At 67.5% G+C, this 55,378-nt stretch carries 56 protein-coding genes (1 of these 56 cut by a window edge); 33 read left to right on the top strand and 23 right to left on the bottom strand.

Annotated features, from left to right (window positions below; all coding sequences use genetic code 11):
- The 4 genes in view from AAEX57_RS04025 to thrC are tightly spaced (at most 17 nt apart) and all read right to left on the bottom strand, a layout consistent with a single transcriptional unit that may run on beyond the window.
- Positions 1-829, bottom strand: partial view of a COX15/CtaA family protein gene (locus AAEX57_RS04025; RefSeq protein ID WP_342091036.1) — the 5' portion only. Its footprint begins 77 nt before the window's first position; the window shows 829 of its 906 coding nt (coding positions 1-829); its start codon is at positions 827-829; the stop codon falls past the left edge of the window.
- Complete coding sequence (locus tag AAEX57_RS04020; protein WP_342091037.1) at positions 817-1,614, bottom strand: ABC transporter permease; 798 nt, start codon at positions 1,612-1,614, stop codon at positions 817-819. The genes AAEX57_RS04025 and AAEX57_RS04020 overlap by 13 nt, the downstream gene beginning before the upstream one ends.
- Positions 1,611-2,345, bottom strand: coding sequence for an ABC transporter ATP-binding protein (locus AAEX57_RS04015; protein ID WP_342091038.1), 735 nt, complete (start codon positions 2,343-2,345; stop codon positions 1,611-1,613). Before AAEX57_RS04015 ends, AAEX57_RS04020 begins: the two co-directional genes overlap by 4 nt.
- Before the next feature lie 17 nt (positions 2,346-2,362).
- Positions 2,363-3,832, bottom strand: a complete 1,470-nt coding sequence (thrC, locus tag AAEX57_RS04010; RefSeq protein WP_342091039.1) for a threonine synthase — start codon at positions 3,830-3,832, stop codon at positions 2,363-2,365.
- Between the two features lie 128 nt (positions 3,833-3,960).
- On the opposite strand from thrC, the gene AAEX57_RS04005 reads away from it, so the two are divergent.
- Positions 3,961-4,323: a hypothetical protein gene (locus tag AAEX57_RS04005; RefSeq protein ID WP_342091040.1), complete on the top strand. Its 363-nt coding sequence runs from the start codon at positions 3,961-3,963 to the stop codon at positions 4,321-4,323.
- Between the two features lie 4 nt (positions 4,324-4,327).
- Positions 4,328-4,927, top strand: a complete 600-nt coding sequence (locus AAEX57_RS04000; RefSeq protein WP_342091041.1) for a hypothetical protein — start codon at positions 4,328-4,330, stop codon at positions 4,925-4,927.
- 98 nt (positions 4,928-5,025) lie between these two features.
- Here AAEX57_RS04000 and AAEX57_RS03995 read toward each other — a convergent pair whose 3' ends face one another.
- The 4 genes from AAEX57_RS03995 to AAEX57_RS03980 all read right to left on the bottom strand — a co-directional run bounded on the left by AAEX57_RS03995 (position 5,026) and on the right by AAEX57_RS03980 (position 11,728).
- Entirely contained in the window at positions 5,026-7,500 is a 2,475-nt protein-coding gene (locus tag AAEX57_RS03995; protein ID WP_342091086.1) for a sodium-translocating pyrophosphatase, read from the bottom strand.
- 295 nt (positions 7,501-7,795) lie between these two features.
- Positions 7,796-8,653, bottom strand: a complete 858-nt coding sequence (locus AAEX57_RS03990; RefSeq protein WP_342091087.1) for a sugar ABC transporter permease — start codon at positions 8,651-8,653, stop codon at positions 7,796-7,798.
- Between the two features lie 80 nt (positions 8,654-8,733).
- Positions 8,734-10,344, bottom strand: a complete 1,611-nt coding sequence (locus tag AAEX57_RS03985) for an ABC transporter permease subunit (RefSeq protein ID WP_342091042.1) — start codon at positions 10,342-10,344, stop codon at positions 8,734-8,736.
- A 100-nt stretch (positions 10,345-10,444) separates the two neighbouring features.
- Complete coding sequence (locus tag AAEX57_RS03980; protein WP_342091043.1) at positions 10,445-11,728, bottom strand: sugar ABC transporter substrate-binding protein; 1,284 nt, start codon at positions 11,726-11,728, stop codon at positions 10,445-10,447.
- Between the two features lie 254 nt (positions 11,729-11,982).
- Between AAEX57_RS03980 and AAEX57_RS03975 the strand changes: the two genes are divergently transcribed.
- The 8 genes from AAEX57_RS03975 (at position 11,983) to AAEX57_RS03940 (ending at position 18,865) form a co-directional block, all read left to right on the top strand.
- A complete protein-coding gene (locus tag AAEX57_RS03975) occupies positions 11,983-12,732 on the top strand; it encodes a helix-turn-helix transcriptional regulator (protein ID WP_342091044.1) in 750 nt (249 codons plus the stop codon).
- Positions 12,729-14,177, top strand: a complete 1,449-nt coding sequence (gene sufB / locus AAEX57_RS03970) for a Fe-S cluster assembly protein SufB (RefSeq protein ID WP_342091045.1) — start codon at positions 12,729-12,731, stop codon at positions 14,175-14,177. Before AAEX57_RS03975 ends, sufB begins: the two co-directional genes overlap by 4 nt.
- A gap of 69 nt (positions 14,178-14,246) precedes the next feature.
- Positions 14,247-15,446: a Fe-S cluster assembly protein SufD gene (gene sufD / locus AAEX57_RS03965; RefSeq protein WP_342091046.1), complete on the top strand. Its 1,200-nt coding sequence runs from the start codon at positions 14,247-14,249 to the stop codon at positions 15,444-15,446.
- Complete coding sequence (locus AAEX57_RS03960; RefSeq protein WP_342091047.1) at positions 15,443-15,781, top strand: non-heme iron oxygenase ferredoxin subunit; 339 nt, start codon at positions 15,443-15,445, stop codon at positions 15,779-15,781. Before sufD ends, AAEX57_RS03960 begins: the two co-directional genes overlap by 4 nt.
- 1 nt (position 15,782) lies before the next feature.
- The gene (gene sufC / locus AAEX57_RS03955) at positions 15,783-16,553 is read left to right on the top strand and encodes a Fe-S cluster assembly ATPase SufC (protein WP_342091048.1); all 771 of its coding nucleotides are present in this window, start codon (positions 15,783-15,785) and stop codon (positions 16,551-16,553) included.
- 89 nt (positions 16,554-16,642) lie between these two features.
- Entirely contained in the window at positions 16,643-17,953 is a 1,311-nt protein-coding gene (locus AAEX57_RS03950) for an aminotransferase class V-fold PLP-dependent enzyme (RefSeq protein WP_342091049.1), read from the top strand.
- A complete protein-coding gene (gene sufU / locus AAEX57_RS03945) occupies positions 17,950-18,423 on the top strand; it encodes a Fe-S cluster assembly sulfur transfer protein SufU (protein ID WP_342091050.1) in 474 nt (157 codons plus the stop codon). Before AAEX57_RS03950 ends, sufU begins: the two co-directional genes overlap by 4 nt.
- A gap of 94 nt (positions 18,424-18,517) precedes the next feature.
- Positions 18,518-18,865, top strand: a complete 348-nt coding sequence (locus tag AAEX57_RS03940) for a metal-sulfur cluster assembly factor (protein ID WP_342091088.1) — start codon at positions 18,518-18,520, stop codon at positions 18,863-18,865.
- A gap of 583 nt (positions 18,866-19,448) precedes the next feature.
- Here AAEX57_RS03940 and AAEX57_RS03935 read toward each other — a convergent pair.
- Together AAEX57_RS03935 and AAEX57_RS03930 are read right to left on the bottom strand one after the other, a co-directional pair.
- Positions 19,449-20,201, bottom strand: coding sequence for an ATP-binding cassette domain-containing protein (locus AAEX57_RS03935; RefSeq protein WP_342091051.1), 753 nt, complete (start codon positions 20,199-20,201; stop codon positions 19,449-19,451).
- The gene (locus AAEX57_RS03930; protein WP_342091052.1) at positions 20,201-21,358 is read right to left on the bottom strand and encodes an ROK family transcriptional regulator; all 1,158 of its coding nucleotides are present in this window, start codon (positions 21,356-21,358) and stop codon (positions 20,201-20,203) included. Before AAEX57_RS03930 ends, AAEX57_RS03935 begins: the two co-directional genes overlap by 1 nt.
- A 221-nt stretch (positions 21,359-21,579) precedes the next feature.
- Between AAEX57_RS03930 and AAEX57_RS03925 the strand changes: the two genes are divergently transcribed.
- From AAEX57_RS03925 to AAEX57_RS03915, 3 genes are all read left to right on the top strand, one after another.
- On the top strand, positions 21,580-23,142 hold the full coding sequence (locus AAEX57_RS03925; protein ID WP_342091053.1) for a sugar ABC transporter ATP-binding protein: 1,563 nt from the start codon (positions 21,580-21,582) through the stop codon (positions 23,140-23,142).
- Between the two features lie 21 nt (positions 23,143-23,163).
- Complete coding sequence (locus AAEX57_RS03920) at positions 23,164-24,450, top strand: sugar ABC transporter permease (protein WP_342091054.1); 1,287 nt, start codon at positions 23,164-23,166, stop codon at positions 24,448-24,450.
- An 82-nt stretch (positions 24,451-24,532) separates the two neighbouring features.
- Positions 24,533-25,654, top strand: coding sequence for a substrate-binding domain-containing protein (locus AAEX57_RS03915; RefSeq protein ID WP_342091055.1), 1,122 nt, complete (start codon positions 24,533-24,535; stop codon positions 25,652-25,654).
- A 107-nt stretch (positions 25,655-25,761) separates the two neighbouring features.
- Here AAEX57_RS03915 and thpR read toward each other — a convergent pair whose 3' ends face one another.
- Complete coding sequence (gene thpR, locus AAEX57_RS03910; RefSeq protein ID WP_342091056.1) at positions 25,762-26,361, bottom strand: RNA 2',3'-cyclic phosphodiesterase; 600 nt, start codon at positions 26,359-26,361, stop codon at positions 25,762-25,764.
- Between the two features lie 204 nt (positions 26,362-26,565).
- Here thpR and AAEX57_RS03905 point away from each other — a divergent pair, with 204 nt between their 5' ends.
- The 3 genes from AAEX57_RS03905 to AAEX57_RS03895 all read left to right on the top strand — a co-directional run bounded on the left by AAEX57_RS03905 (position 26,566) and on the right by AAEX57_RS03895 (position 30,914).
- Positions 26,566-28,164 (top strand): ABC-F family ATP-binding cassette domain-containing protein, encoded by a 1,599-nt coding sequence (locus AAEX57_RS03905; protein WP_342091057.1) that lies wholly within the window; start codon positions 26,566-26,568, stop codon positions 28,162-28,164.
- 119 nt (positions 28,165-28,283) lie between these two features.
- Entirely contained in the window at positions 28,284-29,021 is a 738-nt protein-coding gene (locus tag AAEX57_RS03900) for a helix-turn-helix domain-containing protein (protein WP_342091058.1), read from the top strand.
- Between the two features lie 33 nt (positions 29,022-29,054).
- Positions 29,055-30,914, top strand: coding sequence for an ABC transporter ATP-binding protein (locus AAEX57_RS03895; protein ID WP_342091059.1), 1,860 nt, complete (start codon positions 29,055-29,057; stop codon positions 30,912-30,914).
- A 4-nt stretch (positions 30,915-30,918) separates the two neighbouring features.
- Here the strand turns inward: AAEX57_RS03895 and AAEX57_RS03890 are convergent, their stop codons facing one another.
- From AAEX57_RS03890 to AAEX57_RS03875, 4 genes are read right to left on the bottom strand one after another with little or no spacing between them, the layout of a single operon-like run.
- Positions 30,919-31,725 (bottom strand): putative RNA methyltransferase, encoded by an 807-nt coding sequence (locus tag AAEX57_RS03890; protein WP_342091060.1) that lies wholly within the window; start codon positions 31,723-31,725, stop codon positions 30,919-30,921.
- A gap of 1 nt (position 31,726) precedes the next feature.
- Positions 31,727-32,473, bottom strand: a complete 747-nt coding sequence (locus AAEX57_RS03885) for an SDR family oxidoreductase (protein ID WP_342091061.1) — start codon at positions 32,471-32,473, stop codon at positions 31,727-31,729.
- A complete protein-coding gene (locus AAEX57_RS03880) occupies positions 32,457-33,293 on the bottom strand; it encodes an SURF1 family cytochrome oxidase biogenesis protein (RefSeq protein WP_342091062.1) in 837 nt (278 codons plus the stop codon). The genes AAEX57_RS03885 and AAEX57_RS03880 overlap by 17 nt, the downstream gene beginning before the upstream one ends.
- Positions 33,294-33,303: 10 nt before the next feature.
- On the bottom strand, positions 33,304-33,669 hold the full coding sequence (locus AAEX57_RS03875; RefSeq protein ID WP_342091063.1) for a DUF3099 domain-containing protein: 366 nt from the start codon (positions 33,667-33,669) through the stop codon (positions 33,304-33,306).
- Between the two features lie 108 nt (positions 33,670-33,777).
- On the opposite strand from AAEX57_RS03875, the gene fabG reads away from it, so the two are divergent.
- From fabG to AAEX57_RS03860, 3 genes are all read left to right on the top strand, one after another.
- Positions 33,778-34,521 carry a 3-oxoacyl-ACP reductase FabG gene (gene fabG, locus AAEX57_RS03870; protein ID WP_446721077.1) on the top strand — a complete coding sequence of 248 codons (744 nt, stop codon included), beginning with the start codon at positions 33,778-33,780 and terminating at the stop codon, positions 34,519-34,521.
- A gap of 64 nt (positions 34,522-34,585) precedes the next feature.
- Complete coding sequence (fabI, locus tag AAEX57_RS03865; protein WP_342091064.1) at positions 34,586-35,359, top strand: enoyl-ACP reductase FabI; 774 nt, start codon at positions 34,586-34,588, stop codon at positions 35,357-35,359.
- Positions 35,360-35,435: 76 nt separating this feature from the next.
- Complete coding sequence (locus AAEX57_RS03860) at positions 35,436-36,521, top strand: endonuclease/exonuclease/phosphatase family protein (RefSeq protein ID WP_342091065.1); 1,086 nt, start codon at positions 35,436-35,438, stop codon at positions 36,519-36,521.
- Between the two features lie 4 nt (positions 36,522-36,525).
- On the opposite strand, the gene AAEX57_RS03855 is transcribed toward AAEX57_RS03860, so the two are convergent.
- Positions 36,526-37,278 (bottom strand): hypothetical protein, encoded by a 753-nt coding sequence (locus AAEX57_RS03855; protein WP_342091066.1) that lies wholly within the window; start codon positions 37,276-37,278, stop codon positions 36,526-36,528.
- Positions 37,279-37,340: 62 nt separating this feature from the next.
- Between AAEX57_RS03855 and AAEX57_RS03850 the strand changes: the two genes are divergently transcribed.
- The 3 genes from AAEX57_RS03850 (at position 37,341) to AAEX57_RS03840 (ending at position 40,019) form a co-directional block, all read left to right on the top strand.
- Positions 37,341-38,147, top strand: a complete 807-nt coding sequence (locus tag AAEX57_RS03850) for an ABC transporter ATP-binding protein (RefSeq protein ID WP_342091067.1) — start codon at positions 37,341-37,343, stop codon at positions 38,145-38,147.
- A gap of 10 nt (positions 38,148-38,157) precedes the next feature.
- Entirely contained in the window at positions 38,158-38,667 is a 510-nt protein-coding gene (locus tag AAEX57_RS03845; protein ID WP_342091068.1) for an NfeD family protein, read from the top strand.
- A 62-nt stretch (positions 38,668-38,729) separates the two neighbouring features.
- Complete coding sequence (locus AAEX57_RS03840) at positions 38,730-40,019, top strand: SPFH domain-containing protein (RefSeq protein WP_342091090.1); 1,290 nt, start codon at positions 38,730-38,732, stop codon at positions 40,017-40,019.
- 61 nt (positions 40,020-40,080) lie between these two features.
- On the opposite strand, the gene AAEX57_RS03835 is transcribed toward AAEX57_RS03840, so the two are convergent.
- Together AAEX57_RS03835 and AAEX57_RS03830 are read right to left on the bottom strand one after the other, a co-directional pair.
- The gene (locus AAEX57_RS03835) at positions 40,081-40,326 is read right to left on the bottom strand and encodes a hypothetical protein (RefSeq protein WP_342091069.1); all 246 of its coding nucleotides are present in this window, start codon (positions 40,324-40,326) and stop codon (positions 40,081-40,083) included.
- Positions 40,327-40,335: 9 nt separating this feature from the next.
- On the bottom strand, positions 40,336-41,322 hold the full coding sequence (locus AAEX57_RS03830; RefSeq protein ID WP_342091070.1) for a bile acid:sodium symporter family protein: 987 nt from the start codon (positions 41,320-41,322) through the stop codon (positions 40,336-40,338).
- A 177-nt stretch (positions 41,323-41,499) separates the two neighbouring features.
- On the opposite strand from AAEX57_RS03830, the gene AAEX57_RS03825 reads away from it, so the two are divergent.
- The 3 genes from AAEX57_RS03825 (at position 41,500) to AAEX57_RS03815 (ending at position 43,209) form a co-directional block, all read left to right on the top strand.
- On the top strand, positions 41,500-42,306 hold the full coding sequence (locus AAEX57_RS03825) for a TrmH family RNA methyltransferase (protein ID WP_342091071.1): 807 nt from the start codon (positions 41,500-41,502) through the stop codon (positions 42,304-42,306).
- A gap of 76 nt (positions 42,307-42,382) precedes the next feature.
- Positions 42,383-42,709 (top strand): PadR family transcriptional regulator, encoded by a 327-nt coding sequence (locus AAEX57_RS03820; RefSeq protein ID WP_342091072.1) that lies wholly within the window; start codon positions 42,383-42,385, stop codon positions 42,707-42,709.
- Positions 42,706-43,209, top strand: coding sequence for a hypothetical protein (locus AAEX57_RS03815; protein ID WP_342091073.1), 504 nt, complete (start codon positions 42,706-42,708; stop codon positions 43,207-43,209). The genes AAEX57_RS03820 and AAEX57_RS03815 overlap by 4 nt, the downstream gene beginning before the upstream one ends.
- A 14-nt stretch (positions 43,210-43,223) precedes the next feature.
- Here the strand turns inward: AAEX57_RS03815 and AAEX57_RS03810 are convergent, their stop codons facing one another.
- From AAEX57_RS03810 to AAEX57_RS03800, 3 genes are read right to left on the bottom strand one after another with little or no spacing between them, the layout of a single operon-like run.
- Entirely contained in the window at positions 43,224-43,688 is a 465-nt protein-coding gene (locus AAEX57_RS03810; RefSeq protein ID WP_342091074.1) for a DoxX family protein, read from the bottom strand.
- Positions 43,688-44,287 carry a peptide deformylase gene (def, locus tag AAEX57_RS03805; RefSeq protein ID WP_342091075.1) on the bottom strand — a complete coding sequence of 200 codons (600 nt, stop codon included), beginning with the start codon at positions 44,285-44,287 and terminating at the stop codon, positions 43,688-43,690. Before def ends, AAEX57_RS03810 begins: the two co-directional genes overlap by 1 nt.
- 40 nt (positions 44,288-44,327) lie before the next feature.
- Positions 44,328-45,395 carry a lactonase family protein gene (locus AAEX57_RS03800; RefSeq protein ID WP_342091076.1) on the bottom strand — a complete coding sequence of 356 codons (1,068 nt, stop codon included), beginning with the start codon at positions 45,393-45,395 and terminating at the stop codon, positions 44,328-44,330.
- A 22-nt stretch (positions 45,396-45,417) separates the two neighbouring features.
- On the opposite strand from AAEX57_RS03800, the gene AAEX57_RS03795 reads away from it, so the two are divergent.
- A complete protein-coding gene (locus tag AAEX57_RS03795; protein WP_342091077.1) occupies positions 45,418-46,377 on the top strand; it encodes a tyrosine recombinase XerC in 960 nt (319 codons plus the stop codon).
- A gap of 193 nt (positions 46,378-46,570) precedes the next feature.
- Here the strand turns inward: AAEX57_RS03795 and AAEX57_RS03790 are convergent, their stop codons facing one another.
- Both AAEX57_RS03790 and AAEX57_RS03785 read right to left on the bottom strand, forming a co-directional pair.
- On the bottom strand, positions 46,571-46,822 hold the full coding sequence (locus AAEX57_RS03790) for a CdiA C-terminal domain-containing protein (RefSeq protein ID WP_342091078.1): 252 nt from the start codon (positions 46,820-46,822) through the stop codon (positions 46,571-46,573).
- A 162-nt stretch (positions 46,823-46,984) separates the two neighbouring features.
- Positions 46,985-47,983, bottom strand: coding sequence for a peptidoglycan DD-metalloendopeptidase family protein (locus tag AAEX57_RS03785; protein WP_342091079.1), 999 nt, complete (start codon positions 47,981-47,983; stop codon positions 46,985-46,987).
- Between the two features lie 345 nt (positions 47,984-48,328).
- Between AAEX57_RS03785 and rpsB the strand changes: the two genes are divergently transcribed.
- The 7 genes from rpsB to gdhA all read left to right on the top strand — a co-directional run bounded on the left by rpsB (position 48,329) and on the right by gdhA (position 55,283).
- Entirely contained in the window at positions 48,329-49,270 is a 942-nt protein-coding gene (gene rpsB, locus AAEX57_RS03780; protein ID WP_342091080.1) for a 30S ribosomal protein S2, read from the top strand.
- Positions 49,271-49,307: 37 nt separating this feature from the next.
- Positions 49,308-50,117, top strand: coding sequence for a translation elongation factor Ts (gene tsf / locus AAEX57_RS03775; RefSeq protein ID WP_342091081.1), 810 nt, complete (start codon positions 49,308-49,310; stop codon positions 50,115-50,117).
- A 193-nt stretch (positions 50,118-50,310) separates the two neighbouring features.
- On the top strand, positions 50,311-51,024 hold the full coding sequence (gene pyrH, locus AAEX57_RS03770; protein WP_342091082.1) for a UMP kinase: 714 nt from the start codon (positions 50,311-50,313) through the stop codon (positions 51,022-51,024).
- A 53-nt stretch (positions 51,025-51,077) separates the two neighbouring features.
- The gene (gene frr, locus AAEX57_RS03765) at positions 51,078-51,632 is read left to right on the top strand and encodes a ribosome recycling factor (protein WP_342091091.1); all 555 of its coding nucleotides are present in this window, start codon (positions 51,078-51,080) and stop codon (positions 51,630-51,632) included.
- A gap of 14 nt (positions 51,633-51,646) precedes the next feature.
- Positions 51,647-52,534: a phosphatidate cytidylyltransferase gene (locus AAEX57_RS03760; protein ID WP_342091083.1), complete on the top strand. Its 888-nt coding sequence runs from the start codon at positions 51,647-51,649 to the stop codon at positions 52,532-52,534.
- A gap of 44 nt (positions 52,535-52,578) precedes the next feature.
- Positions 52,579-53,754 (top strand): 23S rRNA (adenine(2503)-C(2))-methyltransferase RlmN, encoded by a 1,176-nt coding sequence (gene rlmN, locus AAEX57_RS03755; protein WP_342091092.1) that lies wholly within the window; start codon positions 52,579-52,581, stop codon positions 53,752-53,754.
- A 194-nt stretch (positions 53,755-53,948) separates the two neighbouring features.
- A complete protein-coding gene (gene gdhA, locus AAEX57_RS03750; RefSeq protein ID WP_342091084.1) occupies positions 53,949-55,283 on the top strand; it encodes an NADP-specific glutamate dehydrogenase in 1,335 nt (444 codons plus the stop codon).
- The last annotated feature ends 95 nt before the right edge of the window (positions 55,284-55,378 follow it).

Raw genomic sequence — 55,378 nt, 5'->3', positions numbered from 1 at the left:
GGCAGATCACCAGCGCCAGGGGCAGGCCGTTGAAGTACTGGGCGTAGCCGATCGCGCCCTGCAGCAGCTCGGCGGCCAGCAGCCACTTCAGCAGGCTGCGCAGCCGGGCATGTCCCTGCTGGATGGCCATCGCCAGCAGCACGACGGTCAGCCCCACCACCACCCAGATGGTCCAGGCGTGGGCCTTGGCGACGGTCTCGATGTCGAGGTTGTTGCGGGCCGCGCCGTGATCGCCGGAATTGGGGCCGGCGCCGGTGACGACGGTGCCCAGCCACAGGCCGAACATCATCAGCCAGAAGAGCACCACCACCAGCCGTCGCTGCAGGGCGGTGACGGTCACCGGAACACCGTCACCGGTCCACTGCACCAGCTTGACGCACCAGGCGATCAGCATCACCGAGAGCAGCAGGTGCAGGGCCACCACCCACGGGTTCAGGTGGGTGAGCACGGTGATCCCGCCGATCACGCCCTGGAAGGGGATGCCGGCAAAGATCAACCAGGCAAGGAAACGCTCACGCTGTGGGGCCCCGGAGCGAATGGCGGCGACAATGGTGGCAATCGCGACGGCCATCAGCACGAAGGTCAGGGTGCGGTTGCCGAACTCGACGTAGGAGTGCCAGCCGAGTGCCGGGTGCGCGGTATAGGAATCGTCGCTGCACTTGGGCCAGGTGTCGCAACCCAAGCCGGAGCCGGTCAGCCGCACCACGGCGCCGCTGACGATGATCCCGCAGTTGGCCACCAGGTTGCCGATGCTCCAGTTGCGCAGGGCGCGACGGGTGCCGAACAGGCGGGTCTGCCAGTCGGCGGGGGCGGGAGCTACGACGTCCATCGGAAGGCCTTTCGGGCGAGAAGGTGGGCCAGGACGGCCCAGACGACCAGTACCAGCAGGGAGATCCAGGTGACGCCGCCGCTGGTCCAGTGTCGCAGCACCTCACCCAGGGCACCCGTCGGCGTGCCAGCGATCACCGGCTGCAGCACCTTGGGGAAGGAGCTCACCGGCCACATGATGCCGCCGGCCAGCAGACCCACCAGGTAGATGATGTTGGCGAAGGCCAGGGTGGCCTCGGCGCGCAGCAACCCGGCAACCGCCAGGGCCAGGTTGGCGAAGATGAACATCGCCAGCGGCACGGCCACCAGCAGGATCGGCCACTGCATTGGCGACGGGGTGATCCGCCAGCCCAACGCCTGCCCGATCGCCCCCAGCAGCAGGAACTGCCCGGTGGCGATCATCGTGATCCCCAAGGCCTTGCCCGCCAGCAGCCCCCCGTGCCCCAGCGGTGTCGCGGACAGCCGCTCCAACACGCCATAGCGCCGCTCGAAGGCGGTCGCGATCGCCAGCGACGTGAAGCAGGAGGACCAGATGGCCAGCGCCAGCACATTGGGCGCGATGTGGTTCTCGGTGATTCCGTAACGGCCCTCGGCGAAGTGGCTGAACAGCAGCAGACCCAGCGGGATCAGCAGCGTGACCATCAACTGTTCGCCATTGCGCAGGATCAGCTTGGCCTCGGTCAGGCCATGGTTCAACACCAACTTGCGCCACGGTGTTGCCGCCGCGGCGGGGGAGAAGTCCAGCGCCGTGCGGGCCGCCGGGATGGTGCGGGCATTGTTGCTCATCGTTCCCCTCCCACCCGGGCGGTGGTGTTGCTCAGGAAGACGTCCTCCAGGCTGGCCTCGCGGGTCAACTCGGCGACGGTGCCGCTGACCACCACCCGCCCGCGGTCCACCATCCACACCTGGTCGGCCAGCCCGGCGGCCTCGTCCATCGCATGGGTGGTGAGCAGCACTGCGACACCGTCGTCGCGCAGCTTCTTGATCACACTCCAGGTGTGGCGCCGCACGTGCGGATCCATCCCGGCGGTGGGCTCGTCCAGGAAGACCAGCTCCGGCCGCCCGATCAGCGCACCGGCCAGGTTGACGCTCTGCTGCTGTCCGCCGGAGAGCCGGCGATAGGGGGTGCGGCCGAAGTCGGTGATCCCCAGCAGGTCCATCAATTCGTCGACCGGCTGCGGATTGGCATAGAGCCCGGCCAGGTAGCGCAGCAACTCCTCGGCGCGGATCCCGCTCCAGGCGCCGGTAAATTGCGGCATCAACCCGATCCGGCTGCTGGCCTCGGTGCTGCCGGGGGCGCCGCCGAGCACCGTGATCCGGCCGGAATCGGGCCGCACCAGCCCGGTGCAGCAGCGGATCATGGTGGTCTTGCCGGCACCATTGGGGCCCAGCACCGCGGTGATCTGCCCGGGCAGTGCGGTGAGCGTCAGTCCGGCGAGCGCGGTCTTGCGTCCAAAGGTCACCACCACGTCGCTGAGGTCCAGAGCGGGCTCGCTCGGGTGGAGGGTTGAAGTCACCGCGACAGTCTAGACGGTCAGGCCGTGGCCACTCGTTGAGCGATCAATTCCTTGAGCGCGTCGACGTCCTTGGGGAGGTCGACGACGTGGCGGGGCAGCTCGTCCAGGTGGGCGAAGGTGGCCGGAACCTCCGGCTCGCGGCCCAGCGCCTCGCGAATGGTGGCGGCGAACTTCACCGGCAGCGCCGTCTCCAGCACGATCATCGGGGTCCCCGCGCCCACACCGTCCGCGCTCCCCGAGCCTGTCGAGGGGTCGAAGGTCTGCGCCACGTGCACCCCGTCGGCGGTGTGCGGATCGATCATCACACCGTAGTCATCCCAGACCCGCTTGATGGTGGCCACCCGGTCCGCGTGCGTCGAGGATCCGGAGGCGAAGCCGTAGGTCTCCCGCAGGCTGCGGAACTCGTCGGTGCCGGACAGGTCGAAGAAACCCTCGGCGCCCAGCTGCTGCCCGAAGAGCTCGGCGACGCGCTGTCCGTCGCGGCCCAGCAGGTCGAAGACGAAACGCTCGAAGTTGCTCGCCTTGGAGATGTCCATGCTGGGGCTGGAGGTCTCCTGGGTCTCGGCCGAGGTGCGGACCCGGTAGACGCCGGTGCGGAAGAACTCGTCCAGCACATTGTTCTCATTGGTGGCCAGCAGCAGGGTCTTGATCGGCAGCCCCATCTGGCGGGCGACGTGACCGGCGCAGATGTTGCCGAAATTGCCGCTGGGCACGCAGAAGCTGACCTGTTGGTCGTCGGCGTCGGTGGCCTGCACCCAGGCGGCGACGTAGTAGACCACCTGCGCCACCAGCCGGGCCCAGTTGATCGAGTTCACCGCGCCAATGGAGTGCTGCGCCTTGAAGGCCAGGTCATTGCTGACCGCCTTCACCAGATCCTGACAGTCGTCGAAGACGCCCGCGACGGTGATGTTCACGATCCGCGGGTCGTCAATGCTGAACATCTGCGCCTGCTGGAAGGGGGTCATCCGGCCGGCGGGGGTGAGCATGAAGACCCGGACGTGGGAGCGGCCACGCATCGCGTACTCGGCGGCCGATCCCGTGTCACCGCTGGTGGCGCCCAGAATGTTCATCTGCCGGCCGCGGCGCGCCAGCTCGTACTCGAAGAGCTGACCCAAGAGCTGCATCGCCATGTCCTTGAAGGCGGCGGTGGGGCCATTGGAGAGGTGGCAGAGCCACAGCCCGTCGCCCAGCTCCTCCACCGGCGCCACCTCGGGGGTGCCGAAGACGTCCTCATTCCAGGCGCGACGGCAGATGCCACGCAGGTCCTCGGCCGGGATGTCGTCGATGAACTCGCTGAGGATGGTGAAGCCCAGCCCGGCATAGCCTTCGTCGGTCCAGACTCGACGCAGTTCCGCCAGCCGCCCGTCGAAGTGCGGGTACTCGACGGGCAGATAGAGCCCACCATCGGGCGCGAGACCTTCCAGCACGATGTCGCAGAAGGGGGCTCCGGGGTCGCCGGGCAGGGATCGGGTGGAGATGTAGCGCACCCCTCAACCCTAGCCGGGGCCTGCCGGTCGGGCCGTCGATCCCATGCATTGGAGCCCTGGACCCGTTCACGAAGTGTTCATGTCATCCTAGTGTTGACAATAACCCATTCTGGGGCAGGCTGATGGGCATGAAACCAACACTGACCTCTGCCCTCGTCCTCGTCGTGCTGTCGGTGCTGTTCACGGTCCTTCCCGAACGGGGCGCGACCCTGACCGCCATCGGCATCTCCGTGGCTGCCGCGCTCATCCTCGTACTCGGCATCTGGCTGGCTCCGGCCGCCGGCGGCAAGCCCTTCGCCACCAGCGGTGGCCCCGACTGGCAGACCGCCAAGTCCGTGCAGCTGACCATCGGCGGTTTGGTGGCGACCTGCGCCATTGCCTTCCTCACCGACAATGCCGGCTGGGCCGCGGTGGTGGGCATCTTCGCCGCCCTGATTCTGGGCTTCGCCATGCCCAGCCACCGCGAGGTCGGTGACAGCCCGGCAGAATAACCAGGTGGAGACTTCCCCGGATGAACCGTCGCTGGCCGCGATCGGCCTGGCCCAGCAGGCGCTGGACCAGGCCGAACGCGGGCTGCACGACGCGGTCCGCGCGGCCCGTGACGCCGGGCGCACGTGGCAGGAGGTCGCCGACGTGCTCGGGGTCACCCGGCAGGCCGCCTTCAAGCGATTCGGGCATCCAACCGACCACCAGACCGGTGAGCCGCTGCACCCTCGCCCCGCGGTGGAGGTGGCCGGGCTGACGGCGCAGACCTTCCGGTTGTTCGTCGACGGGGAACTGGAAGAGGTGCGCTCCCGGATGACGCAGGTGTGTGCCCGGGAGTTGTCCAGACGGCGGATCTCCGCCGTGCATGCCGAGCTGCTGACCGCCTACGGCGAGGCGACCGAGGTGGCCGAGCCCAGTGCCCACACCATGGCGGGGGAGCGGTTGCCCGACGGTGTAGTGGAGCTGGGTGCGGGGCAACGGTCGGCCGTCGGCCGGGTGCTGTTGCGCTTCGAGGCCGACGAGTTGGTGGGGCACGCGGTGATCAACCGAGACGGCCGGATCGCCGGACTGACCATCCGACCGGTGGAGTTGGAGGGCTGGCCGCTCTGACCACCGGCAGGAAAGCTGGACAAATGTACTGACCGCATCTGGCACCGTTGTCGGTGCCGGATGCGGTCAGTTGTAGGCTCTTCCACTCCGAGCCGGGATCAGGCCTGGATCGCCACCCGCTTCTCCCCATCCAGCGCTGCCTGGACGTCGGCCATGCTGCGGTTGATCCGCATGCCGTAGAAGGAGCGGTGCACGAACCACACGCTGAGCAGGAAGAAGACCGCTGCGAGCACGTGGGTGATGGTCTTGTTGCTGATCGAGACCGCCAGATCCACCGCCAGCAGCCCGAACAGGGTGGTGAACTTGATGATCGGGTTCAGCGCCACCGAGGAGGTGTCCTTGAAGGGGTCACCCACCGTGTCTCCGACCACCGACGCGTCGTGCAGCTCGGTGCCCTTGGCATCCAGATCAACCTCCACGATCTTCTTGGCGTTGTCCCAGGCGCCGCCGGCATTGGCCATGAAGATGGCCTGGTAGAGCCCGAAGAGTGCGATCGAGATCAGGTAGCCGATGAAGAAGTAGGGATCGGCGAAGGCAAAGCTCAAGGTGGCGAAGAAGACACCCAGGAAGATGTTCAGCATGCCCTTCTGCGCGTACTGGGTGCAGATCTGCACCACCTTCTTGGAGTCCTCGGTGGAGGCCTTGGTGACGCCGTCCAACTGCATGGTGTTCTTGATGAACTCCACCGCCCGGTAGGCGCCGGTGGTGACGGCCTGCATGGAGGCGCCGCTGAACCAGAAGATGATCGCGCCGCCCATGATCAGTCCCAGCAGGAAGGGGGCGTGCAGCAGGCTCAGCGAGGCCACGGCCTGCTGGTTCTCCATGCCGTCGGTCAGGCCCATGATGATGGAGAAGATCATCGTGGTGGCGCCCACCACGGCGGTGCCGATCAGCACCGGCTTGGCGGTGGCCTTGAAGGTGTTGCCGGCGCCGTCGTTCAGTTCCAGCCAGTGCTTGGCCTTGTCCCACTGCACGTCGAAGCCGAAGTCTCGCTTCAGCTCCTCATCGGCGCCCGGGATCTGCTCGATGGTGGACAGCTCGAAGACGCTCTGGGCGTTGTCGGTCACGGGGCCATAGGAGTCGACGGCGATGGTCACCGGGCCCATCCCCAGGAAGCCGAAGGCCACCAGGCCGAAGGCGAAGACTGCGGGCGCCACCATCAGGCTCCCCAGCCCCAGGGTGGAGATGCCGTAGGCGGCCCCCATCAGGCCGATGATCGCGGTGCCGATCCAGTACGACGAGAAGTTGCCCGCCACCAGGCCGGAGAGGATGTCCAGTGAGGCGCCGCCCTCCTTGGCGGAGACCACCACCTCCTGCACGTGCCGGGAATTGGTGGAGGTGAAGGCCTTCACCAGCTCGGGGATCAGGGCACCGGCCAGGGTGCCGCAGGAGATGATCGTCGCCAGCTTCCACCACAGTGAGCCATCGCCCAGGGTGCTGATCATCGCGTAGCTGGTGAGGTAGGTGAGCACGATGGAGACGGCGCTGGTCAGCCAGACCAAGTTGGACAGCGGCTTCTCGAAGTCCATGTCGTCGGCGTCGGCGTACTTGGCCCTGGTGATGGCCTGGTTGACCAGGTAGGAGACGAAGGAGGCCGCCACCATGACCACGCGGATGAAGAAGATCCACACCAGCAGGGTGACCTGGGTGGTCTGGTAGTTGGCGCCGGCGGTGTGCTGGTTGACGGCCAGCAGGATGAAGGTGATCAGCGCGACGCCGGTCACGCCGTAGGTCTCGAAGCCATCGGCCGAGGGGCCAACCGAGTCACCGGCATTGTCGCCCACGCAGTCGGCGATCACGCCGGGATTGCGGGCGTCGTCCTCCTTGATCTTGAAGACGATCTTCATCAGGTCGGCGCCGATGTCGGCGATCTTGGTGAAGATGCCGCCGGCGATCCGTAGGCAGGCCGCGCCCAGCGACTCACCGATCGCGAAGCCGATGAAGCAGGATCCGGCCAGGCTGCCCGGCAGGAAGAGCATGATGAACAGCATCATGAACAGCTCGACGCTGATCAGCACCATGCCGACGCTCATTCCCGACTGCATGGGGATGTTGAAGGTGGGGTAGGGCTTGCCGGCCAGCGACGCGTGCGCGCTGCGGGAGTTGGCAAAGGTGTTCACCCGGATGCCGAACCAGGCGATCCCGAAGGAGCCGGCCATGCCGATCAGACTGAACAGCAGCACCACCAGCACCCGCCACAGGGGCATATGCATCAGGAAGAGGAAGTAGATGAAGATCACCGCGGCGATGAAGACCCACAGCACCATCAGGAATTTGGCCTGCTGCGCCAGATAGGCCTTGCAGGTGGTGTAGATCAGCTCGGAGATGTCCCGCATGGAGCTGTGCACCGGCATGTTGCGCAGCCTGATGAAGGTGGCGATGCCGAACGCGATGCCGATGGCGCAGACCACCAGGCCGATCATCAGCAGGGTGCGGCCCGACAGGCCGAAGAAGTGGGCCAGGGACAGGTCCGGTAGTTGCAGGTTTGCCTCACCTCCGGAGTGTTCCCCGGCCGGTCCGCCGTCGCCCGAACAGCCCGCCAGGGCCAAAAGAAGTGCGGTGCTGGTACCCAGCGCCCACCGGCTGCCGCGACGGCTTCCAAGAGCGGCCGGGGCGTGAGGGTCTGCTTGGTTCCATCCAGAGCTGGACACGGTGATACCTCTTCGTCGAGTTCGTGCAGTCACTCCTGTGGCTGCGGCGCCCTCCGTGGCGCCACAAGGCCAAACATATTCGTGGGCACCGACAAAGAGTAGGGCTGCCACGGGCTTTCGGCTGTGGGAAAGGCGACAGTATTCGGGTACTGGCCCGGAACGAGCAGGTGCCCCGGTTCGAGGGGCTCGAACCGGGGCACCGTGACGCTGGCAGGGGCTACTTCACCGAACCGGCGGTCAAGCCGGACACGATGTACTTCTGCAACCACAGGAACAGCACCATCACCGGGATGGCGGCCAGCACCGCACCGGCGGAGAAGATCGGCCAGTAGGTGTTGTTCTCCGTGGAGACGTACTGGTAGAGGCCGATCGCCAGGGTGGACTTGGAGGAGTCATTGCCCAGGATCACCGACGCGATCACGAATTCGGTGAAGGTGCCGTTGAAGCTGAGCAGCCCCACCACGGCCAGGATCGGTGCCACCAGTCGCAGGATGATGGTGAAGAAGATCCGGGCATGGCCGGCGCCGTCCACCCGAGCCGCCTCGTCCAACGAGGAGGGCACCGTGTTGAAGAAGCCGTACATCAGGTAGGTGTTGGTGCCCAGGGCGCCGCCCAGGTAGACCAGCACCAGAGCCAGCCGGGAACCGACACCGAGCGACGGGAAGACGTCGCCCAGGTTGGTCAGCAGCAGGAAGATGGCCACCACGGTCAGCAGGGCGGGGAACATCTGCACCAGCAGCAACGCCATCAGGCCGGGGCGACGCCCCTTGAAGCGCATCCGGCTGAAGGCATAGGCCGCGCAGGCACCGATCAGCACCGTGCCGATCGCCGCGGCCGCGGCGATCATGATGGTGTTCAGGTACCACTTCAGGTAGGGGCGAGACTCGTCGGCCAGCAACTTGGAGTAGTTCTCCCCGCTGATCGCGGTGAACAACTTGTTGGAGCCGGTCAGGGTGCCGGCCGGGTTCAGCGACGCGGACAGCACGTAGACCAGTGGGAAGGCGGAGAAGACGACGGCGACCAGGCCGATCAGATGGCGCCAGCCGATCTGTCGCATCCACTTGCCGAAGCCCATCCTGGGCTGAGGGGGCAGCTCGATGGCCGAGCCGTCATGGGCGGTCAGAACGCGATCTGGTTGTTCAACGGAAGTGGACATCAGTTCAGGTTCTCCAGGGTCTTGGTCTGGCGGAAGCCCAGGTAGGAGATACCGCCGATGATGAAGAAGATGATGATGGCGAAGGCGCTGGCCAGGCCGTAGTCATGGTTGCCACCGCCGAAACCGGCCACCTTGAAGACCAGGGAGATCAGCAGGTCGGTGTGGCCGGCGCTGAGCGAGGTGCCCGCAAACTGTGGTCCACCGTTGGTCAGCAGGTAGATCAGCACGAAGTTATTGAAGTTGAAGGCAAAGGAACTGATCAGCAGGGGAGCCAGCGGCACCATCAGCAGCGGCAGCTTGATCTGGCGGAAGGTCTGCCAGTTGCTGGCCCCATCCATCCGGGCGGCCTCCAGCACGTCGTCGGGGATGGACTGCAGGGCGCCGGTGGCCACCAGGAACATGTACGGGAAGCCGAGCCACAGGTTGACCAGCAGCACCGCCACCTTGGCCCAGACCGGGTCGGTCAGCCAGGGGATCCGCGCCCCGCCCAGCAGCACTTCATTGATGAAGCCGAATTCCTGGTTGAACAGGCCGGCCCAGACCAGGGCCGAGAGGAAGCCGGGGAAGGCGTAGGGCAGGATCATCAGCACCCGGTAGATCTTCTGGCCGCGCATCTTGGGCTCGTTGAACATGATCGCCAGGAAGAGCCCCAGGGCAAAGGTGGTGGCCACGCTGAGGAAGGCGAAGGCGAAGGTCCAGGCGGTCACCTTCAGGAAGGGGCCGCGGATGTCCTTGTTGGTGAAGGCCCGCTTGAAGTTCTCGAAGCCGACGCCCACCTTCCAGCCGGGCTCGATCCGGTCGCCGGTGTCGGTGACGAAGGAGCCCCGGCCTGAATCGTGGAAGACCCGGCCCTTGGCGTCGGTGAACGTGTCGGCGGCCTTGTCATAGGTCAGCGTCGACTTGTACTCGTAGGCCGCGGAACCCGTGGTGGTGCGGATGAAACCGGAATTGGGATCCTCGTCCAGCTTCACCTTGAGGGCGGTGATCTCCTTGGTGCGCTGGGAGATCTCGGCGAAGCTCAGCATGGTGTAGTCCGGCAGCGTCTTGATACCGCCAATGCTGGTCAGCTCCGCGCCGGGAACCTCCTTGAGCACCTCCTGGTCAGCGGCGGCCTCCACCTTCTTGGTGGCGGGATCGACGACCACCAGGTGCAGCTTGCCGTCCTTCACCGCGACGGCGGACTTGTAGGCCTTGGAGCCGGGCACTCGGGTGGTGTTGTTGGCCTGGATGGCGGTGATCGCATCAGGCTTCGACGAGTTGTGGCCGTCGCCGTAGTTGGTGAAGGCGATGTAGACCGTGTACAGGATCACGCCCAGGCTGAAGATGGTCAGGAAGACCAAGCCGGGGAAGAGGTACTTGGCCGGCAGGAAGCGGTTGGGCGGCAGGTAGATGCCGTTCACCAGCAGCAGCAGCAGTACGATGGCGGCCAGGATCCACCAGGCGCCGGAGGTGAAGGCGGTGATCGCGCCCAGTACCAGGAAGGCATCCAGGGCGCCCAGGGCGGCAATCTTGATCAGCCACGGCAGCGGGCCGGCGGAGTAGGTGGACTGGGCGCGGTTGACTGCCTCTTCGCGCGCGGCCCCGGACAGGGGGTTCTTGGATGTGCTCATGGCCCTTCGGTCTTCGTTCTCGGCGGGACGTGCAAGGGCCCCGGGGTGACACCACCCCGGGGCCATCACATCGCTACCGCGTTGTGGTCACGGAGTCAGATCACTTCTTGATCTTGCCGTTCAGGGTGGTGACCATGGTCTCCCAGGTCTTGGCCGGATCGGCAGCCTTCTGGCCAACGATCTGGGCCTGGGCCGTGCCCCAGTCGGTCCACACGCCGCTCATCGCAGGGATGTTGGGCATCGGGACGCCCTTGGCGCTGACCGCGCCGAAGTCGGCCACGTCCTTGTCCGCCTTGGCCGCCTCGTAGGCGGCCTTGTTGGCCGGGGCACGCAGGCCGGCCTTGTAGAGCTCGGTCTGCACCTCTTCCGAGCCGACATACTCGACGAGGAACTTGTTGACGGCCACCGAGTTCTGGGTCTTGGCGGACATCACGAAGCCCTGCACGGTCACGAAGGCCTGGGCATCCTGGTCGCCGGCCTTCGGGATCGGGTCGATGGCGTACTTGATGCCGGCCTTCTTGGCGTCGGCCAGGTTCCACGGGCCGGTCAGCAGGTAGGGGGTCTTGCCGGCAAAGAACTGGGCCTTGGAGATGTCCTGGGTGACGTTCAGATTCAGGATTCCGGCCTTGCCCTGGGCGGCCAGCCAGGCGGCGAACTTGGCGCCCTTCTCCCCACCCATGGCGAGCTTGGAGGCGTCGAAGCCCTTGTCGCCCAGCTCGAAGACCGGGGCGCCGAAGGAGGTCTGGAAGGGGTACAGGTGGAAGGCGTCGGCCGTCTTCGGATCCAGGCCCACCAGGAAGGGGTACTTGGCCTTGCCGCTGGCGACGACCTTCTTGCCCGCCTCGATCATGGCGTCGAAGGTGTCCGGCGTCTTCTCCGGGGCCAGCTCGGTATTGCGCAGGATCGCGACCGACTCGGTGGAATACGGCACGCCGTAGACCTGGCCGTCGTAGGTGAAGGCCTGCACCGCAACGTCCTCGAAGGCGCTGGCGTCGCCGAGTTCCACGGGGGCAACCACGCCGTTCTGCACCAGGCGCCCGGTGGCATCATGCGGCATGATCGAGGCGTCGGGGCCCTTGCCGGTGGGCACCTGGGTGACGAAGTCGTCGGCCAGCTTGGCGAAGTCCTTCACCACGAACTTCACGGTGACACCCGTGTCGGCCTTGAACTTGGCGGCGACGGGCTTCAGCACCGGCTCGCGGTTGGAGTCGGTCCAAACCGTGATGGTGCCGGCGCCCGCGGCGGGAGCGCTGGAGCCGCCGCTGGCGCTGTTGCTGGCGGCGGGGGTGGTGGTGGACTTGTCGCCACAAGCGGTCAGCGCCGAGGCGCCCACTGCCAGACCGGCCAGGCCCAGGAAGCCGCGACGGCCGAGGGAGTAGCTCATGAGTGTTGCCTTTCTATCGCGCACGCGGGGTCGGGCACCCATTGCCCGACCACTACACACACAGTCAGTTTTCCAGCGGGAGACAGCTTCGCCGCCCGATGGGAAACCATCATCCCACCCCTAGTTGAAAGGGCAAGGCTCAGTGTTTGGAGTCGTGCTGTGAATCGGCTGAACCGGGGAGTGCGGCGGGTGCGTGCCGCAACTTAGGACAGGCTTTCTTGAAAGCCGTCACTCAATTAGGTAAGCATGACGTTGTGAAATCTGACGAAGCAACCGTGCGCCCCGCGCAGCCGGGGCTCGTCGACGCCGATGAGGACGCCTCCACCCGCGAGCGGGTGGCGCGATCCATCCTGGAACACGGCGCCAGCACCGCGGCGGAACTGGGGGAGCGGCTCAACCTGACGCCGGCCGCCATCCGTCGCCACCTGACCGTGCTCACCGAGCAGGGACACATCGAACCCCGCGAGCAGCGGGTCTACGGCGCCCGCGGCCGCGGCCGCCCCGCCAAGGTCTTCGCCCTCACCGATTCCGGCCGGTCCACCTTCTACCAGGCCTACGACGAGCTGGCGATCGCCGCGCTGCGCCAGCTGGTGCGCGCGGTGGGCCCGTCCGCGATCAGCGCCCTCGCCGAGCAGCGGGTGGCCGATGTCGAGGCCGCCTTCCACCGGATCCGCATCGAGCAGCCGGAAGCCACCGCCGCCGAGGTGCTGGCCCAGGCGCTCAACACCGACGGCTACGTGGCCAGCGTCAAGCCCGCCACCCTGGGCGAGCAGCTCTGCCAGCACCACTGCCCGGTGGCGCACGTCGCCGAGGAATTCCCGCAGCTGTGCGAGGCCGAGACCGCGCTGTTCAGCCGCCTACTCGGCAGCCACGTCCAACGACTGGCCACCATCGCCCACGGCGACGGGATCTGTACGACGAATATTCCGCTGGTCCCCGTCGAGTCACTCACCACCCACGAACCACACGACGCAAGCAACCGATCGAAAGGCCCACTGACATGACTCAGGTAGACAACAAGCCGATGGTGCCCGGTACCGGCGCCAGTCAGGACGAGCACCTGGATGCGCTGGGCAACTACCGCTTCGGCTGGCACGACTCCGACGCAGCCGGCCAGATCGCCAAGCGTGGCCTGAGTGAGGCCGTGGTGGCCAACATCTCGGAGCTGAAGAGCGAGCCCCAGTGGATGCTGGATCTGCGCCTGAAGGGCCTCAAGCTCTTCGAGCGCAAGCCGATGCCCACCTGGGGTGCCGATCTGGACGGCATCGACTTCGAGAACATCAAGTACTTCGTCCGCTCCACCGAGAAGCAGGCCCAGACCTGGGATGACCTGCCCGAGGACATCAAGAACACCTACGACAAGCTGGGCATCCCGGAGGCCGAGAAGGCCCGCCTGGTGGCCGGCGTCGCCGCCCAGTACGAGTCCGAGGTGGTCTACCACAAGATCAACGAGGAGCTGGAGCGCCAGGGCGTCGTCTTCCTGGACACCGACACCGCCCTGAAGGAGTACCCGGAGCTCTTCCAGGAGTACTTCGCCACCGTCATCCCCGTCGGTGACAACAAGTTCTCCGCGCTGAACTCGGCCGTCTGGTCGGGCGGCTCGTTCATCTACGTCCCCAAGGGTGTGCACGTCGAGATCCCGCTGCAGGCCTACTTCCGGATCAACACCGAGAACATGGGCCAGTTCGAGCGCACCCTGATCATCGCCGACGAGGGCTCCTATGTGCACTACGTCGAGGGTTGCACCGCCCCGATCTACTCGTCGGACTCGCTGCACTCCGCCGTGGTGGAGATCATCGTGAAGAAGAACGCGCGGGTGCGCTACACCACCATCCAGAACTGGTCCAACAATGTGTACAACCTGGTGACCAAGCGCGCCGCCTGCGAGGAGGGCGCCACCATGGAGTGGATCGATGGCAACATCGGCTCCAAGGTCACCATGAAGTACCCGGCGGTCTACCTGATGGGCGAGCACGCCAAGGGTGAGACCTTGAGCATCGCCTTCGCCGGCGAGGGCCAGCACCAGGACGCCGGCTCCAAGATGGTGCACTGCGCGCCCAACACCTCCAGCTCGATCATCTCCAAGTCGGTTGCCCGTGGCGGCGGCCGCTCCTCCTACCGCGGTCTGGTGGAGGTTCAGGAGGGGGCGCACCACTCCGCGTCGAGCGTGAAGTGCGACGCGCTGCTGGTGGACCAGATCAGCCGCTCCGACACCTACCCCTACGTCGACGTGCGGACCGACGACGTCTCGATGGCACACGAGGCCACGGTCTCCAAGGTCTCCGACGACCAGCTCTTCTACCTGATGCAGCGCGGGCTGGAGGAGGACGAGGCGATGGCGATGATCGTGCGCGGCTTCGTCGAGCCGATCGCCCGCGAGCTGCCGATGGAGTACGCCCTGGAGCTGAACCGGTTGATCGAGCTGCAGATGGAGGGCGCGGTCGGCTGATCATCCGCCGACCGAGCCCGTCGAGGTCTCACCTTCACTTCTCACCTTCCACCGAAAGAAGAAACGACGTTGTCAACGGACACCGCACCCGCCGCAGCCGGCGCGACCGAGCCTGCTGGCCAGGGCTCGACCATCCAGCTCGAGACGGTCGCCTCGCACCTGCACCCCACCCCGTCCTGGGATCTGGCCGATCATCCCGAGCCGTCCGGCCGGGAGGAGATCTGGCGCTTCACCCCCATGAAGCGTCTGGCCCCGCTGCTGACCGGTGGCCAGACCAGCGACAACCTGGACTGGACCAAGCCCGAGCTGCCCGCCGGGGTCACCCTGGAGCCGATCAGCCCGGCCGAGGCCCGCGAGCTGGCAGTCGAGGCCCCGCTGGACCGGGTCTCGGCGCTGGCCGCCCAGAACGCCTCCTACGCGGCTCGGCTGGACATCCCGGCCGAGACCGAGGTGGCCGAGCCGATCATGCTGACCGGCACCGGCGTGGGCGGTGACGTCAGTGAGCACACGGTGATCACCGTCGGCGCCTTCGCCAGGGCCACCGTGATCGTGCACTACCTGGGCAAGGGCACCTTCGCGGAGAAGATGGACATCCGCGTCGGTGACGGCGCGCAACTGGTGCTGGTCACCCTGCAGGACTGGGACGACGACGCCGTGCACGGTGGCCAGCGTTCCGTGCTGGTGGGCCGCGACGCACAGGTCAAGCTGGCCACCGCCAGCCTGGGCGGCGACGTGATCCGGCTGCAGGAGGACGTGCGCTATGCCGGCCCCGGCGGTGAGCTGGAGCAGTACGGGCTGTACTTCGTCGACGGCGGGCAGCACATCCAGCACCGGATCTTCGTCGACCACAATGCCCCCAAGACCAAGTCCAATGTGGACTACCGCGGTTGCCTGCAGGGCCAGGGTGCACACTCGGTGTGGATCGGCGACGTGCTGATCCGCAAGGTGGCCGAGGACATCGAGACCTACGAGGCCAACAAGAACCTGGTGCTCACCGACGGCTGCAAGGCCGACAGCGTGCCCAACCTGGAGATCGAGACCGGCGAGATCGCCGGTGCCGGTCACTCGTCGACCACCGGCCGTTTCGACGACAACCAGCTCTTCTACCTGATGAGCCGCGGCATTCCGGAGCCGGAGGCCCGTCGCCTGGTGGTGCATGGTTTCTTTGTCGACATTGTGCGCCGGATCGGCGTGCCCGCCGTCGAGGACCGGCTGATGGAGGCCGTGGAGAAGGAGCTGGCCTTCGTCGCCGAAGAGGTGGCCCCGTGAGCTACGTCGACGCCTGCGCGCTGGAGGACCTGGGCTCCGAGCCGTTGGCCGTCAGCCTGGGTGACGTCGACGTGGCGCTGGTGCGCTCCGGCGAGGAGATCTTCGCGATCTTCGACGAATGCTCGCACGCCAAGATCAAACTGAGCGAGGGCGAGGTGGAGGGCGACAGCATCGAGTGCTGGCGGCACAATGCCGGCTTCAGCCTGCGCACCGGCCAGCCCCTGCACCTGCCGGCCACCGAGCCGGTGCCGGTCTACCCGACCAAGATCACCGACGGACGCGTGCTCGTCGACCTGGACAACCCGATCAAGATCACAGAAACTTTGGAGAACTGAGATGTCGAAGCTGGAAATCATCGACCTGCACGTGGACGTGGAGACCGAGACCGGTCCCAAGCCGATCCTCAAGGGCGTCAACCTGACCATCAAGGATGGCGAGGTGCACGCCATCATGGGCCCCAACGGTTCCGGCAAGTCCACCCTGGCCTACTCGATCGCCGGCCACCCGAAGTACACCATCACCTCCGGCAAGGTGCTGCTGGACGGTCAGGACCTGACCGAGATGACCGTCGACGAGCGCGCCCGCGCCGGCCTCTTCCTGGCCATGCAGTACCCCGTCGAGGTGCCGGGTGTCAGCGTCGCCAACTTCCTGCGCACCGCCAAGACCGCGCTGGACGGTCAGGCCCCCAAGGTGCGCACCTGGGTCAAGGACGTGAACTCCGCGCTGGAGAAGATGCAGCTGGACAAGGAGTTCAGCGCCCGCTCGGTGAACGAGGGCTTCTCCGGTGGCGAGAAGAAGCGTCACGAGATTGCCCAGCTGGAGCTGCTCAACCCGAAGATGGCCATCCTGGACGAGACCGACTCCGGCCTGGACATCGACGCGCTGCGCGTGGTCAGCGAAGGCGTCAACCGGTTCAGCGAGCAGGGCGACCGCGGCGTGCTGCTGATCACCCACTACTCCCGCATCCTGCGCTACGTGAACCCCACCCACGTGCACGTCTTCGTCGACGGCCGGGTGGCCGCCGAGGGTGGCAAGGAGCTGGCCGAGGAGCTGGAGGCCAATGGCTACGAGAAGTACATCCAGGCGTCCGCCGAGGCCAACGCCTGAGCCGGGCAACAATCCCCAGGGCGCCGCTGACGCACCCCGCGTCGGCGGCGCCCGCAATTGGCAGCCATCACTGTCAGGCAAGGAGCACCATGACTGGACAGACCCATCCCGGTCTCGACGTGGACGCCATCCGGGCCGACTTCCCGATCCTCTCTCGCACGGCGGGGGAGTACCCGCTGGTCTACCTGGACAGCGCCAACACCTCGCAGAAGCCGCGCCAGGTGGTCGACGCCATCGCCGAGCACTACCTGCAGCACAATGCCAATGTGGCCCGCGCCATGCACCTGCTGGGTGCGGAGGCCACCGAGGCCTTCGAGGGCGCGCGCGGCACGATCGCGGGCTTCATCGGTGCCGCCGGGCCCGACGAGGTGATCTTCACCAAGAACGCGTCGGAGGCGCTCAACCTGGCCGCCAACACCCTGGGTGACCGGCTCAAGCCCGGGGATGAGGTGGTGGTCTCCGTGATGGAGCACCACTCCAACATCGTGCCCTGGCAGCTGGTCTGCGAGCGCACCGGTGCGGTCCTGCGCTGGTTCGACGTCACCGACGAGGGACGACTTGATCTTGAGACCGCCGAGCGCGACGGGTTGATCAACGAGCGCACCAAGATCGTCTCGTTGACCTGGATCAGCAATGTGCTGGGCACCGTCAACCCGATCCGCAAGATCAGCGAACTGGCGCACGCCGTCGGCGCTGTGATGGTGGTGGACGGCTCCCAGGGAGTGCCGCAGCGACCCACCGACGTCGTCGAGCTGGGCTGCGACCTGCTGGCCTTCACCGGCCACAAGATCTGTGGACCCACCGGCATCGGCGTGCTCTGGGGACGCTCCGAACTGCTCGTCGAACTGCCGCCCTTCCTGGGCGGCGGTGAGATGATCGAGGTGGTCAAGATGACCGGCTCCACCTTCGCCGCGCCGCCCCACCGTTTCGAGGCCGGCACCCCGCCGATCGTCCAGGCCGTCGGGCTGGGTGCGGCGCTGGACTATGTCTCCGGCATCGGGATGGACACGATCCAGGCCCACGAGGAGCTGATCACCGGCCAGCTGCTGCAGCGGTTGCAGGGCATCGACGGGCTGCGGATCCTGGGCCCCACCCAGAATGTCGAGCGTGGCGGAGCGGTCGCCTTCACCCTCGATGGGGTGCACCCGCACGACATCATGCAGATGCTGGATTCACGGGGGGTCGCCATTCGCGGCGGCCACCACTGCGCTCGGCCGCTGCACGACCGGCTCGGCATCCAGTCGTCGGTGCGGGCCTCGGGTTACCTGTACACCACCACCGCCGAGGTGGAGACCCTGGCCGAGGCCCTGGAGTGGACCCGGGACTTCTTTGCCGGAAAGTTCGCAGGCAGCACCGGCAGCCGGATCCGTCGTCGCCGTACCCGCAAGGAGAACCAGTGAGCGTTGAGAGCATGTACCAGGAGATCATCCTGGACCACTACCGGGAGAAGCTGAACTCCGGTCTGCGGGAGCCCTTCCAGTCCGAGGTGCACCACGTCAACCCGTCCTGCGGCGACGAACTCACCCTGCGTGTGCAGCTGGACGGCGACAGCATCGCCGACGTCAGCTACCACGGCGAGGGCTGCTCCATCTCCCAGGCGTCCACCAGCGTGATGAGCGAACTGCTGATCGACCGGGACGTCACCGACGCCCTGAAGCTGCACGACGAATTCCTGGAGATGATGCAGAGCCAGGGCAAGGCCGAACCCGACGAGGACCGGTTGGAGGACGGCATCGCCTTCGTCGGTGTCAGCCAGTTCCCCGCCCGCGTCAAGTGCGCCATGCTCGGCTGGTCTGCCGTGCGCGACGCCATCCTGCGCGCCCAGTCGGGCGCCCAGAACCCCACTCCCACAACGAATCAGGAGCACTGAGGTGTCCTACCCCAATGAACCGCTGAATGCCGACGCGGCGGCAGAACGGGCCGCGGCCGACGAGGCCGCCCAGCCCGTGAGCCGCCCGAGCGACCTGGTCAAGGACGAGCTGCCCACCGGCGACGCCAAGCCCGTCGCCAGCGTCGAGGACGTCGAGGAGGCCATGCGCGACGTGGTCGACCCCGAGCTGATGGTCAACGTGGTTGATCTTGGTCTGGTCTACGGCGTGCACGTCGACGAGGGCAACAACGCCACCATCGACATGACGCTCACCAGCCCCACCTGCCCGCTCACCGACCGGATCGAGTACGACACCCAGGCCGCGCTCGAGGGCCTGGTGGAGACCGCGACGATCAACTGGGTCTGGCTGCCGCCGTGGTCGCTGGAGATGATCACCGACGACGGTCGCGAGCAGCTGCGCAGCATCGGGTTCAACGTCTGACACACCGACTCGCTGCGGCTTCGCCTTCGCTCGTTACCGGTGGGTTGAGCTCGCTCCGCTCGCGCGGCGCACGAATTCGCTTCGGCTTCGCCTGCGCTCATTGCTCGTGGGTTGAGCTCGCTCCGCTCGCGCGATTCTCTTGAGGTGCCTCGCTACGCTCGGCCCACCGAAGCAAGCTTCGGTGGCATCGCGGCGATGGTCTGAGGGCCTCCGGCGATGAATTTGCCGCGCCATTGCTGGGCAGACAATCGCCGCGATGTGCTCTCGCTCCAAGGTGGACCTTTTGTCAGAGGCCCCTCGACGGGCTCGGGGATCGTGGTCGCGTAGCAGCTGAGGCTTTCAGTGCCTGGGGCAGGGGCCTGGCCACGGTGGCCGAGCCTGTCGAGGCCTGCCTCGCGCAGACCAGCGGCGGTCAGGTTCCTCCCCGGAGGAGCTGACCGCCGCTGGCCTTTGCGTCGGCGAGTGGGGGCTCGCGACGCGGATGGCGAGCCGCGAGCGTGACTCCGGGAGCGCCCGCGTTGTCAACCACCACAAGAATTCTCGTCGATCCGGCGGGCAGGCACCACACCATTTCAGGTGGTGGTCAACGGCGGTGCAGGTGGGTTGCCCCGGTGATCGCGGCCAGCACCTGCTCATAGCTGGACTCGTCGGCCAGGAAGCTGCCGTTGTTGCGGCCGTGCCGCAGCACCTCGATCCGGTCGGCCACCGCCCGGACGTCGGTCAGGTTGTGGCTGATCAGGATCACGCCCAGGCCCTGGTTGCGCAGCTCGTCCAGGTAGCTGAGCACCTCCGCGGTCTGTCCCACCGACAGCGAGGCGGTGGGTTCGTCCAGCACCACCAGCGACGGGTCACTGACCAGGGTGCGGGCAATGGCGACGCACTGCCGCTGCCCGGCCGAGAGCTCGCGCAGCGGCACCGCGGTGTCCGGGATCCGGGCGTTCACCGTACCCAGATGGCGTCGGGCCTCATCCCTCATGCGTGCGTGGTCCAGCAGCCCGAAGCGACCACGCAGTTCCTGGCCAAGGAAGACGTTGTCCACCACGTCCAGGTTCTCCACCAGCGACGATTCCTGGAAGACCGAGGCGATTCCCATCACCGTCGCGGCGCGGGGCGAGGCGATGCTCACCGATTCCCCGTCGAACCAGATCTCACCCGCGCTCGGCTGCTGCACGCCGCCGATGATCCGGGCGATGGTGGACTTGCCGGCGGCATTGTCACCCACCAGCGCCACCACCTCACCGCGACGCACCTCCAGATCCACGTCGACGGCGGCTTGCACCCCGCCGAAGGTCTTGCCGATCCGACGCAGGCTGAGCAGCGGCGCCTCGGTGCCCATCAGGAGCTCCTTCCGCTTGCGGCAACGGGTGATGTCTCGTCGTGGGCCAGGGCGGCGACGCCCACCGCCTCGGCCCCGCGCCCCAGCTGGGCCTCCACCAGCAACTGATCTGGCTCGCCGAGCAGGGGGCGGGAGCGCAGGGCGTCGCGGATCGGATCCAGCAGCAGGTCACCCACCTCGGCCAGTTCACCGCCCAGCACGATAAGGTCCGGCCCCAGCACGGTGGCGGTGTTGGCAATCACCTGGCCCAGCACGGCCGCGCCGTCCATCACCACATGCCGACAGCCGGCATCGCCCCGGTTGGCGGCCTGGATGATCTGTCTCAGGCCAAGGGGTCCGTGGCTGAGGCGCAACAGGTCGGCCATCGCGGCGGGGGAGACCACTGTGCTCAGGCAGCCCCGCGCCCCGCAGCGGCAGATCGCGCCGGTACCGTCCACCTGGACGTGCCCGAGTGCACCCACCGACGCGGAGCGGCCGCGGTGGGGGCGTCCGTCCAGCAGCAGGCAGGCCTCCACGCTCTCCCCGACCCGCACATAGAGCCCCACCTCTGCACCGCGCAGCGCACCGAAGCGGTACTCGGCCACTGCCGCCGCGTCAGCCTGACGGGCCAGCAGGACGGGCCGGTCGAGTCGTCGAGAGAGGGTCTCGGCGACGTCGACGTCCTCCCAGCCGGTCAGCGAGCGGCCCGAGACCACGGGCGAGAGGTCTGCGGGCAGGGCGACACCGATCCCGGTGACGTCATCCAGGCTGGCGCCCACCTCCTCGGCCGCCTCACCGACCAGCAGGGCCACCCGGTCCAGCGTCGTGTCATAGCGATGATCATGGGGCAAGGGGAGGTGGCGGGCCTGTTGCACTGTGTGCGAGGCGTCGGCCAGGTAGGCGTGAAGCGCTCGCGGGCCGATGTGCACGCCGAAGGCAAGCGCGGAGGTGCGGGCCAGGCTGACCTGCTGTGCCCGGCGGCCGGAGCGGGTGGTGGCGCTGGTGGTCAGCTGCCCGTCCGTTTCGAGCTGTTTGACGATGTTGGAAACGGTGGCGGCCGAGAGGCCGGTGGCGGCGGCAAGCTCCACCTGGGTGATGGCGCCGAAGGTGCGGACCGCGTCCAGGATCCGGTTGCTGTTGGCCTCGCGCAGGGAGGTCTGGGACCCGGGGGAGGCCACGGTGGTCACCTCCTGTCGCCGCTGGTCGTCGTGTCCGAAGTCTACGATCGACCATCTTCGGTTCAGGAGCAAAAGTCAAGGGATCGCTCAATTGGTGCGGAGGGTCACAGTTTCGGCTCAATTGAGTTCAACTCTTGACGACAAAGCGTGGCTGGATTTACCTTGAATTCACTCCGAGCTGCGCTGTGGCGCCATTGGAGGCGAGTCAAAGGAGACAAGCGATGGCCGACGAGGCACACAGCATCCTGCAGATGCGCAACATCACCAAGACCTTCCCCGGCGTGCGCGCGCTCGACGGGGTGACCATGAATGTCCGTCGCGCGGACATCCACTCCATCTGCGGAGAGAACGGCGCCGGGAAGTCCACGCTGATGAAGGTGCTCTCCGGCGTGCACCCGCACGGGAGCTACGACGGCCAGATCATCTTCGAGGGCAAGGAGATGAGCTTCGGCAAGATCAAGGACTCCGAGAACCAGGGGATCGTGATCATCCATCAGGAGCTGGCGCTGATCCCGGAACTCTCGGTGACCGAGAACATCTTCCTGGGTGACGAGGTGACCTCGCATGGCCTGATCGACTGGGAACAGGCCCGCCTCAGGGCTATGGACCTGCTGGCCCGCGTCGGGCTGAGCATCGACCCCGACACCCCGATCAAGCGGCTCGGCGTCGGTCAGCAGCAACTGGTGGAGATCGCCAAGGCGCTGTCCAAGAATGTGAAGCTGCTGATCCTGGACGAGCCCACCAGCGCGCTGAACGAGGACGACTCGGCCAATCTACTGGACCTGATGCGGGGGCTGAAGGCCAAGGGCATCACCCAGATCATGATCAGTCACAAGCTCAATGAGATCGCCGCGATCAGCGACGCCGTCACCGTGATCCGCGATGGCCGCACCGTCGAGACCTATGACGTGGTGGCCGGGCAGGTGGACGAGGACCGGATCATCAAGGCGATGGTCGGCCGCTCGATCGAGAACCGCTACCCGGAACATGTCTCCGCCCCGGGGGAGGTGCTGCTGGAGGTCAAGGACTGGACCGTCGAACACCCGGACGTGCCCGGCCGGCTGGTCACCAAGCACGCCTCTTTCGATGTGCGGGCGGGGGAGATCGTCGGCTTCGCCGGGCTGATGGGCGCCGGCCGCACCGAGCTGGCCCGCAGCCTTTTCGGCCGCAGCTACGGCATCTACCGTGGTGGGGAGATGATCCTGGACGGCCGGAGCGTGGCCCCGAAGACCGTGCAGCAGGCGATCGACCTGGGCATTGCCTATGTCACCGAGGATCGCAAGACTCTGGGGCTGAACCTGCTGGACTCCATCAAGACCACCATCACCTCCGCCAACCTCAAGGCGATCCTCAAGCACCGGCTGCTGGACCTGCGCAAGGAGTCGGAGGTGGCCAACAGCTACCGCGAGGAATTGCGGATCAAGACCCACACCACCGACGTCGGGGTGGCCACCCTCTCCGGCGGGAACCAGCAGAAGGCCGTGCTGGCCAAGTGGATGTACCCGCAACCCAAGGTGCTGATCCTGGACGAGCCCACCCGCGGCATCGACGTCGGCGCCAAGTACGAGATCTACAAGCTGATCCACAAGCTCGCCGACGAGGGCAAGGCCGTGATCATGATCAGCTCCGAGCTGCCCGAGTTGCTCGGCGTCAGTGACCGGATCTACACCATCTGCGAGGGCCGGATCACCGGTTGCCTCGATGCCGCCGACGCGGACCAGGAGACCCTGATGCGTCGGATGACCACCACCTCCACCCAGCCGGCAGCCCCGGCCACCATTTGAACCAGGCAAGGGAGCCACCCAATGAAAGCCGTCAAGCAAGTCCTCGGCAACAACCTGCAGCAGTACACCATGATCCTCGCGATGGTGGTGCTGGCGATCTTCTTCGAGATCAAGTCCGGCGGGCGGATGCTGACCCCCTCCAACATGCAGAACCTGATCACCGGCAATGCCTACGTGCTGATCCTGGCGATCGGCATGGTGATGGTGATCGTGATCGGCCAGATCGACCTGTCCGTCGGTTCGGTCGCCGGTTTCGTCGGCATGTTCTGCTCCATGATGGCCACCAATCACGGTTGGCCCTGGTGGTCGGCCGTGCTGGCCGGCATGGGGATGGGCATCCTGATCGGCGCCTGGCACGGCTTCTGGCTGGCGAAGGTGGGCATCCCCGGCTTCATCACCACCCTGGCCGGCATGATGATCTTCCGTGGCGCCGTGATCTGGATGTCCGGCTCGATCTCCGTCGCCGCCCCCGCGGAGCTGGAATTCTTCGGCGCCGGCTACCTGCCCGAATGGGGCCCCGGCTTCACCGGGATGAACAACTCCACCCTGCTGCTCGGCATCCTGGGCATCATCTGGTTTGCCGTGAAGGAGTTCAACCGCAGCCGTCAGGTGACCCGACGCGGGGGAGAGGCGCCGCTGTGGGCCACCGTCGTCCGGATCGCCCTGATCACCGCCGTGATCGGCTACCTCACCTGGATCTTCGCCAGCGGCCGTTCCGGCACCTCCTTCCCCGTGCCCGGCGTGATCCTGCTGATCCTGGTGATCATCTACCACGTGATCACCGAGCGCACCCGCTTCGGCCGACACGTCTACGCGGTGGGCGGCAACAAGGCGGCCGCCGGGCTGAGCGGCGTGAATGTGCAGCGCACCTACTTCCTGGTGATGCTCAACATGAGCTTCCTGGCCGCGCTGGCGGGCATCCTCTACCTGGGCCGTTCCACGGCGGGTGGCCCGCAGGACGGGATGAACTGGGAGCTCGACGCCATCGCGGCCGTCTTCATCGGAGGCGCGGCGGTCAGCGGCGGCATCGGCACCGTTCTGGGTTCCATGATCGGCGGCCTGGTGATGGCCGTGCTGAACTCCGGGCTGAGCCTGCTGGGCGTCGGCCAGGACCGCACCCAGGTGATCAAGGGCCTGGTGCTGCTGGGCGCCGTCGCCTTCGATGTCTACAACAAGCAGCAGGGACGCCCGTCGATCATCGGCCGGCTGACCGGCGGGAACAAGATCACCGAGGACAAGCCGGTGCCCGCGGCACCCGTCGAGGCTGATCCCGAGACCCCAGCCCTGCAGGCCAACCCGGCCAAGTGAAGAACCGAACCACCCCGCGAGCCGGGCAATGCAGCCCGGCACACCACCGTCGAGGAATCTCGGCACCACGAAAGGAAATCCCATGAAGGTCACTCGTAGGTCGCTGCTCGGCACTGCCGCCGGCATGACCGCACTGGTTGGTCTCAGCGCCTGTGGCGGAGGCCGCGACGGCGCCTCCGGCGACAAGTCCAGCGCCGCAACCGGCAGCTCCGGTGGTTCCGGTGCCGGCTTCGCCCAGGACGCCACCATCGGCATCTCGCTTCCCTGGCTGGGCACCCAGAACTGGAAGGAGGCCCAGGACATGTTCAAGGAGCAGCTGGGCAAGGCCGGCTTCAAGGTGGTCGTCCAGGCTGCGGACAACAAGATGCCGCAGCAGCAGTCCCAGATCGAGACCATGATCCAGCAGGGCGCCAAGGTGATCGTCGTCGGCCCGATCGACGGCAAGCAGCTGGGCACCGTGCTCACCAAGGCCCACGACGCGGGCGTCAAGGTGCTCGGCTACGACCGGCTGATCGAGAACACCGACGCCATCGACGGCGTGATCCAGTTCGGCTCTGTCCGTACCGGCGAACTGCAGGGCCAGGCCCTGCTGGACGGCCTGAAGAAGATCAAGGGCGAGGGCCCCTACAACATCGAGCTCTTCGGCGGCGGCCCGGCCGACCCGAATGCCCCCAACTTCTTCAAGGGCGCCATGAAGGTGCTGCAGCCCAAGATTGACGACAAGACCCTCGTCGTGGTCTCAGGCCAGACCCAGTTCACCCAGTGCGCCACCACCGACTGGGACAACGGCAAGGCCCAGTCGCGGATGGACTCGCTGCTGTCCGGCAACTACTCCGGCAAGAAGATCGACGGCGTGCTGTCGCCCAATGACGGCATCGCCCGAGCCATCCTCACCTCCTGCAAGCAGGCTGGCCAGAGCGTCCCGGTGATCACCGGGCTGGATGCCGAGAACGAGTCGGTCACCCTGGTGGCCAAGGGCACGCAGTACTCCACCGTCTACAAGCCCACGGACAAGCTGGTCGCCAAGACCGTCGAGCTGATCCAGGCGATGCAGAAGGGTGAGGCGCTGCCCGAGCCCACCGAGAAGACCAACAACGGCAAGGTTGATGTGCCGGTCTTCTCGCTGGATCCCGTCGTGGTGACCAAGGACAATGCCAAGGAGGCCTTCGCCAACGACCCGGCTCGCCTGAAGCTGCTGGGCTGAGCCAGGCCCGATCTGGTCTTCACCTGATCTGTGCGATCGCCGGTGCCCTCGGGGGGTGCCGGCGATCGCCGCTGTTCGGGGGGCGGGTGCCAGCTACTGACCACCGGTCACCCGGCGGGCCGCTGCTGGGGGCGGCCGGTGAGCTGCCAGCTCTCCACCACCGCGTACTGGCTGTGGTTGCGGGGCCCCTGCACTGATTCCACCAGCGCCAGCCGATCCGCCCACCAGCTGCTGGTGGTCAGCCGGGAAAGCCAAGGCTCACTGGCGCTCTGGTCGGCGGGGCGGTTCAGCCGGGCCAGGGTGAGGTGCGGCTGGTAGGGGCGGTGCTCGAAGCCGATCCCCAGCGGGCCGGCCACTCGTCGGCATCCCGCGGCCAGGGCGGGCAGTCCTTCGTCGGGGTCATCCAGCAGGGCAACCAGGTGCCGGGCCGCAGCCAGCCGGGGGAAGGCCCCGCCACCACTGACGGCCAACGGGAAGGGCGCGGACTGGGCGGCCACACCGGCCAGAGCGGCGGCATAGTCATCGAGCGCGTCGTCGGCCAGCGTCGGGGTGAACAGCAGCGTGACGTGCCAGTTCTCCAGCGGGCTCCAGCGCACCGCCGGGCCGCTGAGGCTGCGGGGGAGCTCCAGGGCGTCGTCTAGTTCCGCGATGATCTCCCGCGGCGGCAGGACGGCGGTGAACAATCGGTGGCTGGGACTGTTCGACATGTCCCCACCCTGCCACACCCGGTTGGGCCAGCATTGCCGCTCAAATTGGCAGCCCAGCTGACACAGAAAATCTTTTGCACGTTCCAATTGACAAAAGGTTGCCATCTTGTGCAGCGCCTGCGGCCGTGTGGCCCGGGAAGGGGCCGGCTGAGTGCCAGCTGGCCGCGCTTCGACTTGCGGGGGCGCAACTGGGAGAATCGCCGGGTGCTGCAGGTCAAAGATCTTGAGGTGCGGGCCGGAGCCCGCCTGTTGTTGTCCCCCATCTCCTTCCAGGTGATCCCTGGCGACCGGATCGGTCTGGTGGGGCGCAATGGCGCCGGCAAGACCACCCTCACCCGGATCCTGGCGGGGGAGGGGATGCCCGCCGCCGGTCAGGTGACCCGGACCGGCCAGCTGGGCTACCTGCCGCAGGACCCGCGCGACGGTGACCTCCACGTGCTGGCCCGGGACCGGATTCTCTCCGCCCGTGGGCTCGACCGGGTGATCGTCAAGATGCGTGACCTGGAAGAGAAGATGAGCACCGCCAAGGGCGCCGAGCGGGAGGCGGCGATGAGCGCCTATTCCAAGGCCGAGGCGCAGTTCATTGCCGCAGGTGGCTACGGCGCGGAGAGCGAGGCCCACCGGATTGCCGCCAACCTGAGCCTGCCCGACCGGGTGCTGGCCGAGCCGCTGCAGAACCTCTCCGGCGGTCAGCGACGCCGGATCGAACTGGCCCGGATCCTGTTCAGCGGCGCCGACACCCTGCTGTTGGACGAGCCCACCAACCACCTGGACGCCGACTCGATCACCTGGCTTCGGGACTTCCTCAAGACCTATCCCGGCGCGCTGATGATGATCAGCCACGACACCGGCCTGCTGGACGCAACCGTCAACAAGGTCTTCCACCTGGACGCCAACCGGGCGGAGATGGACCTGTACTCGATGGGCTGGAAGCTCTACCTCAAGCAGCGCGAGACCGACGAGAAGCGTCGCCGCCGGGAGCGGGCCAATGCCGAGAAGAAGGCCGCCCAGTTGATGTTGCAGGCCGACAAGCTGGGTGCCAAGGCCACCAAGGCCGCCGCGGCGCACAACATGCAACGCCGCGCCGAACGGATGCTGGGGGGGCTGGAGGCCGAGCGCGACGCGGACAAGGTGGCCCGGATCCGCTTCCCTGAGCCCGCTCCGGTGGGCAAGGTGCCGCTGATGGCCGAGGGGCTGAGCAAGTCCTACGGCTCGTTGGAGGTCTTCACCGGTGTTGATCTTGCGATCGACAAGGGCTCCAAGGTGGTCATCCTGGGGCTGAATGGCGCCGGCAAGACCACCATGCTGCGGATCCTGGCCGGGGTGGAGGAGTCCGACACCGGCCGGCTGATCCCCGGGCATGGCCTCAAGATCGGCTACTTCGCGCAGGAGCACGACCTGATCGACCTGTCCGCCTCCGTGCTGGACAACATGGTGGCCAGCGCGCCCAACATGAACGCCACCGAATGCCGCAAGGTGCTGGGTTCCTTCCTGTTCACCGGCGACGACGTGGAGAAGCCCGCCCGGGTGCTCTCCGGCGGGGAGAAGACCCGGCTGGCGCTGGCCATGCTGGTGGTCAGCTCCGCCAACCTGCTGCTGCTGGACGAGCCCACCAACAACCTGGATCCGGCCAGTCGCGAGGAGGTGCTGGCGGCGATTGCCACCTACACCGGCGCGATCGTGCTGGTCACGCACGATCACGGCGCCGTGGAGGCGCTGGACCCGGACCGGGTGCTGCTGCTGCCCGATGGCGACGAGGACCTGTGGAGCCAGGACTACGCCGACATCGTGGCGCTGGCCTGATCCTGGGTCATGCCGACTGGCGGCGTGGTTCCCGCCGGGCGGCCCACAGTGTGATTTGATCTTGGTCAACACCCGTCGATGATCACGACGGGCTGATGGAAGGGACCAAGCTCATGGCCATGAACCAGCAGCAGATCGCCCTGGCGCCCGGGGTGCGGATCACCGGGGAGGCCCGGGAGAAGCTCGCCGCGCAGCTGGTGGAGCGCTACCACCAGGGCGAGTCCATCCGGGCGATGGCGACCAGTCTTGGCCGCTCCTATGGCTGGGTGCAGGGCATGTTGAAGCAGGCCGGGGTGACCCTGCGTGGCCGGGGCGGCCCGACGCGTGGTGCCGCCGGCGAGCAGCGCGCCCGGGTGGCCTGGAGCGCTGGGGTGCCGGGGTCGAAGCCCACTGCCAAGACCGAGCAGGGCTCGAGCGCCACGAGGCCCGAGAAGAAGCGCGGGAACAAAAAGCCCACCGCCGACGTTGAGAAGTCGCTGCCCGAGAAGCAGCCCGAGGTGCCCGTCGAGAAGCCGAAGAAGCCCGCAAAGGCCAAGAAGGCCGAAGCCGTCGTGGCGGAGGCGAAGGCGACGCCCGAGGCGCCCGAGGCGAAGCCGACCAAGGTCAAGAAGTCGAAGTCCGACGACAAGCCGGGCAAGGACGACAAGCCCAAGAAGGCGTCCAAGCCCGACGAGATCGACAAGGACGAGCAGCCCGCCGAGGCGGCCAAGCCCGCCAAGGCCGACAAGGCCGCGAAGCCCGTCGAGGCCGACAAGGCCGTCGAGGCCGAGAAGACAGCCAAGGGCAAGGGCAAGACCAAGGACAAGACCAAGAAGGACAAGGACAAGAAGTCCAAGAAGAAGAACAAGTCGAAGTAGCCAACTGGGCACTTCGACGGATTGGGGGCCACGATGAGCGGAATGGGTGGCCCTGGCGGCCGAATGATGGGGAGCCTGAAGAAGGACCCCGAGGTCAAGAACCATGATCTTGCACCCGGCACGGTCCGCCGGGTGATTGGTTACGGCAAGCCCTACCAAGGGCTGTTGCTGATCTTTCTGGTGAGCGTGGTGCTCAGCGCCGTCGCCGGGGTGGTGCCACCGCTGCTGTTCAAGACCATCGTCGACGACGGTGTGCTGAAGGGCGACGCCGGCCTGGTACTGAAGATGGCCGGGATCGTCGCGGCGCTGGCCGTGGCGGAGGCCGCGCTGAGCATCCTGCAGCGCTGGTGCTCGGCCCGGATCGGCGAGGGGTTGATCTACGACCTGCGCACCCAGGTCTTCGACCACGTCAGTTCCATGCCGCTGGCCTTCTTCAGCCGCACCCACACCGGTAAGTTGGTCAGCCGTCTGCAGTCCGACGTGCTGGGGGCGCAGCGGGCCTTCACCACCACCTTGTCCAGCGTGCTGAGCAATGCGATCTCGCTGGTGCTGGTGCTGGCCGCGATGATCTCGCTGAGCTGGCAGCTGACCCTGGCCTCGCTGGTGCTGCTGCCGGTCTTCCTGATCCCGGCCCGGATCGTCGGCGGGCGGCTGGCCAGCCTCACCCGGGATTCGATGCAGCTCAACGGTGATCTCTCCGCGATGATGACCGAGCGTTTCACCGTCTCCGGTGCGCTGCTGGTCAAGCTCTTCGGACGGCCGCAGCAGGAGCACGACCTGTTTGCCACCAAGGCCGCGGAGTTGCGCGGCAATGGCGTCACCATCGCCATGGTGGGGCGGCTGTTCATGACCGCCATGGGCCTGGTGGCGGCGCTGGCCACCGCGCTGGTCTACGGCGCGGGCGGTTGGATGGCGATCAAGGGTTCGCTCACCGTCGGCACCCTGACCGCCCTGGCCGGCCTGCTGGCCCGGCTCTACGGGCCGCTGGTGCAGCTCACCAATGTGCGGATCGACGTGATGAGTGCGCTGGTCAGCTTCGAGCGGGTCTTCGAGGTGCTGGACCTGAAGCCCCTGATCAGCGACGCGCCGGGTGCCCGTCGGGCGTCAGGAACGGCGTCGATCGACTTCGAGCACGTCGGCTTCACCTATCCCGATCCGGAGCTGGTCTCGCTGCCGTCGCTGGAGCCGGTCACTCCGGGGCACGAGAGCAAGAACACCCCGGTGCTCACCGACGTCAGTTTCCACGCCTCACCCGGGCAGACCGTCGCGCTGGTGGGTCCGTCGGGCGCGGGCAAGACCACCGTCACCAACCTGCTGACCCGGCTCTACGACGTCACCGACGGCAGCGTGAAGATCGGCGGCGACGACGTCCGCGAACTCACCCAGGAATCCCTGCAGCAGATGGTGGGCTATGTCACGCAGGACGCGCACATGTTCCACGACACCATCCGCAACAACCTGGCCTACGGCGCGCCCGGCGCCAGCGAGCAGCAGATGCGCGACGCCCTGGCCGCGGCCCAGATCCTCGGCCTGGTGGACCGGCTGCCCGACGGCCTGGACACCATGGTGGGGGAGCGCGGCTACCGGCTCTCCGGTGGCGAGCGGCAGCGCTTCGCGATTGCGCGGCTGCTGCTGAAGGCCCCGCCGATCGTGGTGCTGGACGAGGCCACCGCCCATCTGGACAGCGAGTCCGAGGTGGCGGTGCAGCGGGCCCTGGATGCGGCGATGGCGGACCGGACGTCCGTGGTGATCGCCCACCGGCTGTCGACGGTGCGCGCCGCTGACCAGATCCTGGTGCTGGAGGCCGGCCGGATCGTCGAGCGCGGCACCCACGCCGAACTGCTCGCGGCCAATGGCCCCTACGCGGAGCTTTACCACTCCCAGTTCGAGTGAACCGTCACATCCCGGGGCGACGAAAGACGCTGAGCTGCACGTCGGCGTCGACGTCCAGGCCCGCACCGACGTCGTCGTGCTCGTGGAAGGCATTGGGGCCCATCTGCACCAGGTCGGTGAGGGCGTCGGCATCCAGCTGCATGGTCCAGCGGATCCGCTGGGACCACACCGGCTCGAAGGCGCCGGACAGGGAGCGGTTCAGCTTGGCCAGCTTGTCGTCCTGGATCCCCAACAGGCCCAGTGATTCCCGAGCCTGGGCCAGGTGCCCCTCATTGGGGGTGACCACCAGCAACAACCCACCGGGGGCGGTGATCCGGGCGAACTCGGCCGGGTTGCGGGGCGCGAAGCAGCACAGCAGCACGTCGGCGACGCCGCAGCGGACCGGCAATCCGGCCCAGGTGTCGGCGACCACGGCGCCCATCCGGTCGTGCGCCTTGGCCGCCCTGCGGCAGGCGAAACCGGAGATGTCGGTGGCCAGCCCCACCGCGTCGGGCCGGGCGTCCAGCACCCCGGCCAGGTAGTGCCCGGTGCCGGCGCCTGCCTCCACCACGCGTCGCGCAGAACGCACCCGGTTGACCAGCGCGTCGACGATCGGCCGGTAGTGCCCGGCACCCAGGAAACGCGCCCGGGCGGCCACCATCTCCGCGGTGTCCGCATTGGCCGGGGCGGCACGGCCCAGCAGGTTGACATGCCCCTGCTTGGCGATGTCGTAACGGTGCCCTTGGCGGCAGGTCAGGCTGCCGCCGTCCCGGGTCAGGGGCTGGCGGCACCTGGGGCAGGCCAACAGGCCCAACACTGGATCAATGGCCACGTCAAATGGTGCGCAGCGCGCCGCCGTCGACGGCCAGCACGCTACCGGAGACGTAGCCGGCAGCATCGGAGAGCAGGAAACACGCCACCTTGCCGAACTGCTCCGGCTCACCCAGGCGACGCAGCGGGATGTTGCGCTCATCGGCGGCGCGCGCGGCGGCCGGATCGGCGGTCTGCGAGTACAGGTAGGTCAGCCGGTCCGTGGCCACCAGGCCGGGCATCAGCCCGAAGGCGCGCCCTCCGTCGGGGCCAACCTCGTCGGCCAGCTGCTTGATCAGCATGCCCAGCCCGGGCCGCAGGCCATTGCTGGGGGCCATCTGGGGCAGCGGGGCCTTGGCGGAGGTGGAGAGCACGAAGCCCATCGTCGCGGCCGGGTTGGCGCCGAAGACGGCGCGGGCAGTGCGCAGCGCGGGCAGGAAGACCGACGCGAAGGCCTGCGTCCACTGCTCGTCGGTGGTGCCCAGCACGCTGCCCTTGGGCGGCCCGCCGACACTGACCATCGCCCCGTCCACCCGGCCGAAGCGTTCCATGGCCAGGTCCACCGCACGCTGCGGGGTCTCGGCCTCGGCCAGGTCCGCGGCCAGCGTCGCGGCGCCCAGCTCACCGGCCAGATCGTCGAGCACCTCGGCGCGGCGGGCCACCAGCACCACCTTGGCGCCCTCGGCCACCAGTTCACGCGCGGTGGCCAGCCCCAGCCCGGAGCTGGCGGCGGTCACCACGAAGACCTTGTTCTCAAGACCGAGCTGCATCGCTGTCCTCCAGAGTCTCGTTGAAGCGGTCGGTGTTCTCGGGCGCGCTCCCGGCAGTGGCTGCCCGGGCGGCCTGGGCCTTGCGTTCCTTGCGGGTCTGGGCCTTCTTGCGATCCCGCAGATCCGCCCGGATCAGCACGCCCGCGCCAGCGACGGCGATTGCGGTGAAGCAGAACCACTGGATGGCATAGGACAGGTGCGGTCCCTCGGTCAGTTCCGGCGTGGTCATCGGCTTGAGGTTGCCGCTCTGGGCGGGGGTGATCTCGGTCAGACCGACGTAGCCGTCCAGCACCTCACGGTTGAGCGCCTCGCCGATCTTGGGGGCGTTGACCAGCCGCACCATCTTGTCCTGAGGGGTGATCGCCACGTCCTTGCCGTGTTCGCTGCGACGCACATAGCCAGTGACGGTGACGGTCCCCACCGGGGGAGCGGGCAGCACGGCGACCTCCTTGCCGCCCTGTTCCCGGGGGATGAAGCCCCGGTCCACCAGCAGCCAGTCACCCTCGGTGGTGCGCAGCGGGGTGATCACCTCGCTGCCCGCCTGCTTGTCCTGGTTGCGGTACATCGCCTGGATCTGGTTCTTGGCGTCGAAGGTGCCGGTGGCGGTGACCCGCTGCCACTGGTCGTTGTCGGTGATCGGGTGGGTGAAGACCTCCCGGTACGGTTTCACCGGCTGCTGCTGGTAGGCGACGATCCGGGCATTGTTCCCCCGTCGCCAGTCCAGCCGGTGCATCTGCCACTCGCCGAGCCGGATGAACAGGGCCCCGAGCAGCACGACGAAGACCACCAGCGCAATCCAACGTAGCCACAGCTTCTTCACGCCGTCGACCCTACCCGTCGTCGCCGACAACGGTGCCCTTGATCACCGGCCCGGGTGCCAGCATCGGCATGGCCACCTCGGGCTCCTCGTCGGAAGGGTTGAGATCCTGCGGATGGGTGCGGTTCTCCCGCGCATTGGCCAGGATCACCGCAATGGCCGGCAGCACGGAGGCACCGGCCAGGCAAACCCACCGCCACAGGCCGGGGACGAAGAACATCGCGACGAAGCAGACGGTGCGGATCAGCATGGTGTAGGCGTAGCGGCGCTGCCGCATCTCGATGTCGTCGCTGCGGGCAAGCCGCGCATCGGTGATCACCACCGGCTCATCGGGCGTCGCCGGTGAGGCGGCCCGATCCGCGCTGGTGTGAGTGGCCATGGAGCCACTCTACGACTCCGGGCCACGGTCGGAATCCTCCAAAGAAGCCCAGACGACATTGTTCGCCAGCACACCGGCCGAACGGGGGGACTTGGGTAGCTTGATTGGGTGAGCCAAAACAGCGTCGACTCCCAGAATTCCGACTTCATCGCCCGCAGCGTGCTGGTCACCGGCGGCAGCAAGGGCATCGGCCGTGCCATCGCCGCGGACCTGCAGCGGGCCGGTCACAAGGTGGCCGCCACCTACCGCTCCGGTGACGTGCCCGAGGGCGTGCTGGGCGTGCAGTGCGACATCACCGATCCCGAGCAGGTGGAGGCGGCGTTCACGGCCGTCGAAGAGGCCAACGGCCCCGTGGAGATCCTGGTGGCCAATGCCGGCATCACCAAGGATGGGCTGCTGATGCGGATGTCCGACGAGGACTTCGAGGCCGTGGTGGACACCAACCTGACCGGCACTTTCCGGGTGGTGAAGCGCGCCGTGCGGCCGATGATGAAGCTGAAGCACGGCCGGATCGTGCTGATCAGCTCCGTCGTGGCCCTGCTGGGCTCGGCCGGTCAGGTCAACTACGCCTCCTCCAAGGCCGCGCTGGTGGGCATGGCCCGCAGCACGGCCCGCGAGCTGGGCAGCCGCGGGATCACCTGCAATGTGGTGGCCCCCGGCTTCATCGAGACCGACATGACCGCCGTGCTCGACGAGGAGACCATCAAGCGCTACCAGGGCCAGATCCCGGTGGGCAAGCTGGGCAGCCCCGACGACGTCGCCGCCGCCGTGCGCTACCTCACCAGCGATGCCGCCGGTTACGTGACGGGCGCCGTGGTTCCCGTCGACGGCGGCCTCGGCATGGGACACTGACCCTTCCGTCCATCCACCCGTTCCACTCGTCCGGCATCGCAAAGCCAAGCACAGAAGGCAATCCATGGGAATCCTCGAAGGCAAGAACATCCTGGTCACCGGCGTGACCCACAAGACCTCGATCGCCTACCAGGTGGCCAAGATCGCGCAGGAGCAGGGCGCGACGGTCATCGTCAGCAACTTCGGGCGGGCGCTCAGCCTCACCAACCGCGTCGTCCAGGCCCTCGACCCGGTGCCGCCGGTGATCGAGCTGAATGTCACCGACGAGGAAGCCCTGGCCGCGCTGCCCGACATGCTGCGCGCCAACGGGATGGACCGGATCGACGGCGTCGTGCACTCCATCGCCTTCGCCAACCCGGAGACCGCGCTGGGCGGTGGCTTCCTGACCACCCCGTGGGAGGACGTCGCCACCTCGCTGAAGGTCTCCAGCTACTCCTTGGCGAGCCTCACCATGGCCTGCAAGCCGCTGTTCAGCGACGACGTGTCCGTCGTCGGCCTCAGCTTCGACGGTCGGATCTCCTGGCCCACCTACGACTGGATGGGCGTCGCCAAGGCCGCGTTGGAGTCCACCAGCCGTTACCTGGCCCGCTACCTGGGCCCGGAAGGCGTGCGCTGCAACATCATCGCCGCCGGCCCGCTGGACACCATCGCCAAGAAGGCGATCCCCGGCTCCAACACCTTCAACGACGTCTGGGACGAGCGCGCCCCGCTGGGTTGGGACCTGCAGGATGCCGTTCCGACCGCCAAGGGCGTCGTCGCGCTGCTCAGCGACTGGTTCCCGAAGACCACCGGCGAGATGATCCACGTCGACGGTGGCGTGCACTCGATGGGCGCCTGAGCGACATTCCCTGTTGGGCAACGGTTTACGAGTGATCTCTAGCGTCCAGATTGACCCATCCCCATCTGGAGGCAACATGAACCACCCCATCACCCGTCGCGGCGTCTTGGGCGCCACCGCAGTCGGCGCCGCGGTGGCGGCCAGCAGTACGCTCGCCGCGCCCGCTGCCCACGCCCAGAAGCCCGAGACGCTGCGTGTCCTGGCCATCAACATCTGGTTCGGCGGCACCGTGATCGAGCCCGGTCTGGAACTCGTCACCGCGGTGATTCGCCAGACGAGAGCCGATGTCGTCCTGCTCTCCGAGTCAGGCGAATCCACCGCCAAGCTTGCCGCCCAGTTGAGCACCGCGGGTGAGTCGTGGCGGTATGCCGAGAGTTCCGACACCGGGGTGCTCTCCCGTTACCCGATCTTGGAAACCGGCCAGCTTCCGTTCATCACCAAGGCCGTGATTGATATCCGAGGGCGTCAGGTTGCCTGCTACGCAGCCCACTTCGAGTACCGCTGGTACGCCACCTACCTTCCGCGTGGCTACGGTGGCGGCTCAGCCAGCGGGCCCTTCGAGGAGTACGGATGGGGCCAGATCCCCACCGGTCCGGTGGATGATGTTGATGCGATCCTCGCGGACAACCTGCGTTCGGGCCGTCCTCGCGTGATCGACACCTTCCTGACCGATGCGGCCGACGAGCGAAGCAAGGGACGCTCCGTGCTGCTGGGTGGCGACTTCAATGAGCCCAGCGTCTTGGACTGGACCGCGGCCACCAAGGATCTGTACGACCACCATGGGTTGGTCATCCCGTGGCAGTCCACCCAGAAGCTGGCCGAGGCGGGTTTCATCGACGCTTATCGCACCATCTACCCCAACCCGGTCACGCACCCGGGAATGACCTGGCCGGCCGACAATCCGCTCGCCCGCCTGGACCAGTTGGCGTGGGCGCCCAAGGCCGACGAGCGGGATCGGATTGACTACATCTTCACCTCGCCGATGCCGGGACTGAAACTGTTGGATGCGGGCATCGTCGGGCCGGCTGGTTCCATTGTCCGCAATGAGCGCAGGCCGGACGCCACCGACGACGTCCTCAGCAGCCCGACGCCGTGGCCAACGGACCACAAGGCCGTGCTGGCGAGCTACCGGCTGACCGGCCCGAAGGCCAAGCGGCGCTGACCGCTCACACCTCCAGCACCCACTCGGGCCAAGAGGTGGCGGCACTGATCGCATCCAGGGCGGCATCTGCGAGTTCTCGCAGGTGCCGCTCTCGCGTCAGGACGGCGTGCGAGTGCAGCACCTCGTGCTGGCTTGCCAGGGCGGCGTCGACGGCCAGCAGCACCAGCCAGGCCCGATCGAGCAGGGTCTGGGAACGCGACGGGTAGCCCTCGCCCAGCACCGGGGCGTGCACCTCGCCCGGGCGGGCACCGACGGCCAGATCCAGCTCCGAGAGCACGCTCGCGGCCTGCGCCACCGTGCGGGAGAACTGCCGGGCGCACTCCCGCGGATCAGGCGGGGGCAGCGGCCGATCGGCCCGGGCCAGTCGCCACTGCACTCCACCACCGACCCGTTCCCCGAGCCAGGCCAGCGTCCCGTCGTGGGTGAGCACCACCGACTCGCACTCCAGCGCGGCCCGGGTGAAGTCCGCCGGCCCACGCAATCCGGCGGGGCGTCCCGGGCGGGGCAGCAGCAGGGCCCAGACCGGCGTCGCACCCTCCGTTGGGTTGGGAGACCCCAGGCGGCCGTGCTCCAACCGGGCCAGTGCCAGCCGGAGCGGGACAGCCCGCAAGGGGTCCAGCCCCAACAGGCCGTCGGGATCGACGACGTGGTGCGGCGTGCCGTCGCCACGCACCACCTGTTCCGCGTCGGGTGCATTGGTCCGGCCGCTGGCTAGGCGATTGAGGGTGGTGGCCAGGCGAAGGCTGACGTCGAGCATGATGTGAGGATAACGAGGGCGTCGGGCTTGGGCATGCCCCGCGACTCGGATAGGTTTCAGCCATGGCAAGTGTCGTGGATCTGTCCGGGGTTGGCGTTCGACGCGGAACGAAGTGGTTGCTGGACGACGTCACATGGGACGTCGAGGAGGGCGACCGCTGGGTGATCGTCGGGCCCAATGGCGCTGGCAAGACCACCCTGATGAACATCCTGGCCTGCCAGATGCACCCCACCACCGGCGTCGCCGGCATCCTGGGTGAGGTGTTGGGCACCGTCGACGTCTTCGAGCTGCGTCCCCGGATCGGCGTCACCTCGTCGGCCGTCGCGGATCGGATCCCGAAGAGCGAGACGGTCAGTGACATCGTGGTCTCCGCCTCCTACGCCGTGATGGGCCGCTGGCGGGAACACTACGACTCGATGGATCACGAGCGGGCCAAGGAACTGATGGCCCAGATGCACGTCGACCACTTGGCGGATCGCACCTTCGGCACCCTCAGTGAGGGGGAGCGCAAGCGGGTGCTGATTGCCCGCGCCCTGATGACCGACCCGGAGCTGCTGCTGCTGGACGAGCCGGCCGCCGGGCTGGACATCGGCGGGCGGGAGGAGCTGGTTGCCAGCCTGAGCGAGCTGTGTGACGACCTGTACGCGCCCGCCACCGTGCTGGTCACCCACCACGTCGAGGAGATTCCCGACGGGATCACCCACGCCCTGCTGCTGAAGGAGGGCAAGATCGTGGCCGCTGGCCCGGCGCACCTGGTGCTGACCTCACAGAACCTCAGCGAGACTTTCGACCTGCCCCTGCAACTGGACCGGATCGACGGTCGCCTGACCGCGCGTGCCATCCGAGCCCGCCGGGCGACCACCGAATAGAGGAGCGCAGATGATTCCGCAGGAAGGCGAGTTCGTCCACTGGGTGGGCGACAACCTGTGGGCCTTGTGGGGCGCCATCGCCCTGGTCCTGGCCAGCGCCGAGATGCTCACCCTGGACCTCACGCTGCTGATGCTCGCCTCGGGCGCCCTTGTCGGCGGAGTGGTCTCCTTCTTCCTCCCGACGATGGTCTGGCTGCAGGTGGTCGTCGCCCTGGCCGTCGCCGCCGCCATGCTCGGCTTCCTGCGCCCCACCCTGCTGCGTCGGGTGCGCAATGCCCCCGGCTACCGCTCCAGCCTGAGCAAGCTGGTGGGCTCCGAGGGTCTGGCCACCGCCGCCATCACCCGCAGCGGCGGCGAGGTGAAGGTCAACGGCGAGATCTGGACTGCGCGCAGCTTGAATGCAGACCTCCAGATCGGGGTCGGCGACCTCGTCGAGGTGTATGAAGTGGACGGGACGACGCTGGTGGTCTACCCCGTGGAACGGGAACTGGGCACGCAGCGTCGAATGCTCGAGAACTGATCAACACCCCTTGCCGGGAGGAAATCCCGGTTTCCCCTTGAGGAGGATTGATGGAAATCGGAATGATCCTGATGATCTTGCTGATCGTCTTCGTGGTCATCGCGCTGCAGCAGTCGCTGCGGATCATCAAGCAGCAGCAGATCGCGGTGGTGGAGCGGCTGGGCAAGTTCCGCCGGACGCTGGAACCGGGTCCGCACCTGCTGGTGCCGTTGGTTGACCGGGTGCGTTACACGATGGACATGCGCGAGGAGGTGCAGGCCTTCCCGCCGCAGGGCGTGATCACCGAAGAGAACCTGATGGTGAACATCGACTCGGTGATCTACTTCCAGATCGTCGATCCGGTCCGCGCCGCCTACGAGGCGCAGAACTACCGTGGCGCCATCGAGCAGCTGACCATGACCACGCTGCGCAACATCATCGGCGGCATGGATCTGGAGCGTGCGCTGACCTCCCGCGAGGAGATCAACCAGAAGCTGCGCGCCGTGCTGGACGAGGCCACCGGCAAGTGGGGCATCAAGGTGAACCGCGTCGAGCTGCGCGCCATCGAGCCGCCGGCCACCATTCGCGACGCGATGGAGAAGGGCGCCCGGGCCGAGCGCGACAAGCGGGCCCAGATCCTGCTGGCCGAGGGCCAGCGGCAGTCGCAGATTCTCTCCGCCGGCGGTGAGCGGGAATCCGCGATCCTGCGTGCCCAGGGCGATCGGGAGGCCGCGGTGCTGCGCGCCCAGGCCGACCGGCAGGCGCAGATGCTGCGCGCCGAAGGCGAGGCCCAGGCCATCACCACCGTCTTCAACGCCATCCACGCCGGCGAGCCCGACCAGGGCCTGCTGGCATACCAGTACATGCAGATGCTGCCCGCGCTGGCCCGCGGCGACTCCAACAAGGTGTGGATCGTGCCGAGCGAGCTGAACGACGCCCTCAAGGGGCTTGGTTCGGCGGTCGGCGGCACCGAATTGGCCGAGAAGCTGCAGGGTTTCAACCCCGTCGACAAGACCAAGTTCTCCGCGCCGGAGAAGGTGGACGTGATGGCCGAGATCCAGGCCCAGACGGACCAGGAGCGCGCCCAGAGCGACAAGACGGTGCAGTCGGTGATCGAGGAGGCGGAGAAGCTCTCCAATCCCGCGATCAAGCCGCGCAAGCAGAGCGCACCGCTGGATCCCTCCGCGGGTGCGGCACAGATCGGCGGCTCCACCGCGGCACCCGGGATTGGTCAGGGTCAGTCCGACGCCGTCGCCCCGGCCGACCAGCCGCAGCCGATGCAGGTTCCCGGCCAGTACCAGGACGGCAATGGCCAGGCCCCGGCTGGGCCGAGCTACCAGACCGGTTGGGAGCCCCCGCAGCAGGGCCAGTGACCAGCTGACAACCTGAAGCGTGCCCCGGTGGATGATTCCACCGGGGCACGTTGCGTTGATCTCAGTCTTCCTCGTCGTCGTGCTTGGTCACCTTGGGTGCCTGGCTGGGCTTGATCTTCACCCAGCCGCCACCGGGGATCGAGGTCGCGCCGACGGTCGGCGGCTTGACCGCGGGAGTCCGCTCGGGGCTGTTGGGCTGCGGCGGCGCTCCCGGCGCGACGGGCCGGACGGCGGCGCCGAGCGCCTTCTCCAGCGCCTGGGCGATAGGGGAGCCAGCCGACGGCTTGTGCTTTCGGATCTCTGCCATGCGCCCAGCCTAGGCGTCGACGAGTGGCTCGTCGGGCACCTGCCGGGCGTAACGGCCGGCCATGGCGCTGCAGGCCATCAGCTGAACCTGGTGGAAGACCATCAGCGGGAGCACCATCAGACCCACGTCGGGGATGTTGGCGAACAACACGGTGGCCATCGGTACGCCCGTCGCCAGCGACTTCTTGGTGCCGCAGAATTGGATGGCGATGGCGTCGGCCCGGTTGAAGCCCAGCAGGCGCGCGACGTGCCAGGTCAGCCACAGCATGAAGGCCAGCAGCACCAGACAGACCACCACGAGTTTGACGATGTCCAGCACGTGCACCTTGGTCCACATGTGGTCCCGCATGCCAGCGCTGAAGGCGGAGTAGACCACGAGCACGATCGAGCCCTGGTCCACCAGCTTCAACTTCTTGTGCCGCTTCACGAAGGCGGCGGTCCAGCGACGCGAGAGCTGGCCCAGCGCGAAGGGCACCAACAGTTGCACGACGATGTCCAGCACCGAGCTGGCGTCGATCTTCAACCCGCCGGTGGTGCTCATCAGCAGCAGCGCCAGCAGGGGAGTGACCACCACCCCGATCAGGTTGGAGAAGGAGGCGCTGACGATGGCGCCGGCCACATTGCCGCGGGCGATGGAGGTGAAGTTGATGCTGGACTGCACCGTTGACGGCACCAGACAGAGCCAGAGCATCCCGCGGTAGAGCTCCTCGCTGAGCAGGCCCGGCACCAACAGCCGCATCGCCAGGCCGATCACCGGGAAGAGCAGGTAGGTGAAGGTCAGGATCACCGAGTGCAGCCGCCAGTGCTTGAGCCCCTGCAGCGCCTCGTGCGGGCTGAGCCGGGCGCCGTAGAGGAAGAACAGAATGGCGATCATGATCTTGCTGGCCCAGCTGACGACGGGCACCAGACCGCCAGTGGCCGGGAAGATGCTGGCCACGACGGCGGCCGCGATGATGGCCAGCAGGAAGTAGTCGAGTCTGGGAAGGCGCACAGTCATGATGCGGCACAGCCTAACCGTCGTCGCCGACGCGCTTGGGGTGGCCCAGCTGGACATGGATGCCGAGTGCGCCGAGCGCGGCGTTCCAGCCCCTCAACGCGGAGGCGAGGGATCCTTCGCACGTCGCTGGCGGCTACGGTGGCCCACCGAGAAACCCGGCCTGACTAGAATCCTGCGGTGGCCACCTTCGTCGAGATCACCGACCCTGTCGACCCGCGGCTGCGGGACTACGTCGCGCTGCGGGAGACCTCGCTGCGGCACTCGATGGAGGCCGCCGAGGGGCTCTTCATCGCCGAGGGCGCCAAGGTGATTCGACGCGCCATCGAGGGCGGTTACCGGCCGCGCTCCTTCCTGCTCACCCAGCGCTGGGCCGACGAACTGCGCGACGTGCTGGATGGCTGTGACGCGGATGTCTACATCGTCGACTTCGCGCTGGCCGAACAGGTCACCGGCTTCCACGTGCACCGCGGCGCCCTGGCCTCGATCGAACGCCAGACTCGGCACCGGGTGGACGACCTGCTGGACGCCCGACGTCTTGTGGTGGTGGAGGACATCGTCGACCACACCAACATCGGCGCGATCCTGCGCTCCGCCGCCGGCCTCGGCTGGGACGGCGTGCTGCTCGCGCCCCGGGCCGCCGATCCGCTCTACCGGCGCTCGGTGAAGACCTCGATGGGCGCGGTCTTCAGCCTCCCGTGGGCGCGGATGCAGGACTGGGAGCATGACCTGGAGCGGCTCAAGCGGGCCGGCTTCACCATCGTCGCCCTGGCCCTGCGGGATGACTCGATCAGCCTGGACCAGCTGGCGGCCCGGGTGGCGCCGGGGGAGAGGCTCGCGGTGCTGATGGGCACCGAGGGTGCCGGGCTGAGTGAGCGCTGGCTGGCCCAGGCCGACGCCGTCGTGCGGATCCCGATGGGCCACGGCGTCGACTCGCTCAACGTCGCCGCCGCGACCGCCGTCGTCTGTTACGTCCTGCGCCCCTGAGCTGCCCGATCGCCCACCAGATCTCGCCATGGTCAGGTACTTGACAATATCTAGTATCTGACATGAGCATTGAGTCATGGAACACGATCCGCAGATGTTGAAGGGGGTGCTCGCGCCCCTGCTGCTCCTCCTGCTGGACCGGCGGACCGACTACGGCTATGCGGTGGTCACCCGGCTGCGGGAGGCAGGGTTTGACGACCTGGGCGAGGCGACGGTCTACCCGGCGCTGACCCGGCTGGAGAAGGCGGGAATGCTCGCCTCCGAGCTGCGCCCCTCGGCGACCGGCCCGGCGCGCAAGTACTACACCACCACTCCCGCCGGACGCGCGGAGTGCCACCGACTGCTCGGCGCCTGGCGAGAACTCGCCACCGCCGTCGAGGTGATCGTCAAGGAGGAGAGATGAGTATCCGTTCCGAGTGGCTCGACACTCGCTATGACTTCTGGCTGGACTTCTACGGCGCCCCGTGGAAGGCCCGTCGCCAGCTCCGTAGGGAACTCAAGGCCAACCTGGCCGAGGCCAGCGCGGAGGTGGGCTGGGAGCGAGCCCGCGACGGACTGGGGAGCATCCGGCTGCTGGCCAAGCAGAGCGCCGATGCGGTGCGCGACCCGCGTCGCCCGGCCTGGAATTCCGGAGCCGTTGCGGCGATGCTGGCCTTCGCGCTGATCTGCCTGCTGTCGCTGTTTGCCAGCGCCGCATTCATCGACGGGGCGATGGCGGCCGGTCTGAACGGGCGAACCGTCTCTGACCGGATCACCCTGCTGCCGGGTGTGGAGGCGACAGCGATGGACCGCGACGACAACTTCCAGCTGCAGACCCGGATCAGCCCATGGTTGCTCTTCGGGCTGCCGGCCGTGTGCTTCCTGCTGGCGTCGCGGATCTGGCGGATGTTCGGCCGTCGCTGATCCGGGTGGCGTGCTCAGCGACGACGGGTGGTGCGCCGCCGCTTGGGGGAATCATCCCCATTGGCCCAGGCGTCGTAGCTGAACTGCCCGGCGGAGGCGATCGACAGGCTGATCAGCCCGGCGATCAGGGCGGCGCTGTATTCCCAACCGCCCTTGCCAACCAGCAAGCCGTTGTGGCGGTGGATGAACCAGATGGCGCCGGCCATCTCCAGGCTCAGCAGGACGCACACCACCCAGGTGTAGGCGCCCAGCACCAGGCAGGCGCCGCCGATCACCTCCAGCGCTCCCACCAGGGGTGCGGAGATCCCCGGGTACGGGATGCCCCAGGTGGTGAACTGCTTGATGGTCGCCTGGATGGTCGGGTCGGTGAATTTGCTCCAACCGTGGGTGAAGAAGATTACGCCCAGCGCGACGCGGCAGGCGAGCAGCAGGATCGCGCGCAGGGGGTTCTCGGTGTAGGGCGTCTGGGTCGGGTGCATCAGGCGTCGTCCCGGCGTCCCTTGGGGGTGATGGGCCAGTCGTCGGGGTAGAGGTGCTTGAGTTGCTCGTGCTGTTCGTCCAGCTTGCGGCGCGATCGCGCGCTGAGCCGATCGCCGAAGACGGTGCCGCCCAGGTGATCGGTCTCGTGCTGCAGGCAACGGGCCAACAGGCCGGTGCCCACCACGGTCTGCTCATTGCCGAAGGCATCCTGGCCGGTGCAGGTGGCCTTGTCGGGCCGCGCCAGGGGCTGGTAGCCGCCCGGCCAGCTCAGGCACCCCTCCTCGCTGGCGTCCAGATTGCGCTCCTTGCCCGTCGGCAACGTGACGACGGGATTGCAGAAGACACCCACCTGCTCCCGCAGGTCCTCGTCGGGGCAGCGGTAGACGAACAGGGCCAGGTCGACGCCCACCTGGGTGGCCGCCAGGCCAACGCCCTGCGAGGCCTCCATGGTGGCGAACATGTCGCGGATCAGCTCGTGCAGCTCGTCGTCGAAGTTGGTGACGGGGCGCGTGGGGGCGTGCATCACCGGCTCACCCCAGCGGGTGATCCGCCGCAGCGTACCTCCGGTGGTGAGCTCCTCGAGACTCTTCGCGCCCATGTCCTGCCTTCCTTGCGATGGTGAACCTTCGGGGCACAACCTATCGCGTCGCGCCCGTCTGGCCGTCATCGACGGAGCCGAAGAGCAGGCTTGCCGGGCGCCGCACCTGGAGCTGCCCGACCTGCTCGAAGCCGTCGCCTCGGTGGGCCAGCATGCTGACCTCGTCGGACTCCTGATTGGCGACGAAGAGCAGCCCGCCGTGTTCGGCAAGGTCTCGCGGGCTGCGGCCGCCACAGGGTGACTCGCTGACCAGCGCCAGCGTGCCGTCGTCACCCCAGCGCACCAGCGCGATGGTGTCGGTGCCGCGATTGGCCAGCACCAGGTCATGGCCGAACCAGCGCAGCCCCGACGGTTGGGACGCGCCCGGCGTGTGGGTGGCCAGCACGTTGTGCCCCACCCACCAGCCATTGGCCCAGTCGGTGCCCTCGTGCCGGAGCCCGATCACCTGCCCGTTCAACTCACCGGCGACGGCAACCTGCTGCTCGCTCGGCGCGGTCTGCCGCAGTACCAGGTGGCGCGGGCCGGTGCCGGGCGGCAGGTTCACCGCCGTCAGCTCCTCCAGTTCGGCGCCCCCACCGGTGGCGCGCACCCGGACGACGCGCAACTGGTCGGCGCCCAGATCGCAGACCAGCAGGTGGTCGTCGTCCAGCCAGGTCACCTGATGGGCATGCGACGAATCCTGCCGCCCCGCCACCGGACCGTTGCCCTCGAAGGCCAGCACCGCCAGCGGCTCATCCAGCGACGCACTGCCGGGCGTCACGAACAGGCTGACCGAGCCCGAGCCGTAGTTGGCCACCGCGATCCACGCCCCGTCGGGGGAGACCGCCAGGTGGCAGGGATCTGCGCCCTGGGTGGGGGCGCTGCTGGCCACCCGCCACTGCTCGCCGTCGTGCCGCAGCACCGCCAGCCGCCCGGGGACCCACTCGCTGACCGCCAGCACCAGGCCATCGTGGTGCACCAGCCAGCTGGCGTTGGGCAGCTCGACGCCGGGGCCGGAGACAGTGGGGCCGCTCGGGGTCAGGTGGGTGGGCAGGATTCCGTCGGTGCCGGACTCATCGGTGTAGCACCCGATCAGCAAGTGGACGTGCGGCTGCGCGTTTTCGCTCATGCGTGAAATCTAGACTTGCGGCATGCCAGCAGCCAGCTCTTCGCCCGAGGATTCCGCTCCCCAGCTCACGCTGAGCGCGGAATCGCGTTCCGTGCTGGACGAGTTCACCGTCTGGCTGAGCCAGGAACGCGGCAACTCGACCCATACCGTGCGCGCCTATCGTGGCGATGTCACGGCGCTGCTGACCCACCTGCTCGCCCGGGGGATCCCCGGGGTGGCCGGGGTGGAATTGCGTGACCTGCGCGGCTGGCTGGCGGCGATGCAGGCCGACGGTGCCAGCCCGGCGACACTTCAGCGACGCAGCGGCGTGGCGCGGGTCTTCTTCGCCTGGGCCGCCCGGGAGGGTCTGGTCGCCAGCGACCCGGCGGCCGGCCTGAAGTCGCCACGGGTGCCCCGGCGGCTGCCGCTCGACCTGGCCAGGGCCGATGTGGACGAGCTCTTTGCCGCGGCCACCGCCCGGGCCGCGGAGGGCGATGGGCCGCTGCCCATCCGCGACGTCGCCATCCTGGAGGTGCTCTACGGCTGCGGGATCCGGGTCAGTGAATTGTGCGGGCTGGATCTGGCGGATCTGGACTTCGCCCGTCGCACCGCCCGGGTGCTGGGCAAGGGCAACAAGGAACGCACCGTCCCGCTGGGCGAGCCCGCCATCGCCGCGGTGGAGCGTTGGCTGCGGGCCCGCGGCCAGCTGCAGGGTGGGGTCACGACCAATGCGCTCTTCTTGGGGGCTCGTGGCGACCGGATCGATCCCCGGGTGGCCCGACGGGTGGTGCACCACGCGCTGGAGGCGGTGCCCCAGGCGCCGGATCTGGGCCCACACGGCCTGCGGCACGCGATGGCCACCCACCTGCTGGAGGGGGGCGCCGATCTGCGCAGCGTGCAGGAGATGCTGGGGCACGCCTCACTGGCCACCACCCAGATCTACACCCATGTCAGCAATGAGCGCCTGCGGGCCGCCTTCAACCAGGCCCACCCGCGCGCCTGAGTTGTGCGCCCCAAGTGCCAGCTCGGGTCAGATCAGATGCGGGGCGAGCTTCCGGGCGACCAACAGATCAGGTTTGGTGGGCGCCCACAGGCCACCCTCTGCCAGACCGGTGCGAGCCCGACAAATGAGGAAGGCGGCTGGCCTGCCCGAGAGTTTCCCCCCGGTGGGCTGGCTGCCGCCTTCGTGTCAAATTCTAGTCGATAGCTCCACAGAAGGCCACGGCGCGAGTCTTGTCGAGGACGTTCAGCCGCCTGATCCGCTTCTGTCCTTGCAAACGCCGTACGCACTGTGCGACGGCCAAAGCGTCGGGGAGGCCGCACCGTTGTAGGTCGATCACCACTCTGGGCGACTGGTGCTGAGCTCGCTTGAACTGGCTGGCGATCGTGCTCCTGAGCGAGGAGTCGGTGGGTGACTTGAACTCCCACACCTCGCCGTTGATCTTCACGTCTGGGCTCCTGCGGCCCTCTTCATGAACCAGTGGAAGGAAGAAGACACCAACACAGTGGGCCGCGAGAGCCTCAGCCGTGGCGCGTTCATGAGGCGCGATGACCAGGCCCGGCGGTACTAGAACGGAACCGCTCTGCTGGGGAACGTGTTTGCACAATTCTCACCGCACCCACCCGGCCGGGTTGGTGAGGCCGCCATTGGCCCAGACCATGAAGTGCAGGTGGCAGCCCGTCGAGTAGCCGGTGCTGCCCACCTGGCCCACGGACTGGTTCTGGGCCACGGTCTGCCCGGTGGTCACGGCGATGGAACTGAGGTGGTTGTAGGAGGTGCGCACCGATCTCCCGCCGATGCTGCCATGCTCCACGATCACCCGGTTGCCGTAGGCGACGTTGAACTCGGTCAGCACCACCCGCCCCGCTGCCGCCGACCGCACCGGGGTGCCACAGGGGGCGCCGAAGTCCATCCCGTCGTGCAGCTTCCAGACGTGCAGCACCGGGTGGAAGCGTTGCCCAAAGGGCGAGGTGACCGGGCCCGACGCCGGCCGGACCAGCCCGCCGGATGCCGCCGGCAGCGGGGGTGACGTGAGGGTCTGCAGCAAAGCTCCGGTGGCGGCCGGGGGAGGCGCCGCCACTCGCGCATCTTCGGGCAACAGCCGCACCCCGGTGGTGGCCAGGTAGCGCATCGGGTCCAGGTACTGCTCGCCCAGTTTCAGCCCCCAGTGCAGGCAGCCGTCGGGGCATTCCGTGCCGGCCATCACGTAGCCGATCACGTCGCCGGCCCGCACCCGCTGGCCGACCGTCACCGTCGCGTGTACCGGCTCGTGCGTCGTGCGGTAGCCACCGGCATGGGTGAGTGAGAGCACCTCCCGGTCCACCACCCGCCCGACGAAGGCGACGACACCGTCCGCAGAGGCCAGCACGGCCTCGCCGGGGCGCGCCGCCAGGTCGACCCCGCGATGCCCCCGGCCCCACTTCTGCTTCGGCCCATCGAAGGCCCTGCCCACCTCGCCCTCCACGGGGCGCAGCAGGGGCGGGGGAGGTGCGGGCGCGGCGATGGCCGCGGGGGCGCTCAGCCGCACCGGGTCCGGGTGGGTCCACAGCCCCAGAACCAGCAGCACGAGCAGCAACAAGCGCAGGCCTCGGTTCACGGATTCCGTCATGCCCAGAGTGTGTGCAAAACGCGTCCGTTCGCGTCAGGCCATCCGGGGCCTGTGGACAATTCTTCCGGAGCCTCCAACCTGTGGACAACTCCGCCCGGGAGGGGCCGCAACAGGGCCGGATCAGCCGGTTTGGTTGCCGGATGCCGGAGCCCATAGAATGCAGGCGCAGCTCGAACCGATTCGGGCTGACTTCGCATGCGCTCATCCCCCTCGGGGGTCGGGTCTCCTGCGGTCCCGTGGCAACGCGGGCGGAGGCCGGACGGCGCATCAGGTGGGCAACGAAGAGTTCGTTGCTTCTTTGGAACCGTGTGGGCGCCGTTGCGTCCACGACTGAAAGGACCGGCCATGGCCGTCGTCACCACTCGCCAGCTGCTCGAGAGCGGTGTCCACTTCGGACACCAGACCCGTCGCTGGAACCCCAAGATGAAGCGCTTCATCTTCACCGAGCGCAATGGCATCTACATCATTGACCTGCAGCAGTCGCTGACCTACATCGACAAGGCCTACGCCTTCGTCAAGGAGACCGTCGCCCGCGGCGGCCAGGTGCTCTTCGTCGGCACCAAGAAGCAGGCGCAGGAGACCATCGCCGAGCAGGCCACCCGCGTCGGCATGCCCTACGTGAACCAGCGTTGGCTGGGCGGCATGCTCACCAACTACCAGACCGTCATCAAGCGCGTGCAGCGCCTGAAGGAGCTCGAGGTCATGGACTTCGAGAACGTGGCCGCCTCCGGCCTCACCAAGAAGGAACTGCTGGGTCTCAAGCGCGAGAAGGACAAGCTGGAGAAGACCCTTGGCGGCATCCGTGACATGGCCCGCGCCCCGCAGGCCGTGTGGATCGTCGACACCAAGAAGGAGCACCTGGCCATCGACGAGGCGCGCAAGCTGCGCATCCCCGTCGTCGCCATCCTGGACACCAACTGTGATCCCGACGAGGTCGACTTCCCGATCCCGGGCAACGACGACGCGATCCGCTCCGTCTCGCTGCTGACCCGGATCATCGCCGACGCCGCCGCCGACGGCCTGTTGCAGCGTTCCGGTGGCAATGCCGCCGACGCCGACGCTCCCGCCGCCGAGCCGCTGGCCGACTGGGAGAAGGAGCTGCTGGCCGGCGACGCCAAGGCCCCCGAGGCCGAGGCCAAGACCGAGGCTCCCGCCGAGGCTGAGGCTCCCGCCGTCGAGGCTGAGGCCCCCGCCGCTGAGGCTGCCCCCGCCGTCGAGGCCGAGGCTCCCGCCGTCGACGCTGCCGAGGCCCCGGCTGAGGCTGCTGCCGCCACCGAAGCCAACTGAATCCGTCCCGCAACAACTTCCAAGAACGGAAATTGACATGGCAATCACTGCTGCCGATGTGAAGAAGCTCCGCGACGCCACCGGCGCCGGAATGATGGATGCCAAGAAGGCCCTGACCGAGGCGGAGGGCGACTTCGAGCGCGCCGTCGAGATCCTGCGGGTCACCGGCCAGGCCAAGATGGCCAAGCGTTCGGATCGCGAGGCCAGCAATGGCATCGTCGCCTCGAGCGGCAAGAGCCTGATCCAGCTGGGCTCCGAGACCGACTTCGTCGCCAAGAACGCCGAGTTCATCGCCCTTGCCGACAAGATCGTCGCCGCCGTGGCCGCCGCTGGCGCCAATGGTGTCGAGGCCGCCAATGCGGTCGCCCTGGAGGACGGCACCGTCCAGTCCGCCGTCGAGGCGCTGGCCACCAAGATCGGTGAGAAGCTCGAGCTCAAGGAAGCCGTGAGCTACGAGGGTGAGACCCACACCTACCTGCACCGCCGCTCGCAGGACCTGCCGCCGCAGGTCGGCGTGATCGTGGAGTACGAGGGTGCGGACGAGGCCCTGGTGCACTCGGTCGCCCTGCAGATCGCCTCCATGCAGCCCCAGTTCGTCAGCCGCGAGGACGTCCCCGCCGAGCTGGTCGAGAAGGAGGCCCGCATCGCCAAGGAGACCGCTCTGGAGGAGGGCAAGCCCGAGAAGATCCTGGATCGGATCGTCGAGGGTCGCCTGGGTGGCTTCTACAAGGATGTCTGCCTGGTGGAGCAGCCCGCTGTCTCCGACGACAAGAAGACCGTCGGCCAGCTGCTGGATGCTGCCGGCGTCAAGGTCACCCGCTTCGCGCGGCTGTCCGCCGGCCACTGAGCCGGTTGCCGCTCCGGCGGCGCTGACCGGTGGTTGATGGGGAGGGTTCCATCCGGAACCCTCCCCATCGTCGTGTCCGCAGCCTCCCGAGCCGACGTGGCACGCAAAGTTCAGTAGAGTGGCAGACGCTACGCCTCGGCGTGGCTGCCACAAGCCCGGTCGGGGGGACTGGGCGATCCATAAGGAGAAATACGTGAGCAAGCCCTACAAGCGAGTGCTGCTGAAGCTGTCCGGTGAGGTCTTCGGCGGTGGCAAGGTCGGCGTCGACCCGGCAGTCGTGGCCAACATCGCCCGTCAGGTGGCCGACGTCGCCAAGAGCGGCGTGGAGGTGGCGATCGTCGTGGGCGGCGGCAACTTCTTCCGCGGTGCCGAGCTCAGCCAGAACGGCATGGAACGCGAACGCGCCGACTACATGGGCATGCTGGGCACCGTGATGAATGCCATCGCCCTGCAGGACTTCTGCGAGAAGGCCGGCGTCCCCACCCGCGTCCAGAGCGCCATCACCATGACCCAGGTTGCCGAACCGTACATTCCCCGGCGCGCCGTGCGTCACCTGGAGAAGGGCCGGATCGTGATCTTCGGTGCCGGAGCGGGCATGCCCTACTTCTCCACTGACACCGTCAGCGCCCAGCGCGCGCTGGAGATCGGCTGCGAGGCGCTGTTGATGGGCAAGCAGGGCGTCGACGGCGTCTTCGACTCCGATCCCAAGACCAATCCCGACGCCAAGATGTTCGATGAGCTCAGCTACGACGACTATCTGGCCAAGGACCTGAAGGTGGCCGACGCCGCCGCCATCTCGTTGGCCCGGGACAACAACCTGAAGATGGTCTTCTTCAACCTGACCGTCGACGGCAACATCGCCAAGGCCGCCACCGGCGAGCAGATCGGCACCACCATCCACCGCTGAGCAAGTCACCCTTTCACTGAAGAAGTCCCAACACCACCTAAGGAACAATCGTGATCACCGACATCATCAAGGACGCCGAGAAGAAGATGGCCTCCGCCGTCGACTTCGCCCGCGAGGAGTTCGCTGGGATCCGCACCGGGCGCGCCCATCCCGCCATGTTCAACAAGCTGATGGCGGACTACTACGGCGCCCCGACCCCGCTGCAGCAGCTGGCCACCTTCCAGGTGCCGGAGGCCCGCACCATCCTGATCACCCCCTTCGATCGCTCCGCACTGAATGCCGTCGAGAAGGCCATTCGGGACTCCGATCTGGGCGTGAATCCGTCGAATGACGGCAACATGATCCGCTGCATCCTGCCGGCCCTGACCGAGGACCGGCGCAAGGAGTACATCAAGATGGCCAAGCACAAGGCCGAAGAGGGCCGGGTCAGCGTGCGCAATGTGCGCCGCCACGCCAACGACGCCATCAAGCGCCTGGAGAAGGACAAGGAGATCGGCGAGGACGAGGCCACTCGCGCCGAGAAGGCCCTGGACGCCTCCACCAAGAAGTTCGTCGAGCAGATCGACGAGCTGCTCAAGAGCAAGGAAGCCGAACTGCTCGAGGTCTGAGCAGCACGTCACCCATGAGCCAGGAGAAGATCGCCCCGTCCGACCTCACCCCACCGCCGAAGCCGTCCCGCGCAGGCCGAAACCTGCCGGCGGCAATCGCGGTCGGCGTGGGGTTGTTCGGTTCTGTCGTCGTCACCCTGGCCTGGTGGAACTGGGGTTTCATCCTGCTGGTGGCCATGGCGCTCAGCCTGGGCGCCATGGAGATCCACCACGCACTGGAGCGGCTGGGTGCCCGCTCGGAGATCGTGCCGATCGTGATCGGCACGGCTGCGACGGTGATCGGCTCCTACTATGCCGGTCAGCACCCGGCGCAACACATGCCGTCGAACACCCTGATCATCGGGCTGTTGGCGGTCACCACGCTGGTCTGTCTGGTGCTGCGGCTGCGGGGCGGTGCGGAGGGCTTCATCCGGGACACCTCGGCCAGCCTGTTCACCATCGCCTACATTCCGCTGCTGGGCTCCACCGTCGCGCTGATGCTGGCCGACGACAACGGCCGGCAACGGATCATCACCTTCCTGCTGTGCGTGATCGCCTCCGACACCGGCGGCTACATCGCGGGGGTGCTCTTCGGCAAGCATCCGATGGCGCCGCGGGTGAGCCCCAAGAAGACCTGGGAGGGTTTCGCTGGGTCGGTGCTGGCGGCGATGCTGTTGGGTGCCGGTTGCGCACACTGGCTGCTGCACGCGCCGTGGCCGGTGGGGGCGGTGCTCGGGCTGCTGCTGGTGGCCTTCGGCACCGCCGGTGACCTGGTGGAATCCATGATCAAGAGAGATGTGGGCATCAAGGACATGAGCTCCTTCCTGCCCGGACACGGAGGCGTGATGGACCGGCTCGACTCGCTGTTGGTGGCAGCCCCGGTGGCGTGGTTCGCCATGTTCGTGATGGTGCCCGGACTGTGAGCGCCCCCGACGGCCGCAATCACGCGGCCCCCAAGACCCTCGCCATGCCCGCCGAGCCGCTGGCCGAGCCGGGCAAGGAATTGCCGCTGGTCTTCGCCGCGCCCCGACGCGGAAAGCCGGCCAAGCACTGGATCGACCTGACCGTCGACGAACGCGTCGAGGCCGTCAAGGAGCTGGGCCTGCCCGCCTTCCGGGCGCAGCAGATCTCCAAGCACTTCTTCGAACGCTTCGAGACCGACCCGACCACCTGGAGCGACCTGCCCAGGAGTGCCCGGGACGAGGTGGCCGAGCGCTTCTTCCCCGAGCTGGTCACTCCGATGAGCGAGCAGCGCTGCGACGGGGACACCACCGTCAAGACCCTGTGGCGGCTGCACGACGGCTCCTTGGTGGAGTCGGTGCTGATGCGCTACGGCGTCAAGCGTGGCCTGCCCGACGACCAGCAAAGCCACGTCCGCTCCACCCTGTGCATCAGCTCCCAGGCGGGCTGCGGCATGGCCTGCCCCTTCTGCGCCACCGGCCAGGGCGGGCTGCAGCGCAACATGTCCACCGGCGAGATCGTCGCCCAGGTGATGAAGGCGGAGCAGGTGCTGGCGTCGGGGCAGCTGCCCGGCGGCGTCGGCCAGGTGAACAACATCGTCTTCATGGGGATGGGGGAGCCGCTGGCCAACTACAAGGCCGTGCTGGGCGCGGTGCGGGCCATCAGCGACCCGACCCCCAATGGCCTGGGGATGAGCAAGCGCGGGATCACCGTCTCCACCGTCGGTCTGGTGCCGAAGATCCAGCAACTGACCGCCGAGGGACTGCCGGTTACGCTGGCGATCAGCCTGCACGCTCCCGATGACGAGCTGCGCGACGAGCTGGTGCCGATCAACAACCGGTACAAGATCGACGAGGTACTGGACGCGGCCTGGGAGTACGCCAGGACCACCCGGCGCCGGGTCAGCATCGAATACATCATGATCAAGGACATCAATGACCAGGCCGAGCGGGCGGCGCTGCTGGCCAAGCGGCTCAAGGCCCGCGGTGACTGGGGTTGGGTGCACGTCAACCTGATTCCGTTGAATCCCACCCCGGGGTCGAAGTGGACCGCCTCACGCAAGAGTGACGAGCAGGCCTTCGTGAAGACCTTGGAGAATTGGGGAATCCCGGTCACCGTGCGCGACACCCGCGGTCAGGAGATCGACGGTGCCTGCGGCCAGCTCGCCGCAACGATGAATTGATCCGGTGACTGAAAGAGCCATTCACATGGTGGCCGATGTGTGTCAGCTTCGGAGCTCTCTGTAATGTGCAGCTGGGTGCTGCGGCATGCGGCGCCCAGTCCGGGCGTGGTTCGGCCTCCAATCTGGAGTCGTGACCGCGCCGGGCCAGCCAACCGCAGTGCACGCATTGAGCGTGCCCGGAAGAAGGAGTCCCCATGGCTGATCTGGAACTCGTCTACGAGACCGTCGTGAAGCGCAATCCCGGTGAGGTGGAATTCCATCAGGCCGTCAAGGAGGTGCTCGACAGCCTGAGCCCCGTCCTCAAGCGCAACCCCCAGTACACCGAGGCCAATGTGCTTGAGCGGATGTGCGAGCCCGAGCGGCAGATCATCTTCCGCGTCCCGTGGATGGACGACAAGGGCAAGGTGCAGATCAACCGTGGCTTCCGGGTCGAGTACAACTCGGCCCTCGGCCCGTACAAGGGTGGCCTGCGCTTCCACCCTTCCGTCTACCTGGGCATCGTGAAGTTCCTGGGCTTCGAGCAGGTCTTCAAGAACTCCCTGACCGGCATGCCCATCGGCGGCGGCAAGGGCGGCTCGGACTTCGACCCGCATGGCAAGTCCGACGCCGAGGTGATGCGCTTCTGCCAGTCCTTCATGACCGAGCTGTACCGCCACCTGGGCGAGTACACCGACGTCCCCGCCGGTGACATCGGCGTGGGTGGTCGCGAGATCGGCTACCTGTTCGGCCAGTACAAGCGCATCACCAACCGCTACGAGGCGGGCGTGCTCACCGGCAAGGGCCTCACCTGGGGCGGCTCGCTGGTGCGTACCGAGGCCACCGGTTACGGCACCGTGCTGTTCGCCAACCGGATGATGGAGCAGAAGGGTTCCAGCTTCGACGGCCAGCGCGTCACGGTCTCCGGCGGCGGCAATGTGGCGATCTACGCCATCGAGAAGGCTCAGGCGCTGGGTGCCAAGGTGCACTCCTTCAGCGACTCGTCGGGCTACGTCTACGACGCCGAGGGGATCGACCTGGAGCTGCTGAAGCAGGTCAAGGAGGTCGAGCGTGGACGCGCTGCGGACTACGTCGCTCGTCGCTCCGGTGCCGAGCTGCGTACCGAGGGGAGCGTGTGGGACATTCCCACCGACGTCGCCCTGCCCTGCGCCACCCAGAATGAGCTGCCCGGCGATTCCGCCAAGACCCTGGTGAAGAACGGCGTCAAGGTGGTGGCGGAGGGCGCCAACATGCCCACCACCCCCGAGGGCATCGAGATCTTCCGCGCCGCTGGCGTCGCCTACGCTCCCGGCAAGGCCGCCAATGCGGGTGGCGTGGCCACCTCCGCGCTGGAGATGCAGCAGAACGCGTCGCGTGACTCCTGGAGCTTCGAGTACACCGAGGAGCGGCTGGCGCAGATCATGGAGAACATCCACGACAACTGCATCAACACCGCCGAGGAGTACGGCGCCCCCGGCGACTACGTCCTGGGCGCGAACATCGCCGGCTTCGTCAAGGTTGCCGACGCGATGATCGCCATGGGTCTGGTCTGAGCCTCAGCCCAACCAACACGGCGCTGACCGCCCCAGGAAAAAAGGAGGGAAGTACCACCTTGATTGGTGGCCAGGCCGGCCGGCCAAGACCTGTT

This window comes from Luteococcus sp. H91 (assembly GCF_038433135.1).
Taxonomy (GTDB): domain Bacteria; phylum Actinomycetota; class Actinomycetes; order Propionibacteriales; family Propionibacteriaceae; genus Luteococcus.
Note: the sequence above shows the minus strand (reverse complement) of the source record. Positions and strands in the feature narration are given on the sequence as shown.

Excerpts from the sequence above, each read along its gene's own strand:
- AAEX57_RS04020 (WP_342091037.1), bottom strand. The coding sequence starts at position 1,614 with ATGAGCAACAATGCCCGCACCATCCCGGCGGCCCGCACGGCGCTGGAC.
- AAEX57_RS04005 (WP_342091040.1), top strand. The coding sequence starts at position 3,961 with ATGAAACCAACACTGACCTCTGCCCTCGTCCTCGTCGTGCTGTCGGTG.
- AAEX57_RS03990 (WP_342091087.1), bottom strand. The coding sequence starts at position 8,653 with ATGGGCTTCGGCAAGTGGATGCGACAGATCGGCTGGCGCCATCTGATC.
- AAEX57_RS03985 (WP_342091042.1), bottom strand. The coding sequence starts at position 10,344 with ATGAGCACATCCAAGAACCCCCTGTCCGGGGCCGCGCGCGAAGAGGCA.
- AAEX57_RS03980 (WP_342091043.1), bottom strand. The coding sequence starts at position 11,728 with ATGAGCTACTCCCTCGGCCGTCGCGGCTTCCTGGGCCTGGCCGGTCTG.
- sufB (WP_342091045.1), top strand. The coding sequence starts at position 12,729 with ATGACTCAGGTAGACAACAAGCCGATGGTGCCCGGTACCGGCGCCAGT.
- sufC (WP_342091048.1), top strand. The coding sequence starts at position 15,783 with ATGTCGAAGCTGGAAATCATCGACCTGCACGTGGACGTGGAGACCGAG.
- AAEX57_RS03950 (WP_342091049.1), top strand. The coding sequence starts at position 16,643 with ATGACTGGACAGACCCATCCCGGTCTCGACGTGGACGCCATCCGGGCC.
- AAEX57_RS03935 (WP_342091051.1), bottom strand. The coding sequence starts at position 20,201 with ATGGGCACCGAGGCGCCGCTGCTCAGCCTGCGTCGGATCGGCAAGACC.
- AAEX57_RS03925 (WP_342091053.1), top strand. The coding sequence starts at position 21,580 with ATGGCCGACGAGGCACACAGCATCCTGCAGATGCGCAACATCACCAAG.
- AAEX57_RS03920 (WP_342091054.1), top strand. The coding sequence starts at position 23,164 with ATGAAAGCCGTCAAGCAAGTCCTCGGCAACAACCTGCAGCAGTACACC.
- AAEX57_RS03915 (WP_342091055.1), top strand. The coding sequence starts at position 24,533 with ATGAAGGTCACTCGTAGGTCGCTGCTCGGCACTGCCGCCGGCATGACC.
- thpR (WP_342091056.1), bottom strand. The coding sequence starts at position 26,361 with ATGTCGAACAGTCCCAGCCACCGATTGTTCACCGCCGTCCTGCCGCCG.
- AAEX57_RS03900 (WP_342091058.1), top strand. The coding sequence starts at position 28,284 with ATGAACCAGCAGCAGATCGCCCTGGCGCCCGGGGTGCGGATCACCGGG.
- AAEX57_RS03895 (WP_342091059.1), top strand. The coding sequence starts at position 29,055 with ATGAGCGGAATGGGTGGCCCTGGCGGCCGAATGATGGGGAGCCTGAAG.
- AAEX57_RS03885 (WP_342091061.1), bottom strand. The coding sequence starts at position 32,473 with ATGCAGCTCGGTCTTGAGAACAAGGTCTTCGTGGTGACCGCCGCCAGC.
- AAEX57_RS03875 (WP_342091063.1), bottom strand. The coding sequence starts at position 33,669 with ATGGCCACTCACACCAGCGCGGATCGGGCCGCCTCACCGGCGACGCCC.
- fabI (WP_342091064.1), top strand. The coding sequence starts at position 34,586 with ATGGGAATCCTCGAAGGCAAGAACATCCTGGTCACCGGCGTGACCCAC.
- AAEX57_RS03860 (WP_342091065.1), top strand. The coding sequence starts at position 35,436 with ATGAACCACCCCATCACCCGTCGCGGCGTCTTGGGCGCCACCGCAGTC.
- AAEX57_RS03855 (WP_342091066.1), bottom strand. The coding sequence starts at position 37,278 with ATGCTCGACGTCAGCCTTCGCCTGGCCACCACCCTCAATCGCCTAGCC.
- AAEX57_RS03850 (WP_342091067.1), top strand. The coding sequence starts at position 37,341 with ATGGCAAGTGTCGTGGATCTGTCCGGGGTTGGCGTTCGACGCGGAACG.
- AAEX57_RS03845 (WP_342091068.1), top strand. The coding sequence starts at position 38,158 with ATGATTCCGCAGGAAGGCGAGTTCGTCCACTGGGTGGGCGACAACCTG.
- AAEX57_RS03840 (WP_342091090.1), top strand. The coding sequence starts at position 38,730 with ATGATCCTGATGATCTTGCTGATCGTCTTCGTGGTCATCGCGCTGCAG.
- AAEX57_RS03835 (WP_342091069.1), bottom strand. The coding sequence starts at position 40,326 with ATGGCAGAGATCCGAAAGCACAAGCCGTCGGCTGGCTCCCCTATCGCC.
- AAEX57_RS03830 (WP_342091070.1), bottom strand. The coding sequence starts at position 41,322 with ATGACTGTGCGCCTTCCCAGACTCGACTACTTCCTGCTGGCCATCATC.
- AAEX57_RS03820 (WP_342091072.1), top strand. The coding sequence starts at position 42,383 with ATGGAACACGATCCGCAGATGTTGAAGGGGGTGCTCGCGCCCCTGCTG.
- AAEX57_RS03815 (WP_342091073.1), top strand. The coding sequence starts at position 42,706 with ATGAGTATCCGTTCCGAGTGGCTCGACACTCGCTATGACTTCTGGCTG.
- AAEX57_RS03810 (WP_342091074.1), bottom strand. The coding sequence starts at position 43,688 with ATGCACCCGACCCAGACGCCCTACACCGAGAACCCCCTGCGCGCGATC.
- def (WP_342091075.1), bottom strand. The coding sequence starts at position 44,287 with ATGGGCGCGAAGAGTCTCGAGGAGCTCACCACCGGAGGTACGCTGCGG.
- AAEX57_RS03800 (WP_342091076.1), bottom strand. The coding sequence starts at position 45,395 with ATGAGCGAAAACGCGCAGCCGCACGTCCACTTGCTGATCGGGTGCTAC.
- AAEX57_RS03795 (WP_342091077.1), top strand. The coding sequence starts at position 45,418 with ATGCCAGCAGCCAGCTCTTCGCCCGAGGATTCCGCTCCCCAGCTCACG.
- AAEX57_RS03785 (WP_342091079.1), bottom strand. The coding sequence starts at position 47,983 with ATGACGGAATCCGTGAACCGAGGCCTGCGCTTGTTGCTGCTCGTGCTG.
- rpsB (WP_342091080.1), top strand. The coding sequence starts at position 48,329 with ATGGCCGTCGTCACCACTCGCCAGCTGCTCGAGAGCGGTGTCCACTTC.
- tsf (WP_342091081.1), top strand. The coding sequence starts at position 49,308 with ATGGCAATCACTGCTGCCGATGTGAAGAAGCTCCGCGACGCCACCGGC.
- AAEX57_RS03760 (WP_342091083.1), top strand. The coding sequence starts at position 51,647 with ATGAGCCAGGAGAAGATCGCCCCGTCCGACCTCACCCCACCGCCGAAG.
- rlmN (WP_342091092.1), top strand. The coding sequence starts at position 52,579 with ATGCCCGCCGAGCCGCTGGCCGAGCCGGGCAAGGAATTGCCGCTGGTC.
- gdhA (WP_342091084.1), top strand. The coding sequence starts at position 53,949 with ATGGCTGATCTGGAACTCGTCTACGAGACCGTCGTGAAGCGCAATCCC.